The 55,655-nt window shown below is 64.3% G+C and carries 58 protein-coding genes, 2 tRNA genes and 1 pseudogene (1 of these 61 cut by a window edge); 22 read left to right on the top strand and 39 right to left on the bottom strand.

Annotated features, from left to right (window positions below; all coding sequences use genetic code 11):
• Positions 1 to 74: 74 nt before the first annotated feature.
• Complete coding sequence (locus F4Y72_04815; protein ID MXZ27607.1) at positions 75 to 548, bottom strand: Hsp20/alpha crystallin family protein; 474 nt, start codon at positions 546 to 548, stop codon at positions 75 to 77.
• Between the two features lie 202 nt (positions 549 to 750).
• On the opposite strand from F4Y72_04815, the gene F4Y72_04810 reads away from it, so the two are divergent.
• From F4Y72_04810 to F4Y72_04790, 5 genes are read left to right on the top strand one after another with little or no spacing between them, the layout of a single operon-like run.
• A complete protein-coding gene (locus F4Y72_04810) occupies positions 751 to 1,479 on the top strand; it encodes an SDR family oxidoreductase (GenBank protein MXZ27606.1) in 729 nt (242 codons plus the stop codon).
• Positions 1,467 to 2,267 carry an SDR family oxidoreductase gene (locus tag F4Y72_04805; protein ID MXZ27605.1) on the top strand — a complete coding sequence of 267 codons (801 nt, stop codon included), beginning with the start codon at positions 1,467 to 1,469 and terminating at the stop codon, positions 2,265 to 2,267. The genes F4Y72_04810 and F4Y72_04805 overlap by 13 nt, the downstream gene beginning before the upstream one ends.
• Before the next feature lie 19 nt (positions 2,268 to 2,286).
• The gene (locus F4Y72_04800) at positions 2,287 to 3,381 is read left to right on the top strand and encodes a class I SAM-dependent methyltransferase (GenBank protein ID MXZ27604.1); all 1,095 of its coding nucleotides are present in this window, start codon (positions 2,287 to 2,289) and stop codon (positions 3,379 to 3,381) included.
• Positions 3,378 to 3,722: a hypothetical protein gene (locus F4Y72_04795; GenBank protein ID MXZ27603.1), complete on the top strand. Its 345-nt coding sequence runs from the start codon at positions 3,378 to 3,380 to the stop codon at positions 3,720 to 3,722. The genes F4Y72_04800 and F4Y72_04795 overlap by 4 nt, the downstream gene beginning before the upstream one ends.
• 5 nt (positions 3,723 to 3,727) lie before the next feature.
• Positions 3,728 to 4,294 carry a peroxidase gene (locus F4Y72_04790; GenBank protein ID MXZ27602.1) on the top strand — a complete coding sequence of 189 codons (567 nt, stop codon included), beginning with the start codon at positions 3,728 to 3,730 and terminating at the stop codon, positions 4,292 to 4,294.
• Between the two features lie 62 nt (positions 4,295 to 4,356).
• Here F4Y72_04790 and F4Y72_04785 read toward each other — a convergent pair whose 3' ends face one another.
• The 3 genes from F4Y72_04785 to F4Y72_04775 all read right to left on the bottom strand — a co-directional run bounded on the left by F4Y72_04785 (position 4,357) and on the right by F4Y72_04775 (position 6,206).
• Positions 4,357 to 5,010: a cytochrome c gene (locus F4Y72_04785; protein ID MXZ27601.1), complete on the bottom strand. Its 654-nt coding sequence runs from the start codon at positions 5,008 to 5,010 to the stop codon at positions 4,357 to 4,359.
• A 254-nt stretch (positions 5,011 to 5,264) separates the two neighbouring features.
• Positions 5,265 to 5,783 (bottom strand): cytochrome c, encoded by a 519-nt coding sequence (locus F4Y72_04780; protein MXZ27600.1) that lies wholly within the window; start codon positions 5,781 to 5,783, stop codon positions 5,265 to 5,267.
• A 96-nt stretch (positions 5,784 to 5,879) separates the two neighbouring features.
• A complete protein-coding gene (locus tag F4Y72_04775; GenBank protein MXZ27599.1) occupies positions 5,880 to 6,206 on the bottom strand; it encodes a hypothetical protein in 327 nt (108 codons plus the stop codon).
• 14 nt (positions 6,207 to 6,220) lie between these two features.
• On the opposite strand from F4Y72_04775, the gene F4Y72_04770 reads away from it, so the two are divergent.
• A complete protein-coding gene (locus tag F4Y72_04770) occupies positions 6,221 to 7,711 on the top strand; it encodes an AMP-binding protein (GenBank protein ID MXZ27598.1) in 1,491 nt (496 codons plus the stop codon).
• On the opposite strand, the gene F4Y72_04765 is transcribed toward F4Y72_04770, so the two are convergent.
• Entirely contained in the window at positions 7,708 to 8,070 is a 363-nt protein-coding gene (locus F4Y72_04765) for a hypothetical protein (protein MXZ27597.1), read from the bottom strand. The genes F4Y72_04770 and F4Y72_04765 overlap by 4 nt on opposite strands.
• A 5-nt stretch (positions 8,071 to 8,075) precedes the next feature.
• On the bottom strand, positions 8,076 to 9,287 hold the full coding sequence (locus F4Y72_04760) for a sulfite oxidase (protein ID MXZ27596.1): 1,212 nt from the start codon (positions 9,285 to 9,287) through the stop codon (positions 8,076 to 8,078).
• A gap of 31 nt (positions 9,288 to 9,318) precedes the next feature.
• On the opposite strand from F4Y72_04760, the gene F4Y72_04755 reads away from it, so the two are divergent.
• The 5 genes from F4Y72_04755 (at position 9,319) to F4Y72_04735 (ending at position 13,635) form a co-directional block, all read left to right on the top strand.
• Entirely contained in the window at positions 9,319 to 10,788 is a 1,470-nt protein-coding gene (locus tag F4Y72_04755; protein MXZ27595.1) for an NAD-dependent succinate-semialdehyde dehydrogenase, read from the top strand.
• Positions 10,778 to 12,733, top strand: a complete 1,956-nt coding sequence (locus F4Y72_04750) for a PQQ-binding-like beta-propeller repeat protein (protein ID MXZ27594.1) — start codon at positions 10,778 to 10,780, stop codon at positions 12,731 to 12,733. Before F4Y72_04755 ends, F4Y72_04750 begins: the two co-directional genes overlap by 11 nt.
• Positions 12,734 to 12,842: 109 nt before the next feature.
• Complete coding sequence (locus tag F4Y72_04745; protein ID MXZ27593.1) at positions 12,843 to 13,094, top strand: type II toxin-antitoxin system prevent-host-death family antitoxin; 252 nt, start codon at positions 12,843 to 12,845, stop codon at positions 13,092 to 13,094.
• Entirely contained in the window at positions 13,091 to 13,498 is a 408-nt protein-coding gene (locus F4Y72_04740; protein ID MXZ27592.1) for a type II toxin-antitoxin system VapC family toxin, read from the top strand. The genes F4Y72_04745 and F4Y72_04740 overlap by 4 nt, the downstream gene beginning before the upstream one ends.
• A 64-nt stretch (positions 13,499 to 13,562) precedes the next feature.
• A tRNA-Ala gene (locus F4Y72_04735) sits at positions 13,563 to 13,635 on the top strand.
• A gap of 136 nt (positions 13,636 to 13,771) precedes the next feature.
• Here F4Y72_04735 and F4Y72_04730 read toward each other — a convergent pair.
• The 8 genes and pseudogenes from F4Y72_04730 to paaA all read right to left on the bottom strand — a co-directional run bounded on the left by F4Y72_04730 (position 13,772) and on the right by paaA (position 22,207).
• Positions 13,772 to 16,993, bottom strand: coding sequence for a TonB-dependent receptor plug domain-containing protein (locus F4Y72_04730; protein ID MXZ27591.1), 3,222 nt, complete (start codon positions 16,991 to 16,993; stop codon positions 13,772 to 13,774).
• 26 nt (positions 16,994 to 17,019) lie between these two features.
• Positions 17,020 to 18,054, bottom strand: coding sequence for a DUF4974 domain-containing protein (locus F4Y72_04725; protein ID MXZ27590.1), 1,035 nt, complete (start codon positions 18,052 to 18,054; stop codon positions 17,020 to 17,022).
• A complete protein-coding gene (locus tag F4Y72_04720) occupies positions 18,048 to 18,650 on the bottom strand; it encodes an RNA polymerase sigma factor (protein ID MXZ27589.1) in 603 nt (200 codons plus the stop codon). Before F4Y72_04720 ends, F4Y72_04725 begins: the two co-directional genes overlap by 7 nt.
• Positions 18,651 to 18,814: 164 nt before the next feature.
• The gene (locus F4Y72_04715; protein MXZ27588.1) at positions 18,815 to 19,210 is read right to left on the bottom strand and encodes a 2Fe-2S iron-sulfur cluster binding domain-containing protein; all 396 of its coding nucleotides are present in this window, start codon (positions 19,208 to 19,210) and stop codon (positions 18,815 to 18,817) included.
• 30 nt (positions 19,211 to 19,240) lie between these two features.
• Positions 19,241 to 20,224, bottom strand: coding sequence for a hypothetical protein (locus F4Y72_04710; GenBank protein MXZ27587.1), 984 nt, complete (start codon positions 20,222 to 20,224; stop codon positions 19,241 to 19,243).
• Positions 20,225 to 20,235: 11 nt separating this feature from the next.
• Entirely contained in the window at positions 20,236 to 20,997 is a 762-nt protein-coding gene (gene paaC / locus F4Y72_04705; GenBank protein ID MXZ27586.1) for a phenylacetate-CoA oxygenase subunit PaaC, read from the bottom strand.
• Positions 20,994 to 21,272: a 1,2-phenylacetyl-CoA epoxidase subunit B gene (locus tag F4Y72_04700; GenBank protein ID MXZ27585.1), complete on the bottom strand. Its 279-nt coding sequence runs from the start codon at positions 21,270 to 21,272 to the stop codon at positions 20,994 to 20,996. The genes paaC and F4Y72_04700 overlap by 4 nt, the downstream gene beginning before the upstream one ends.
• A pseudogene (paaA, locus tag F4Y72_04695) lies at positions 21,269 to 22,207 on the bottom strand (1,2-phenylacetyl-CoA epoxidase subunit A). Before paaA ends, F4Y72_04700 begins: the two are co-directional and overlap by 4 nt.
• A gap of 153 nt (positions 22,208 to 22,360) precedes the next feature.
• Between paaA and F4Y72_04690 the strand changes: the two are divergent.
• A complete protein-coding gene (locus tag F4Y72_04690; GenBank protein MXZ27584.1) occupies positions 22,361 to 23,224 on the top strand; it encodes a bile acid:sodium symporter family protein in 864 nt (287 codons plus the stop codon).
• A gap of 47 nt (positions 23,225 to 23,271) precedes the next feature.
• Here the strand turns inward: F4Y72_04690 and F4Y72_04685 are convergent, their stop codons facing one another.
• Both F4Y72_04685 and F4Y72_04680 read right to left on the bottom strand, forming a co-directional pair.
• Entirely contained in the window at positions 23,272 to 24,288 is a 1,017-nt protein-coding gene (locus F4Y72_04685) for a hypothetical protein (protein MXZ27583.1), read from the bottom strand.
• Positions 24,285 to 24,602, bottom strand: a complete 318-nt coding sequence (locus F4Y72_04680) for a hypothetical protein (protein ID MXZ27582.1) — start codon at positions 24,600 to 24,602, stop codon at positions 24,285 to 24,287. Before F4Y72_04680 ends, F4Y72_04685 begins: the two co-directional genes overlap by 4 nt.
• Positions 24,603 to 24,709: 107 nt before the next feature.
• On the opposite strand from F4Y72_04680, the gene F4Y72_04675 reads away from it, so the two are divergent.
• Positions 24,710 to 25,825: a class I SAM-dependent methyltransferase gene (locus tag F4Y72_04675; protein ID MXZ27581.1), complete on the top strand. Its 1,116-nt coding sequence runs from the start codon at positions 24,710 to 24,712 to the stop codon at positions 25,823 to 25,825.
• A 62-nt stretch (positions 25,826 to 25,887) separates the two neighbouring features.
• Here F4Y72_04675 and F4Y72_04670 read toward each other — a convergent pair whose 3' ends face one another.
• Genes F4Y72_04670 through hpnC form a run of 4 tightly spaced genes read right to left on the bottom strand, consistent with a single transcriptional unit; the run spans position 25,888 to position 29,954 of the window.
• Positions 25,888 to 26,805, bottom strand: a complete 918-nt coding sequence (locus F4Y72_04670; GenBank protein MXZ27580.1) for a Zn-dependent exopeptidase M28 — start codon at positions 26,803 to 26,805, stop codon at positions 25,888 to 25,890.
• A gap of 24 nt (positions 26,806 to 26,829) precedes the next feature.
• Entirely contained in the window at positions 26,830 to 28,134 is a 1,305-nt protein-coding gene (locus F4Y72_04665; GenBank protein ID MXZ27579.1) for a sulfite oxidase, read from the bottom strand.
• A gap of 40 nt (positions 28,135 to 28,174) precedes the next feature.
• On the bottom strand, positions 28,175 to 29,074 hold the full coding sequence (locus F4Y72_04660) for a hypothetical protein (protein MXZ27578.1): 900 nt from the start codon (positions 29,072 to 29,074) through the stop codon (positions 28,175 to 28,177).
• The gene (hpnC, locus tag F4Y72_04655) at positions 29,067 to 29,954 is read right to left on the bottom strand and encodes a squalene synthase HpnC (GenBank protein ID MXZ27577.1); all 888 of its coding nucleotides are present in this window, start codon (positions 29,952 to 29,954) and stop codon (positions 29,067 to 29,069) included. The genes F4Y72_04660 and hpnC overlap by 8 nt, the downstream gene beginning before the upstream one ends.
• A 166-nt stretch (positions 29,955 to 30,120) precedes the next feature.
• On the opposite strand from hpnC, the gene hpnD reads away from it, so the two are divergent.
• The 5 genes from hpnD to F4Y72_04630 are packed head-to-tail and all read left to right on the top strand — an operon-like array spanning position 30,121 to position 34,693.
• Positions 30,121 to 30,987: a presqualene diphosphate synthase HpnD gene (hpnD, locus tag F4Y72_04650; protein MXZ27576.1), complete on the top strand. Its 867-nt coding sequence runs from the start codon at positions 30,121 to 30,123 to the stop codon at positions 30,985 to 30,987.
• Positions 30,974 to 32,263, top strand: coding sequence for an NAD(P)-binding protein (locus tag F4Y72_04645; protein ID MXZ27575.1), 1,290 nt, complete (start codon positions 30,974 to 30,976; stop codon positions 32,261 to 32,263). The genes hpnD and F4Y72_04645 overlap by 14 nt, the downstream gene beginning before the upstream one ends.
• 36 nt (positions 32,264 to 32,299) lie before the next feature.
• The gene (locus tag F4Y72_04640) at positions 32,300 to 33,025 is read left to right on the top strand and encodes a hypothetical protein (protein MXZ27574.1); all 726 of its coding nucleotides are present in this window, start codon (positions 32,300 to 32,302) and stop codon (positions 33,023 to 33,025) included.
• Positions 33,022 to 33,630: a nuclear transport factor 2 family protein gene (locus tag F4Y72_04635; protein MXZ27573.1), complete on the top strand. Its 609-nt coding sequence runs from the start codon at positions 33,022 to 33,024 to the stop codon at positions 33,628 to 33,630. Before F4Y72_04640 ends, F4Y72_04635 begins: the two co-directional genes overlap by 4 nt.
• A 46-nt stretch (positions 33,631 to 33,676) precedes the next feature.
• Complete coding sequence (locus F4Y72_04630; GenBank protein ID MXZ27572.1) at positions 33,677 to 34,693, top strand: hypothetical protein; 1,017 nt, start codon at positions 33,677 to 33,679, stop codon at positions 34,691 to 34,693.
• Positions 34,694 to 34,695: 2 nt separating this feature from the next.
• Here F4Y72_04630 and F4Y72_04625 read toward each other — a convergent pair whose 3' ends face one another.
• From F4Y72_04625 to F4Y72_04610, 4 genes are read right to left on the bottom strand one after another with little or no spacing between them, the layout of a single operon-like run.
• Complete coding sequence (locus F4Y72_04625) at positions 34,696 to 35,910, bottom strand: argininosuccinate synthase (protein MXZ27571.1); 1,215 nt, start codon at positions 35,908 to 35,910, stop codon at positions 34,696 to 34,698.
• A 50-nt stretch (positions 35,911 to 35,960) separates the two neighbouring features.
• Complete coding sequence (locus tag F4Y72_04620) at positions 35,961 to 37,085, bottom strand: hypothetical protein (GenBank protein MXZ27570.1); 1,125 nt, start codon at positions 37,083 to 37,085, stop codon at positions 35,961 to 35,963.
• On the bottom strand, positions 37,082 to 37,984 hold the full coding sequence (locus F4Y72_04615; GenBank protein ID MXZ27569.1) for a DUF1838 domain-containing protein: 903 nt from the start codon (positions 37,982 to 37,984) through the stop codon (positions 37,082 to 37,084). The genes F4Y72_04620 and F4Y72_04615 overlap by 4 nt, the downstream gene beginning before the upstream one ends.
• 21 nt (positions 37,985 to 38,005) lie before the next feature.
• On the bottom strand, positions 38,006 to 38,716 hold the full coding sequence (locus F4Y72_04610) for an SDR family oxidoreductase (GenBank protein ID MXZ27568.1): 711 nt from the start codon (positions 38,714 to 38,716) through the stop codon (positions 38,006 to 38,008).
• Between the two features lie 96 nt (positions 38,717 to 38,812).
• On the opposite strand from F4Y72_04610, the gene F4Y72_04605 reads away from it, so the two are divergent.
• Entirely contained in the window at positions 38,813 to 39,205 is a 393-nt protein-coding gene (locus F4Y72_04605; GenBank protein ID MXZ27567.1) for a RidA family protein, read from the top strand.
• A gap of 25 nt (positions 39,206 to 39,230) precedes the next feature.
• Complete coding sequence (locus tag F4Y72_04600; protein ID MXZ27566.1) at positions 39,231 to 40,694, top strand: NADH:flavin oxidoreductase; 1,464 nt, start codon at positions 39,231 to 39,233, stop codon at positions 40,692 to 40,694.
• Between the two features lie 51 nt (positions 40,695 to 40,745).
• Here the strand turns inward: F4Y72_04600 and F4Y72_04595 are convergent, their stop codons facing one another.
• The 8 genes from F4Y72_04595 to F4Y72_04560 all read right to left on the bottom strand — a co-directional run bounded on the left by F4Y72_04595 (position 40,746) and on the right by F4Y72_04560 (position 48,880).
• The gene (locus F4Y72_04595) at positions 40,746 to 41,342 is read right to left on the bottom strand and encodes a hypothetical protein (GenBank protein MXZ27565.1); all 597 of its coding nucleotides are present in this window, start codon (positions 41,340 to 41,342) and stop codon (positions 40,746 to 40,748) included.
• Between the two features lie 66 nt (positions 41,343 to 41,408).
• Positions 41,409 to 42,083, bottom strand: a complete 675-nt coding sequence (gene tsaB, locus F4Y72_04590) for a tRNA (adenosine(37)-N6)-threonylcarbamoyltransferase complex dimerization subunit type 1 TsaB (GenBank protein MXZ27564.1) — start codon at positions 42,081 to 42,083, stop codon at positions 41,409 to 41,411.
• Positions 42,080 to 44,137, bottom strand: a complete 2,058-nt coding sequence (locus tag F4Y72_04585) for an ATP-dependent DNA helicase (protein MXZ27563.1) — start codon at positions 44,135 to 44,137, stop codon at positions 42,080 to 42,082. The genes tsaB and F4Y72_04585 overlap by 4 nt, the downstream gene beginning before the upstream one ends.
• Before the next feature lie 50 nt (positions 44,138 to 44,187).
• Positions 44,188 to 45,846, bottom strand: a complete 1,659-nt coding sequence (gene dnaB, locus F4Y72_04580; GenBank protein ID MXZ27562.1) for a replicative DNA helicase — start codon at positions 45,844 to 45,846, stop codon at positions 44,188 to 44,190.
• On the bottom strand, positions 45,587 to 46,249 hold the full coding sequence (rplI, locus tag F4Y72_04575) for a 50S ribosomal protein L9 (GenBank protein MXZ27561.1): 663 nt from the start codon (positions 46,247 to 46,249) through the stop codon (positions 45,587 to 45,589). The genes dnaB and rplI overlap by 260 nt, the downstream gene beginning before the upstream one ends.
• Before the next feature lie 7 nt (positions 46,250 to 46,256).
• The gene (rpsR, locus tag F4Y72_04570; protein MXZ27560.1) at positions 46,257 to 46,484 is read right to left on the bottom strand and encodes a 30S ribosomal protein S18; all 228 of its coding nucleotides are present in this window, start codon (positions 46,482 to 46,484) and stop codon (positions 46,257 to 46,259) included.
• Positions 46,481 to 47,284: a 30S ribosomal protein S6 gene (rpsF, locus tag F4Y72_04565; GenBank protein MXZ27559.1), complete on the bottom strand. Its 804-nt coding sequence runs from the start codon at positions 47,282 to 47,284 to the stop codon at positions 46,481 to 46,483. Before rpsF ends, rpsR begins: the two co-directional genes overlap by 4 nt.
• Positions 47,285 to 47,386: 102 nt before the next feature.
• Positions 47,387 to 48,880 carry a VacB/RNase II family 3'-5' exoribonuclease gene (locus F4Y72_04560; protein ID MXZ27558.1) on the bottom strand — a complete coding sequence of 498 codons (1,494 nt, stop codon included), beginning with the start codon at positions 48,878 to 48,880 and terminating at the stop codon, positions 47,387 to 47,389.
• Between the two features lie 120 nt (positions 48,881 to 49,000).
• On the opposite strand from F4Y72_04560, the gene F4Y72_04555 reads away from it, so the two are divergent.
• Both F4Y72_04555 and paaI read left to right on the top strand, forming a co-directional pair.
• Positions 49,001 to 49,087: transfer RNA gene (locus tag F4Y72_04555), tRNA-Leu, on the top strand.
• Between the two features lie 23 nt (positions 49,088 to 49,110).
• Positions 49,111 to 49,545 carry a hydroxyphenylacetyl-CoA thioesterase PaaI gene (paaI, locus tag F4Y72_04550; GenBank protein ID MXZ27557.1) on the top strand — a complete coding sequence of 145 codons (435 nt, stop codon included), beginning with the start codon at positions 49,111 to 49,113 and terminating at the stop codon, positions 49,543 to 49,545.
• 18 nt (positions 49,546 to 49,563) lie between these two features.
• Here paaI and F4Y72_04545 read toward each other — a convergent pair whose 3' ends face one another.
• From F4Y72_04545 to mutL, 7 genes are all read right to left on the bottom strand, one after another.
• Positions 49,564 to 50,877 (bottom strand): adenylosuccinate synthase, encoded by a 1,314-nt coding sequence (locus F4Y72_04545; protein MXZ27556.1) that lies wholly within the window; start codon positions 50,875 to 50,877, stop codon positions 49,564 to 49,566.
• Positions 50,878 to 50,934: 57 nt separating this feature from the next.
• The gene (hflC, locus tag F4Y72_04540; protein MXZ27555.1) at positions 50,935 to 51,795 is read right to left on the bottom strand and encodes a protease modulator HflC; all 861 of its coding nucleotides are present in this window, start codon (positions 51,793 to 51,795) and stop codon (positions 50,935 to 50,937) included.
• Positions 51,792 to 52,889, bottom strand: a complete 1,098-nt coding sequence (hflK, locus tag F4Y72_04535; protein MXZ27554.1) for an FtsH protease activity modulator HflK — start codon at positions 52,887 to 52,889, stop codon at positions 51,792 to 51,794. The genes hflC and hflK overlap by 4 nt, the downstream gene beginning before the upstream one ends.
• Before the next feature lie 35 nt (positions 52,890 to 52,924).
• On the bottom strand, positions 52,925 to 54,166 hold the full coding sequence (hflX, locus tag F4Y72_04530; GenBank protein ID MXZ27553.1) for a GTPase HflX: 1,242 nt from the start codon (positions 54,164 to 54,166) through the stop codon (positions 52,925 to 52,927).
• Between the two features lie 15 nt (positions 54,167 to 54,181).
• A complete protein-coding gene (hfq, locus tag F4Y72_04525; protein MXZ27552.1) occupies positions 54,182 to 54,421 on the bottom strand; it encodes an RNA chaperone Hfq in 240 nt (79 codons plus the stop codon).
• 168 nt (positions 54,422 to 54,589) lie between these two features.
• Entirely contained in the window at positions 54,590 to 55,546 is a 957-nt protein-coding gene (miaA, locus tag F4Y72_04520) for a tRNA (adenosine(37)-N6)-dimethylallyltransferase MiaA (GenBank protein ID MXZ27551.1), read from the bottom strand.
• Between the two features lie 11 nt (positions 55,547 to 55,557).
• Positions 55,558 to 55,655: the end of a DNA mismatch repair endonuclease MutL gene (mutL, locus tag F4Y72_04515; GenBank protein ID MXZ27550.1), read on the bottom strand. The gene runs 1,702 nt beyond the window's last position; only the last 98 of its 1,800 coding nucleotides appear in the window; its start codon lies beyond the right edge, outside the window; its stop codon occupies positions 55,558 to 55,560.

Here is a 55,655-nt window from a genome sequence, read left to right as displayed (position 1 = left end):
TCGGCAGGATTTGAATACCTGCCGGCCGCCGTGCTGGGAGGGCTCAGGCGGGCCGGCAGGATTTGGGGGTAGGGTCAGCTCGTCTTGACCTTGATCTGGCGTGACTTTGGCGCCACTTCTTCGGATTTCGGCAAGTGGATCTCCAGCACGCCGTTTATCAGGCGGGCCTGGATGTCGTCCTGGTCCACATCGTCCGGCAGGCTGAAGGATCGCTTGAACGTGCCGAAGCCGCGTTCGCTCAGGTGAACGCTACGTCCGTCGCTTTCCTGCTCGAAACTGCGTTCGCCCGTAATGGTCAGGACATCGTTGGACACGGAAATGTCCACGTCCTTGTCCCGCATGCCGGGCAGGTCCGCGGTCAGTTCGTAGCCCTTCTCGGTTTCCGCGATGTCCATTCTCGGCGTCAGCGTCAGGCGCCGTTCCAGGTCTTCGCCGTTCGAAACGCTGAATGCCCGGTCCATCCAGTTCTCCAGTTGCCGGTGCATGGAATCGAGGGTCCACGGAGTGACAAAGGTCCGCGGACGGGTCCTTACAACAAGGTTTCTCATTGCTCTTCTCCTCTTTTGGCTCTTACTTGTTCGCTCCCTTCACTGCGGGAGCCTCTTCTGCACTGGAAATGGGGGTGAATTGCCCGAATTTCAAGCGGGATTTCCGGCGTTTACGGCCGCGGGCAGGGCTCGGCGCATGAGCGTCCGCACGGCGCCGCACGGCGATGTGCGGGGGACGGGCGTCCTGTAGAATCGGCCGGCGATGTCCGAGCGTCTCGTTAACAAAGTCTTGCTCGTCAGCGGGGCGGGCCCAGCGGTCTCTTCCGCCATTGCATGCCGCGCACTGGATTGCGGCGCCGAGGCCGTTCTGGTCGCCCACGACCCCGGCTCCCGGGACGCCGCCGAATCGGCCCTTGCCGGAACCGGAGCGCAGCTGGTAGCGCACAATCGCGCCGAACCGGGCGCTTGGCCCAAGCTCTACGACCGACTGGAATCGGAGTCGCGGCTGCCCGATGTACTGGTGAACGGTTGTTACGCACATCATGCCGGCACATTGGCCGAGACCTCACTCGAGCAGTTCAGCCAGGCGCTGCAGAGCAACCTGACCGCCGCCTTTTTCGGAACCCAGACCGCCGTGGTGCGCTTGCGGGCGGCGGGCCGCAAGGGCGCGATCATCAACATGAGTTCGGTCTTTGCGGACCGCGCCCTGGCCGGCACAGCCGCTTATGCCGCCAGCGCCGGCGGCATCCGATCGCTCAGCAAGTCGGCGGCGCTGGCCTGCGCCGAGGCCGGCGACGGCATTCATATACACACCGTGTTGACCGGGCACTACGAAGGCGGACCGGACCTGCCGGCCGGCGGAGACCCGTTGCTTGACGGCAGGATCAGCGTCGGGGAAGTCGCGGCCCTGGTGGTCCAGCTGGCGGGCGACGGCGCCACCTATACGCACGGCTCGGCCGTCACGCTGGACGGAGGCTTATGGATTTCCTGAACGACACGGCCGGGCACGGCCAACCCGGCCGGCTGGCCGGCAAGCGGGTGCTCATTACCGGCGCCACATCCGGGATCGGCCGCGGCTGCGCCATGCACATGGCCGAGGAAGGCGCGCGCCTGATCTTTACCGGCCGCAACGAGGAGGGGGCGGCCGAGACCTTGCGCATGGTCCGGGAGGTAGCGCCCGAAGCCGAAATCGAATTCGTCCGCCAGGACGTCACCCTGGAAGCGGACTGGACGCGCCTTTACGACCGGGTGCGCGAGGTCTGGGGCGCAATGGACGTGCTGTTCAGCAATGCCGGCGACGCAAAGCTGGGACCGCTGGAAGACGTGACGCGCGAGGACCTGGACTTCCTTTACAAGGTCAACGTGGAAGGCCAGTTCATCGGCCTTCGCGACGGCCTGCCGCTGATGGCGCCGGGCGGAAGCATCATCGTCATGTCGTCGCGTGCCGGGCTGCGCGGTTTTCCGCATGGAACGGCCTACACGTCGGCCAAGGGCGCGCTGACCGCGTTGACCAAGGTCGTCGCGGCCGAAGCCGCTGCACTGGGCACCGGGATACGGGTAAACTCGGTGCATCCGGGTCTCGTCTGGACGGAAAGCGTGGAACGCGTGCTGAAGGGGCGCGTAGAGGAGTTGCGTCCCAAAATGGAAGCCACCGTGCCGATCCACAAGATCGGGCATCCGCGCGACGTCGGCGACCTGGTCTGCTACCTGTCCAGCGACGATTCCCGCCACATTACGGGGGCCGAACTGTCCATAGACGGGGGAATGGCGGCTCAATAGCGCCCCGGGGAGAGGAACCATGCCTTTGATGGAAGTCGATACCAGCCAGGCGCTGAAGCGGGAAAACGCCACCATCCTGCCCGAACTTGCCAGCCGCGAGGACGAAAGTTACCTGGATTTCGTCGAAAGCCTGCGCTCGTTCGTGCTGGACGGCATGCAATTCGACCAGCAACTCGCGACCCGCACGGCACATCTGGAGGACACCTCGGAACAGCCGGCGGAACGGCTCGAGAAAGTGCGCGAGATCGCGAAAGACATGCCGATTGCCAGCGTACGCGACCGCCTGATGCGCTCGCAGCAGGAGATGAAATGGCGGCGCATCGTGAGCTCGCTGGATGCGCGCCGCGACATACACCTCGACCGGCTCAAGTCCGCCGAGGGGCGCGGCCCGGCCCGGCTGGAACTGCACCCGGACTTCGAGCCACCGGAATACGCCAACGTGCATTTCCACCTGCAGCCGGACGGATACCACAAGGACCCGCTGGCGGGATTCCGCTATCACTACGGGACCAAGGTCTTCTTCGTCGGCGACAACGACAAGGACCAGTTGCACGCCTCGCTGGTGAACAACCACCTGCCGCTGCCGGCGGACGGCCGCGTCGAGCGGATTCTCGACCTGGCCTGCTCGGTCGGGCAAAGCACCACGGCCCTGAAGCAGAGGTTCCCGCAGGCGGACGTGACCGGCATCGACCACTCCGAGCCGATGCTGCGCTGCGCCCACCACCGCGCCGTGAAGCTGGGCATCGACGTGTGCTTTTCCCAGCGGCTGGTCGAAAACACCGGCTATGACGACGACAGCTTCGACATCGTCTTCTCCTTCATCCTGTTCCACGAGATTCCCATGCGGATCATTCGCGAGACCCTGGCGGAAGTACGCCGGGTGCTGCGGCCGGGCGGGATGTTCGCGGTCTACGACTTCATGATGGCCAGCGGCATGACGCCGGCCCAGCTCTACCACCGTCATTTCGATTCGCGCAACAACGGCGAAGCCTACGGCGATGACTTCTGCTACACGGATTTCGACGGACTGCTGAAGGAGTTCGGCTTCGTCGAGGCGGCGCCCGGCAAGCACCTGGGCACGACCCAGGTCTGGTACGCGACCCCCGCCCTGTGACAAGGCGCGGCCCTTCCGGGCAGACGCCGGAGGGCGGCGCGCCCCTGGTCGGGGACAACCCGGTCTATTTCAAGGACCCGGTGCAGGATGCGATGATGAACATGATCCTGGAACTGAGCGCCCAGCTCTGGATGAGCATGGACCGCTTGTACGCGCTGGAAGACCTGCTCGCCCGCCAGGGCGTGGTAACCGCCGCCGCCCTCGACGACTACCGGCCCGACGCGGAGCGGGCCAAGGCCTTGCGGGCGCGGCGCGAGCGTTTCACCCACGATATCCTGCGCGACCTCAAGTCGCTTACCGAAGGGGCGGCGGCCGCTCCGGCGGAATCGGGAAAGGAGTAGGAATCGTGGCCCGCCTGCCCTCCCTGCCCGAGAAGGCCGACCTGGCCGATGTGTTCCGCCGCTTCCCGCTGGGCGTCAAGTCGCTTTGCGAATACACCGACGACCTGCTGCGCGGACCCTCGCCGTTCACCGTGGGCGAGCGCGAATTCATTGCCGCCTACGTGTCCGGCATCAACGCCTGCAATTATTGCCATGGCGCCCACAGCATCATCGCGGAGCTGCACGGCATTGACGCGAACTTGCTCGAGAACGTGCTGAACGATCCTTCAGGCGCCGGGGTGGAGCCGAAGATGCTGCCGGTGCTCGATTACGTTCGCAAGCTCACGGAAACCCCCGCGCGGCTGACCGATGCCGACGCGCAACGGGTCTTCGACGCCGGCTGGAGCGAGGAAGCGCTGTATCACGCGATCTCGGTGTGCGCGATCTTCAACTTCATGAACCGCATCGTCGAGGGCTGCGGAGTCGAATCCAATCCGATCATCCGCGACGCCCAGAAGGAACGGCACGCCGCCATGCGCGACGAACCGCGCCCCTACACGCTGTTCGCACGCACCATCGGCGCCTTCGACTGACCCGGGAGAGAGGGCGTCCCGCCCTACTGGAGGCCGGGGACGGCCTCCCACCCAGGTGGAGATTACTGCGGCGGGGGCTGGTCGAAGAAGTAGTTTGCGATGGCCGCGAGGTCGGCGTTGCTCAGGTAACGCGATCCGTGCTGCACCAGCTCCGACATGGAGCTGCCGAAGGCATCGCCGTCCGGCATGATCCCGCTGCGCAGCGACCAGGCCAGGTCGCCTTCGGTCCAGCCGTTCGCCTCGAGCGTGGCGGTCGTGATGTCCGGCCCGTTCGAGCCGACTTTCTCCACGCCCCCCTGGTAGCGGCGGGACAGGTCGCGCCCACCCATGGCGCCGCGAGGCGTGTGGCAGGCGCCGCAATGCGCCGGGCCCTCCGCCAGGTAACGGCCGCGGTTCCATTGGTCCGGCTTGCCTTCAACCGGAGTCAGTTCGCCGCGCTTGAGGAACCGGCTCTTCCAGCCGCCGACCGCTCCGCGCATCCGATAGAACAGCCTGAGCCTGTGACCGGGAGCACGGCCGGCCACGGGCGGAACGGACTTCACCGCTTCCCAGAGGTCCACGATGTCCTGGCTCGTCATGTGCGTGTAGAACGGGTAGGGATAGACCGGAAAATAATGCCTGCCTTCGGGGTCCAGGCCTTCGGTCAGGGAACGCGCGAAGTCCTCGAATGTCCAGTCGCCGATGCCGTCCTCGGGGTGCGGCGTGATATTGGGCACAACGTAAGTGCCCGCCCTGGACTCGATCGGCAGGCCTCCGGAAAACAGTGAACCGCTGTCGTCGGCGGCCCGGTGACAGGTGATGCAGCCGGCCAGCCGGGCGACGTAGAAACCGCGATTCGCGTCGCCGCTCAGTCCGGAATAGTCACGGGATAGCGCTTCACCCGACTCCTGCGCGGCAACGATGCCGCCGGCGAAAACGGCAAGGGCGCCCAGCGCCAGACGCCTTGCCGGGAGAAAGCGCGGCAGTGCGCTCAGCTATCGTCCTCCTTGCGGAAGTCGTCGTGGCAGGCGCCGCAACTCATGCCGAGTTGGACCAGGGCCATGCCGGCATCCATGGCCTGAGGCTCGCCGCCTCCGGCCGCGGGATCAGGCGGCCCGGCGCTCGGCGGCCCCGGAGGATTGTCGGCGGCTTCCGCCATCGCGTTGGCCGCGTCGACTAGGTTCCCCGCCAGCATCACGAATCGGTCCCAGTCCTCCCAGATCGCCGGCAGGGCTTCGCCGGCGGGGTCATAGCTGCCTTCGGGGAACAGGGAAGTCAGCGTGTCGCCTCCCGAATTGGCGATCGTTTCAGCCAGTTCGCGCATCCTGTCCGCATCGTATGGCTGAATGCCGCGGACCATGTCGGCCATCGGCCCGATCGCCCCGGCCAGTCCTTCCATCAGATCGTGGCGCTCCTTGGCAACGCCGGTGATGTGTTCGTCGGCAATGGCTCCCGCCACGGCGAATCCGCCCACGGCGACCGCCAGACAACCCAGCAACTTCCGTTTCATATTCTCCCCTCTCTCACGATGACAGCGATGAGCGGCACATTGTAGGGGAGTTGCCTTGCGTTGGCGAGAACTCCCCAACCCGGAATGGCCTTGAGACTAGCGAGGAAGGAACGCCGTTGCCAGGACCGCCACCAGGATCGTAACCAGTCCGCTTACGAACCAGTTGCGCAATTGATTGATGGCGCTTTCCAGTCTGGCGATGTCCGCTCTTGTGGCGTAGTCGATGTCGCGCTGCCGCATCAATTCGGCCAAGGCTTCAGCCTTTGGCTGGTCAAACCCGGCATTTTGAAGTTTCCGGGCGGCATGCAACGTGTCGAAAGCAGCGGTGGCCATGCGGCAAATGATAGCGAAACGGGAATCCTCATATACGAAAATATAAACGCGAATTGGGTCACTATAGGGAATTCCCTGCAAATCAGGCATTCCTGGCACGAAAGATGATCAAGACAGCTTTCCCGGCGCTACGCGGGGGCAACCAGGGGATCGCGCTGATCGAAGGGGATGCGCGGCATTCGTACGCAGCGCTGGAATCGCGCGTCGAGGCGTTTGCGTGCGTCCTCCTGGGCCAGAGGGATCATTTGGCGGGCGAGCGGGTTGCGCTTCTGATTCCGGCGGGGCGAGACTATGTGACGGCGCTGCATGGCGTGTGGCGGGCCGGTGGCATTGCAGTACCGCTTAACGTAGCTGCGGCGCGGCCAGAGCTTGAGTATTGCTTGTCGAAGGCGGGAGCAACTCGCGTGATGACCAGCCGCAAGCATCCGGTTGCCATTGACCCGGTCTGCAAGAAACTGGGCATTGAGGCTCGGGATGTTGACGAGGCGCTGGAAGCAAGCGGCAAACCGCGTCCACTCCCGGCCTTTGAATTATCACGGCCTGCGATGATCGTGTTCACCAGCGGCACCACGAGCAAACCGAAAGGTGCGGTTATCACGCACAAGGCGATCCACGCGCAGGTCACCACGCTGATCGAAGCCTGGCGGTGGACGCGCAACGACAGTGTTCCGCTATTTCTGCCGCTGCACCACCTGCACGGCATCATCAACGTCCTGAGTTGCGCGCTATGGTGCGGCGCCACCGTGCATGCCGTGCCGAAGCTGGATGTGGCCCGCTTGTGCGAACAGGCCGGCAGCGGGGCCTTCTCCGTGTTCATGGCGGTGCCAACCGTTTATGTGAAACTCATCGAACACATCGAATCGCTTGCCCCTCCGCAGCGCAAGGCGGTGTGCGAGGGATTCCGGGAGATGCGGCTGAATGTTTCGGGATCGGCCGCCTGTCCGGCTCACGTTTTCGGGCGATGGAAGAAGCTGACCGGCCAAGCGCTTCTGGAGCGGTACGGCGCCACGGAAATCGGCATGGCGATCTCCAATCCGTATGACGGCGAACGGCGCGCCGGGTTCGTCGGTCGGGCGCTGCCGGGGGTGAGCGCACAGCTCTTCGACGAAAATGATCGGCCCGTCCGCACGGAAGGCGTATCGGGGGAAATCCGCGTGCGGAGCGAGAGCGTGTTCGAGGGCTACTGGAAAGATGAGCGGGGCACCCGGGAGAGCTTCACGGACGGCTGGTTCCGTACCGGCGATATCGCCGTGATCGAAGACGGCTACTACCGCATCCTCGGCCGCTCATCGGTGGACATCGTCAAGTCCGGCGGCTACAAGATCTCGGCGCTGGAAATCGAAGACGTGCTGCTGACCCACGAGGACATCCGGCAAGCCGCGGTCGTAGGCCTGCCCGACGACACCTGGGGCGAGATCGTGGCCGCCGCCGTAACGCTGAAGGATGGAGCAAGCCTTGACCTGGCCGGACTGAAGCAGTGGTGCGCTGGAAGGATGTCCGCCTACAAGATCCCCAGGCGCCTGAAGGTCATGCGGGACCTGCCTCGAAACGCAATGGGCAAGGTCGTCAAAACCGCCCTGCGCGACCTCCTCTAACCCTCGCCCTGGGCCTTGCGATCCGGTCCGTAGTACTCCTCGAGGTAATCGAGCACCTTCACGCGGATGTCCGATTGCAGCGGCGCCATTTCGTGGTCCCGCACCATCTCCACGAGCACCTGTTCCCATACGGGGCGCGACAGACCCTGCTGCAGGACCAGGTCGATCGAATGACAGGAGCCGCAAAAGCCGAATACTTCCAGCCGGCCGTCATCATCCGGCATGCCGCGAAACAGAGCCTGTTCCTGTTCGCTTTCCGGGTCGGTCTCCGGCTCGCCTTCCGCGCGCGCGTCCAATCCCAAAAACGCAGCAGCAAGAACTACCGGCAGGACTACCCGCGCCAAAATGCGCGCCGCCATTGCCGCTAGGCCACGCGCACCGAAATCTGGTGCAATGAGTTGTTCAGATAGCCCTTGGGGTTCCAGGGCGGCGTGAACGGCTGGCTCACGCCGTTGCTGTCGGTGGCGCGCGCCCAGACCTGGTAATAGCCGGGCGCGGGAATCTGCACTTTCGCGGAAAACCGCTGCCAGGCGTGCGGATTGTGCGGCGGCGCCAGTTCGGCGGCCTGCCAGGTGGCGCCATAGTCGGCGGAAACGTCCACGCGGGCCACCTCGGTGTCGCCGGCCCAGGCGTGCCCCGCTACTTCCAGTTCACGCGAATCGATCGCAAGGCCAGTCTGCGGTCTTGTGATCAGCGACTTGACCGGCATCGCGTGGATGATCCGCATGTCGTCTTCCGGAACAAACTCGCCCGGCGCGACGGGATAGGGCGGAACGCGGTAGGAGGAACCCGTCATCTTGGGCCCGTCGTGGACCACGTCGCGCAGCCAGATGCGCGTCAGCCACTTCTGCGAACAGGAGCCCGGCCAGCCGGGAATCACCAGGCGCAGCGGGGCCCCGTTCATGGGATGCAGCGGACCGCCGTTCATTTCGAACGCGATCAGGTTGTACGGGTCCATTGCCTTCTTCAGCGGGACGCCGCGAGAAATCGGCAGTTTGCCCGGCGTGCCGGACAGGTGCAGGTCGGCGCCCTCGTGGGCCGTATAGATCGCCGTCTCCTTGTAGCCCGCGGCCTTCAGCACGTCGGCCAGGCGCACACCGGTCCATTCGGAGCAACCGACCGCACCGTGCGTCCACTGGTTGCCCCTCGCCGGAGGATCGAATCCCGCCCGGCCGTTGCCGCCGCATTCGATGACGAGCCGGTAGCTAACGACCTCGAACCGTTGGCGCAATTCTTCGATGCTGAGCGTCATAGGGCGTTCCACCAGCCCGTCAATCCTGAGCGTCCACGTTTCGGGATCCATGTCCGTCGGCACGATCCCGTTGTTGCGGATGAAATGCCGCGCCACCGGCGTGACCTCGTCATCAAGCAGGTGCGCGGGGGTCTCCGCAGTCAGGGGCCGGTCGCCCAGCACCGTCAGTCCTTCCTTGCCATCTATTGGCAGTGACTGGGCGAAGGCCTCGGGAATGAAGCCGTACCGCGACCAGCGGTCGAACGGGAGAGCGCCGCCCGCCACCGCGCCGACGGCGGCCATCCCCGCCCCTTTCAGAAATCGACGTCGCTTCGTGAAGTCCATCGTGGGTTCGTATTCTAGAATACGGTCGCTAATGCAACAGGTCCCCGCACTTGAAGATCGGCTCCTGCTGAGAACCACGTCCTACGTGGACGGCGCCTGGGAGGCCGGTGAGGGCCGCGAGGTCCTGGCCGTAAGCAATCCCGCCACAGGCGCGACGATCGCGGAGGTCCGGACGGCGAACGCGGCCGACACGCGTCGCGCCATCAAGGCCGCCCACCGGGCCTTCGGGGAATGGCGCCGAACCACGGTCAAGGAAAGGGCCGGTATTCTGCGGCGCTGGTACGAACTGACCATCGAAGCGGCCGAGGACCTTGCGGTGCTGATGACCGCCGAGCAGGGCAAGGCATTGTTCGAGTCGCGCGGCGAAATCCAGTACGGCGCCTCCTTCATCGAGTGGTTCGCCGAACAGGCCAAGCGCGCCGACGGCGACGTGTTCTCGGGCGCAACGCCGCATACGCGCGCCGTCTGCATACGCCAGCCGGTAGGCGTGGTCGCGGCCATCACGCCCTGGAACTTTCCCAACGCGATGATCGCGCGCAAGGTCGCGCCGGCGCTGGCCGCCGGCTGCACCGTCGTCGTCAAGCCGGCCGAGGACACGCCGCTGTCGGCGCTGGCCATGGCGGAGCTGGCCGAGCGGGCGGGCTTTCCGGCGGGCTGCTTCAACGTCGTGGTGGGCAACCCGCAGGAGATCGGCGCCGAGCTGACCGGCAGCCCGCTGGTTCGCAAGCTCAGCTTCACGGGCAGCACCGCGGTGGGCAAGCTGCTTGAGGAGCAGTGCGCCCCCACGCTCAAGCGCACCACGATGGAACTGGGCGGCAATGCGCCGTTCATCGTGTTCGACGACGCCGACCTGGACGACGCCATTGCCGGCGCCCTGCTCTCGAAATACCGCAACAGCGGCCAGACCTGCGTCTGCGCCAACCGCTTCCTGGTCCAGGACAGTATCTACGACGAGTTCTGTGAGCGCCTGGTGGCCGCCACCGGCGAGCTGGTGCTGGGCAACGGAGCGGACGCAGGCGTGACGCAGGGGCCGCTGATCAACACCGCAGCGATCGAAAAGGTATCCGGTCTGGTCCGGGCGTCCGTAGAGGCGGGGGCGGACTGCGTGATGGGCGGCAATCGCGCCGATCTCGGGGAGTGCTTCTACCCGCACACGGTCCTTCGTGACGTGACGCCCGACATGCCGGTGTTCCGCAACGAGATCTTCGGGCCGGTCGCGGCATTGACTCGCTTCAGCGACGAAGCCGAAGCCATCGCGCTGGCCAACGACACCGACGCCGGCCTGTGCGCCTACGTCTACAGCCGCGACATCGGCCGCGTCTGGCGGGTGGCCGAGGCGCTCGAATACGGGATGGTCGGCATGAACGAAGGCATCATCTCCAGCGAAATGGCCCCCTTCGGCGGCGTCAAGGCCAGCGGCTGGGGCCGCGAAGGCTCACGCTACGGCATGGACGACTACATGGACATCAAGTACCTCTGCGTAGGCGGCCTTGACCGCTAACCCCGCAGCGGCGACCCTCGCCGCTTCGGCCCTCCTCATTGCCGCGGTCCTCGCCACCGCTCAGGAAGTCCCCGCCACAAAATCCGAACCTTCCTCCGACTGGCCCCACTACGCCGGCGACCAGGGCACCCAACGCTACGCTCCCCTGCCCGCGCTCACCCGCGACAACTTCTCCTCGCTGGTCTTTGCCTGGCTCTTCAATTCACCCGACGAACGCATCCCCGGCGCGGGCAGCGACGAACTCTGGGCCGGCAAGCACGAATCCACGCCCATCATGGCCGATGACGTGCTCTACAACAGCACCTCCTTCAGCCAGGCCTACGCGCTGGACGCCGCCACCGGCAAACCGCTCTGGGTTTACGACCCCAAGAGCTACCGGGCCGGCACGCCGCCGAATTTCGGCTTCATCAATCGCGGCCTGGCGCTCTGGACCAGCGGCTCCACGCGGCGGATCTTTCTCGCAACCGGAGACAGCCGCCTGATAGCGCTGAACGCCGAAGACGGCCGGCGTATCGCAGGCTGGGGAAAGGACGGAGAGGTCAATCTGCTCGAAGGGTTGGGGATGGAAGTATCAAACGACTTGTACGGCGTTTCCTCCCCTCCGCTGGTCTGTGGCGAAGCCATCGTAGTCGGCTCTTCCATCCTTGAGTTCCCGCCGCGCCCGGATACGCCTCCCGGCGACGTGCGCGCCTTCAACGCCCGCACCGGCGAATTGATGTGGCATTTCCACAGCATTCCCAAAGACGGGGAATACGGCGCCGACACCTGGGAGGACGGTTCCAATAATCGCAATGGGGCCGCCAATGTCTGGACCTACATGAGTTGCGACGAGGAAGCGGGCCTTGCGTACCTGCCGTTCGGCACGCCGGTGAATGACTCGTGGGGCGGTAACCGACCCGGCGACAACCTGTTCGGCGAATCGGTGGTGGCCGTGGACATGAATACCGGCGAGCGCCGCTGGCATTTTCAGATAACGCGGCACGGCCTTTGGGACTACGACCTACCTTCGGCCCCGATACTGCTCGACACGCCGGACGGCCGGAAGCTGGCGGCACAGCCCACCAAACAGGCGGTGCTGTTCGCGTTCGATCGGATTACCGGTGAACCTGTGTGGCCCGTCAAGGACACTCCGGTTCCGCCTTCGGACGTGCCCGGCGAGCGCGCCGCAGCTACGCAGCCGATTCCGTCCAAGCCTGCGCCGTTCGACCGTCAGGGCGCAACCGAAGCGAACCTCAACGATCTGACGCCGGAACTGCTTGCGGAGGCCAAGGAGATTCTTGATTCGCTCGACAGCGGGCCAATGTACTCGCCCCCGACCGCCCGCGGCCGGCTGGCGCTGCCCGGCGTCGCCGCTTCCTGGTCCGGTGGCGCTTATGATCCAACTCGCGGATACCTCTATGTGCCCTCCATCACACTGGGAATGGTCCTGAAGGTCATGCCCGTCGGCGGCGATCGGGAATTCTGGATTGGCACCACTTCAACGCCGGCCCCAGTCCTGTCCAACGGCATGCCAATTTTCAAGCCCCCGTACGGCCGCATAACCGCCATCGACATGCAGACGGGGGAACACGCCTGGATGACACCTGTGGGCCGACGATACGAGCAGCTTCCGCAGTTCAAGGGCCGGGATATGCCGCCAATGGGCATCCCCAGCCGCACCTTTATCGCCGCGACCTCCGAATTGCTGCTGGCGGTGCAGGAGGGCATCAACACCGTCGTGGGCACTTCACCGCAGTACAACGCCGCTCGCTACCAGGCCAGTCCCTACATGCCGTCGCTAAAGGCGTTCGACCTCGACACCGGCGAACTGATCGGTGAAGTACCGCTGGCCGGCAACGCCACGGGCGCCCTGATGGCGTACGAACTCGACGGCAAGCCCTACATCGTCATCCCGATAGGCGGCGCCGGCCTCCCCGCCCAACTCGTCGCGCTCACTCTGCCCTGATCCCGGGGAGTGGGGGCATGTCCCCCACAGCGTCCCGCCCTCCAGGCGGGAATCAATATGTCTTCTTCGTTTACAATATGTCCGGTTAAATCAACTAGTCAAAAATAAGATGAACGAAATCACCGCTACCCAGGCAAAGGCGCATCTTGCGGATCTCCTGCGCAGCGTCGAGTCTGGAGAAACAATCGCCATCACGCGTCATGGCAAGACCATCGCCCACCTGGTGCCTGCTGTTTCCCTGAAACGCGACGCCCGACAGGCTGCCGTCGATCGCTTTGAGAAGCGCCGTGAACGCTGGCGGCGTGCCAGAGCATCGCGCCAGGAAATCCTGGCATGGCGGCATGAGGATCATCGCTTTTGAGCAATCTGGTGCTGGATGCATCCATCTCACTGGCGTGGCTGCTGGATGACGAGTCCGCACCCGAAGCAGATGCCGCAAGACAGCGTCTTGCGACACACAGCGCTTACGTCCCGCGCATCTGGCACCTGGAGATGCGCAATGCCCTCCTGGTTGCCGAGCGCCGAGGGCGCCTGTCCCGTCGGATGTCCGAGGAGAGATTGGAGGCCCTGGCGGAGTTGCCCATTCGAACCGACCAGGATGCAAACTTTCACACAGCCATGAATCTGGCGCGCAAGCACGGCATTACGTTCTACGACGCGCTCTACCTTGAGTCGGCATTACGCATAACCGCGCTACTGGCCACACTGGATAAAGCGCTCGCTCGCGCGGCAACAGACGAGGGACTCAACGTTCTTGCCGGTTGACGAGTCCTGAAGCGGGCTAGAATTGCGTTCCGTTGCCGGTCACTTTCCTGACCGCAGCCACCATGGGGCCGTAGCTCAGTTGGGAGAGCGTCGCGTTCGCAATGCGAAGGTCGTGGGTTCGAATCCCATCGGCTCCAGATTCACCACGCACCACCAATGAAGAAGGGCCCCGCACCCTTGGCGCTGTCAGCGCCCTCCGCCGGGATGTAAGTGCGGGGCGCCGCACGGTCCCCCATGCGACGCCCCGCTGGGGGCTAACTCAAGGCAACGGCCCTACATTGCCCAGGTCAGTTCCAGATACAGTACCCGGCCGCGGGCATCCCAGCGCGTCGGGTCGTAACCGAGGATTCCGCTGAACGCCCACGGACTCGGCGATTCCCTCTCGAACAGGTTGCGTCCGCCGGCGCGCACCCGAAGCCCGTTGTCGAACCAGTAGCTGGCCGAAAGATCAACCGTCGTCAGCGAAGTGGCGTCGAACTCGGGAAGCTGCTGGAACGAAGTCAGGCAGCGCCCCACTACGTTGTTGCAACTTCCCGGTCTGTCATTCGTGTAGCCGGGCCTGTAATAGACAAAGAGGTCGGCGGCGAGGCGCTGCCACTGCCAGGTCAACTGACCTGTCAGCCGATACCGGTCACTGCCGTTTTGCGTGCCCAACCGGTTTGTGGGCTCGGCGACTTCGGTCAACTGGAAATATTCATCGAGGAACCTCGAATAGGTCAGGCGGGGCGTGAACCTGCCGAAGCCCGTATCGAAGGAATACTGAACGGACGTCTCGAGGTACTCGCTGACCTTCGCCGCCAGGTTGACCAGCCCACGGGTAGCACCGATGGGATATCCGTTTTCGTCACGCTGGATGACTTTCTCATTCCCCGCAATCAATTCCGGGTGGGTGCCCGTGAAGTTGGAAGAGTCGGCGATCTTGTCCGTGAAGTCGGTCCGCGACCAATCCACCGTCCAGCGCAGACCGGGGATCGACTCGGGCCGCCAGTCGATGCCCAGGGAAAGCTTGTCCGCATATTCGGACCTGATTTCCGGATCGTATGGAGCATCAATAAGCGGCAGCGAGACCCATACGAATTCGTCTGCCCCTCTGTCCGGATGGAGATAGTCCTGGAAAAGGAGGTTGAAGTCCCGCATTCTGATGTCTTCGACACTGAATTGCTGCGAAAACAGCGGCGGATGAAACGACTCCGTCCACGCCGCCCGGATCGACAGCGAATCCACCGGCTTGTACAGAAGGCCAATCCGCGGCGTGGTGTCCTTCTTTTCGATGTCGAGAATGCTGGCCGTGCCCACCAGGGTGTCGTACTCAGGTCCCCAGGCGTTCACCCATCCCACGCCCGGCCGCCATGCCTGATATGCGTCCGGTGCGAATCCGCCTCTTATGCGCTCTATCCCGCCCTGCGGCCCATTGAAGGTATGCGTGTCGCGCCGGGCCTGGAGGCTCACGTACAGCTCTTGCACACCCGGCCGGGCATTCTTTTCTCCGAACAGCGGAAAGCCCAGTTCCATGAACTCCGCCCGCAGTCCGGCTTCGGGTTCCGGTACGGCGTAGGCATCCGCCCAGTAGTCCAATACGTCCCTGCCCCGGTCGGCAAACCAACTCCAGTTGCGTCCGATCTTCCTTGTGCGGTCCTCGAAACCCACGACATAATTGATGGGTCCGCCCCAGATCTCCAGCACACTGCCGCGCAGAACCGACTCTATGGTGGTGCTCACGGTGCGGCCTCCAAAGTCGAAGGTGGGTACAAGGAACGACGACAAATCGGCGCTCTGGGCGGAGCCGTCGCCAAAAGGATTGAATGCGACGTTGGGATCGGGACTCGACAGGATCCGATAGAACTCCTCCGCGGTGGGTTCAGCCTCGGTTCGGTGGTACCGGGCGCGCCACGCCGTCGATTCGTGCTCGGATTCGGAGCGCGTCACGCTCACGTCCAACTCGTGGCTGCCGCCGAACCGCCAGACGGCGCCGAGGTTGTACGTCTGCATTGTGTGTTCCGATTCGTCGTTGGCGGTCGGAAACTGGCCCGACTCCACTTCGCGAAACGGAGCATAGGTCACCGCCAGGTCGTATCCGAACGGGTTGTAGGCATTGTCGGCCCCGATGATGTAGTCGTCCGCAAAGGTCCGTTCCTGGATATAGGCGTCGTGTTCGGAAAAAAGCGCCTCCCCATAGACCATCAGGTTCTCGCCGAGATATTGCTCGGCGCGCACGTTCAGGCCCAGACTCTCCGAAACCCACCCGTTCTGGGGCGGCACGTAGTCGAACAGCGTAAGTTCCTCCGTGAAGTTGTCCACTGTCGCGCCGACGCCGCTGTGTCCGGGCGGCAACTGCAGGCGCGGGGCGCCGAACGCGCATCTCGGAAGGACCAGCCAGTACGTGGAAAAGAACCCCCCGCGCTGCCGGCAAACGATACCGGGCTGCGTGGTCGCGCTACGCCTGTCGTACTCCGGTCCCAATACATCGCGATAGTCCATGCTGGTCCAGATCTTGCGGTTGTTGACCGGGTCCGACTCATCGCGCGACAGGTCCGCGGTTACGCTGCCGCTGCCCCACGCGTAGCCGCCGCGCACGCTCATGACCCTCCGATCCGCGTCGGTGGCGCTGTATTCCTGGCGGACCGTCAGCTCCAGGCCGGTATAGAGCTTCCTGGTGATGAAGTTGATGACGCCGCCGATGGCGTCGGAACCATAGATCGCGGATGCGGAACCCAGGTCGATGTCGACACGCTCGATCGACGATAGCGGAATGTTCAAGAGGTTTACGGCGTTGTACTCCGAGCCGCCTCGGCCGGAGACGCGCCGCCCGTTGACCAGGATCAGCGAGTTTTCCGAACCGAGGGCGCGCAGGTTCGCGAACGACACCCCGATGCCCATTCCATCCCCGGTGGCTATTTCGCGATCCACGTCGACGGGCGCGGAGAAGTGCCGGCTGCTCTGGGACGTGTTCGAGGCATAGGCCCAGGGCATCTGACGAAACAGTTCTTCCACCGTCGAGATGCCGCGCCGCGCCATGTCCTCTGCGGTGAAGCTGATGACCGTGGAGGTGGGATCGCCCCCCTGCATTCGCGAACCGGTGATCCGCTGTTCCTGCAACTCGAGGGGCGCTTCTTCTTCATTCGCATCTTCCTCATCGGCGTCCTCCTCGTCCTCCCCGCCCTCGCTGGAGGATTCCTGCGCCTCGCGGACCACGATCCTGCTCTCCGAGGCGAATTCGTATGTCAGGCCCGTATCGGCCAATAGCGCCGCCAGAGCCTCTTCAATCCGATATTCGCCCTTCAGTCCTTCGACTTCCTTGTTCTTGCCGGTCTCCCCGTCCAGCACAATCTCCATGCCCGACGATGTGGCCAGCTTCACCAGGGCCGAACCGGCGTCCTGCGTTTCGATGTCGAGCGACAATATTTCGTCGGACTGCGCGTGGGCGCCGACCGTTACAAGGGCCAGCGCAGCCAGCGCGAGAGCCGGCAAAACGCCCCGATTCCGAATGTTGTTCATATTCTTCCCCTCCTGGTTTGGTGTTGTCACCTGTCGTTCCCCGTGGACGCACTGATCACGATCCGGTCGTAGTACCGCGTGACTTCGATCGGCAGAACCTGTTCCAGGCTTTGCAACGCGCCATCAATCTCGGTCACACGGACGACCGTGTAGACACTTAGATCCATGACCGACGCGTCCTCGATCAGGATCTTTCTGCGCGAATAGCGATTCAGCTCCTGCACCACCTGAGACAGGGGCTCGTAGGAAAAGCTGAGCAGGCCGCTGCGCCAATCGCGGTAGCGGTCCATGGACTCCGGCTGAAACGCCGTCAGCTCGTTTCGGCTTACGTCAAACTCGGCGACCCAGCCGGCCTCCACGCGCCGCGGGCCGGGTCCGCGCATCGTGACCGGCGGGGGCGATGCGGACAGATCGGCCGTAGCCTCGTGAAACGTAACCGCGCCCTCGATCACCGCCACCTGGTAGCGGCCCGGATCCTTGCGCACGTCGAAAGCGGTGCCGATCACGGTGACGGCATGCGTGCCCAGGTCCACAGTGAAGGGACGCTGGGAGTCGTCCACCACCTCGAAATAGGCTTCGCCGCGCTCCAGCAGGACCCGGCGCTCCGGCCCGCTGTAGTCCACCACCAACTGGCCGCCGGTATTGAGCGTGATCACACTGCCATCGGCCAGTTCGATGGTCTGCTGCTCGCCGATGCGGGTGAAGTACTTGTGCAGGTGGCTTTCGTCCGGCACGCGCCACGGCCAGACAAACGCCAGTACCGCGCCGATGGCGACCACTATCCCGGCGACCAGGCCGAGCGCGAGACGCCGGTTCCTTCGACGCTGCTGCAACAAGCGCCCGTAGTCGGTGGCGATCGCTTCCATCCCGCGATCGCCGGCAAATCGCGCGACCCCATCGAAGACCGCCAGCAACTCGTCCAGTTCCTCGCGGTACTCCGGATCGCTCCGCCTCCGGCTGTGGACCGCCATGGCCTCGGCCTCCGAGAGTTCATCCGACCAAAGCCTTACCAGCGCATGTGCGACATCGCCGCCCATAATCTCCTGCAGGTTCTTCAGCACGAGTGTTCTCCCGTCGTTTCAGTGTTCCGCCGCGCCTTGTGGAGCCGTCTCGCGGCCCGGTAGAGGTAGCGCTCGACCTGGCGTACCGAGACGCCCATGTGCAGGGCGATCTGCTCATAGCTCATATTGCGCAAGCGCTGCAGCAGCAGCGCCACGCGCCAGTTCAGCGGCAGGCTCAGGATGACGGCCCGGATCGCTTCCAGCTCCAGCTGCGCCGCCACCACCCGTTCGGGGGTGCGCTCATCCACTCGTTCGGAGTCAATTTCCCCTTGCGCGAAGGCGTAGGCTGTCCGCACCCGCTGCTTGCGCCAGCGGTCGGTGATCAGGCCGCTGGCCATGCTCAGCAGATAGGCGCGATTGCTTCCCGTCTCGGCGGTCATTTTCTCTTCCAGCCCCCGGACGCCCATCAGTCGTGCAAAGACCTCCTGCACGACGTCCTCGATCTCCTCCCGACGCACCGACCGTCCCCGCAGAAACACGCGCAAGGCCCGGCCGTGCTGCGCAAACAACTGTTCGACCAGCTGCCGGCGGGCAGGCCGCTCGCGCGAGCCCAGCTCGACGATGTTGTGATTCCGGGGGTTACTCGATCGGCGCAAAAAAGGAGCCCTCTATAGATTTATCGTTTCAGTAGCGCGGATTCCCCCCTGGAAGGACAAGTCAACCAAAGTTGGGAGCCTGTCCAGCCCCCCGGCGTTCGCGAGGTGCGCTCCGGCCTATGAGAGGCCGTCGAAGCGGCGATGGAAGCGGCGGCCGGGGGCGGTCATGGCTGATCGAAGTCCAGGACGACGCGGTCGGTGATGGGATGGGCCTGACAGGTGAGGATCAGGCCTTCCTCCAGTTCCTTCTCGCCGAGCGCGTGGTTGATGTCCAGCTCCACCTCGCCTTCCAGCAGGCGCGCCCGGCAGGTGGCACATACGCCGCCCTTGCAGGAGAACGGCAGGTCGGCGCCGTTGCGCAGCGCACCGTCGAGGATGCTCTCCCCGTCGGTGGAGAGTTCGAACCGCGATGAACGGCCGGCCACGGTGACGGTGACATCACTGACCTGCCCGGCGTATTGCTGCGCGCGGGCCAGGTGCTTCTCCACCGCGGTTCGCGCGTCTTCAATTGGGGCATTACATACCTGGGTTGACGCCCAAAAGGAGAGATAAATGAAGATCGCATTGGCCCGTGAGCTATTCTGCGCCGCCTATGTCGGCATGGCAAAAGCATATGAATCGGGCGACCTTGACGAATTCGACCGCTGTTTAGCGGACCTTTTAGAGCTTCGGGCCGACATTGCCGCCGCGCCGAGCCGGGAGTGCTGGCGGGAATTGAGCAAATTCACGGCGGACGCCATTGCGGTGGGCGAATCTGCGAAACCTCGGATCGCACCGGAGGCGCTAACGTGAGCCGTCAACCCAGGTATGTAATGCCCTTCAATTGAAGACGAGAACAGTTCGTAGTGGATATGCGTTTCGTCCACGCCGGAGCCGCGCAGCCCACGCGAGACTTCCGAGATCATCGATTGCGGGCCGCACAGGAAGAACTCGTCGGTCCCGGCGATGTCGATCAGTCGCTTGCGCTGCAATTCGCCACCCTTGCGATTGTCAATGCGGCCGTAAAGCACTTCGGCGTCCTGCTCCTCGCGGCTCAGGATGTTGACCCAGTTGAAGCGCGTCATGTAACGGTTCTTGAGAAAGCTCAGTTCGCTCTTGAACATCACAGTGGCGGAGTTGCGGTTGCCGTACAGGAGGGTCACCACGCTGCGCGGTTCGCGCTCGAGGATGGACTTGACGATGGACAGAATAGGTGTGATACCGCTGCCGATGCAGATGCACATGTAGTTCTTGCGGTTGTCCGCCGACAGCGCGGTGTGGAAGTTTCCCTTCGGCGGCATCACGCGGATTTCGTCGCCGGCGCTCAGGCATTCGTTTGCGTAAGTGGAGAACAGCCCGCCGTCGATCTTCTTGATGCCCACCTTTAGGCAGCCGTCGTCCACGCCCGAGCAGATCGAATACGAGCGGCTCACGTTCTCGCCATTGATCCGGGCGCTCAGGGTCAGGTACTGCCCCTGGATGAAACGAAAGGTATCCCGCAGCGGCTCGGGCACGTCAAAGGTGACGCACACCGCGCTGTCCGTTTCCGGGCGGACTTCCACTACGCGCAGGCGATGGAAGCGCGCCTCGCTCATCGCTCGATCTCTTACCAGGCCAGGCCGGGATACGCGCGCTGCATGTACTGCATCTCGGCGAGAAGATAACCGTGATGTTCGGTATGCACGCCGTCGCGCCCGCCGACAATCGACCACTCCTGGTCGGAAACCTTCAGCCCTGCCTCGACCAGAATGCTTGTCATCGAAGCCTGCCATTTTGCTTTCAGCGCGGAACGGTCCACCGACACGCCGCTTTCGAGCAGGGCCTTCTCGTGGCGGTCCATTTCGAACATCTCGGGGCCGTAGCCCCACAAGGCGTCGAAAGCGCGCTGAATCCTGCCGTGGCTTTCGACGGTCCCGCCGCCCAGCCGCAGCACCCACTCGCGGCTTCGCTTGAGGTGGTAACGGCTTTCCTTGGCCGCTTCGGCCGCAATCGCGCCAATACGCGCGTCGGTGGAACGGCTCAGGCGATTGAGGTAAGGCAGGTGAAAAGCGTCCACCATAAGCTGCCGGGCCATGGTGCGGGCGAAGTCCCCTACCGGAAGTTCGAAGATCAGCAGGTTGCGGTAGGCGCGGCTGTCCCGCAGGAAGGCGATATCGTCGACGCCGCGGTGCCCGCCCTCAAGTTCGGAGACGTAGCGGTAGAACTTTTCGGCCCGGCCGAGGTAGTCCAGCGCAACGTTGGCGATCGCGATGTCCTCTTCCAGAAATGGCGCTTTGCCGCACCATTCCGACAGGCGCTGGCCCAGCACCAGGGAGTCGTCGCCCAGCGCCAGCACGAATTCCGCAAGCGCTTTCCGGGGAGGGGTCACAGGTTCTTCACCTCCGGTGGAAGGCGGTAAAAAGTCGCGTGACGGTAAGGCTTGTCGTCGGACGGGTCGAAGAAGCTGGCCGCGTCCTCCTCCTGCGAGGCCACGATGTCGCTGGACCTGACCACCCAGATGCTCACGCCCTCGCCACGGCGGGTGTAGCAGTCGCGCGCGAGTTTCAGCGCCTGGGCGCCGTCCTCGGCATGCAGGCTGCCCACATGCCTGTGATCCAGGCCGCGTTTGGAGCGCACGAACACTTCGTAAAGAGGGAGTTTCATGTCGATTTCTCCTCGTAGGCGCGCATGGCCTCGCGCACCCACTCGCCTTCCCGGTACGCCTCGCTGTGCCTGTCGAGGCGTTCGCGGTTGCACAGGCCGTCGCCGGAAACGACCGCCCGGAACTCGTCCCAGTCGATTTCGCCGAAATCGTAGTGACCGCGCTCGACGTTCCACTTGAGCTCCGGGTCCGGAATCGCCAGGCCCAGGTACTCCGCCTGCGGGACAGTCTGATCCACGTAATCCTGGCGCAGCTCGTCGTTGCTCCTGCGCTTGATCTTCCATTGCATCGATTTCGCGCCATGCACCGACTCGGAATCGTGCGGGCCGAACATCATCAGCGTGGGCCACCACCAGCGGTTCATCGCATCCTGCGCCATCGCCTTCTGCTCCGCACTGCCCGACGCCAGCGGCATCAGCATTTCAAAGCCCTGGCGCTGGTGGAAGCTCTCCTCCTTGCAAATGCGGATCATCGCCCGCGAATACGGGCCGTAGGAGGTGCGCTGCAGCGAAATCTGGTTGACGATCGCCGCGCTGTCCACCAGCCAGCCGATAACCCCCACATCGGCTCAGGTGAGCGTCGGATAGTTGAAGATCGAGGCGTACTTGGCGCGCCCTTCGTGCAGCGCTCCGATCATTTCCTCGCGGGTGACGCCCAGCGTTTCCGCTGCGCTGTACAGGTACAGGCCGTGCCCGGCTTCGTCCTGCACCTTGGCCAGCAGAATCATCTTGCGCTTGAGCGTGGGCGCGCGGGTGATCCAGTTGCCCTCCGGCTGCATGCCGATCACCTCCGAGTGCGCGTGCTGGGAAATCTGCCGGATCAGGTTCTTGCGATACGCCTCCGGCATCCAGTCCTTGGGCTCGATTTTGCGCTCTTCATCCACCCGCTGCTGGAAGGCCGCTTCCAGTTCTGCATCGCTCAGGCGGTACTCGGTCATTGCTCTCTACTCTCCACCAGCGAGTTACACGTTCTCCAGTTACGGAATGAACAATATTATGAGTCATATCCGAAGTCCGCGACCGGCTTTCTGACAGGGAGTTGCGGGCGGTATGATCACCATCGGCTCCACACCTGAGGTTTGGGAGAAAGCATGGGATTTGTGACTGATGTCGTTCTGCCGCTGGCGCTCGCTTTCATCATGCTGGCGCTTGGGCTGGGGCTTACCTTCGATGACTTCGTCCGGGTGGCGCGCCGCCCGCGGGATTTCGCGGTCGGCGCACTGTCGCAGATCATCGTTCTGCCCGGAGTCGCCTTCCTCCTTGCCAGCGTCTGGCCCATGGCGCCGGAACTCGCCCTGGGGCTGATGATCATTGCCGCCGCCCCGGGCGGCGTGACCTCCAACCTCCTGACGTCATTTGCTCGCGGGGACGTCGCGTTATCGATCTCGCTGACTGCGGTGATCAGCCTTCTGAGCGTGATCACGGTCCCGCTGATCGTCGTCTTCGCCTATGGCCACTTCATCGGCGAGCAGGCGATGCAGGATGTCACAGTGGCGGACACGGCGATCAGCGTTTTCCTGATCGTCACCGTTCCGGTTGCGGTCGGCCTGCTTATCCGTCGTTACGCCGAGCGTATTGCCCTGCGGATCGAACCGTCGGCCCGCACCGTGTCCGCCGTACTGTTCGTGCTGGTGCTCGCGGGAGCCATCTATCAGGAAGTCGACAATCTCGCCACCTATTACGCCCAGGCCGGATTGGCCACTCTGGCCCTCAACCTGCTGATGATGGTGATTGCCTACACGCTGGCGCGGTGGCTCGCCACCGGAGCGAAACAAAGAACGGCCATCGCGATCGAATGCGGGCTGCAGAACGGGACGCTGGCCATCGCGATAGCCGTGCTTTTGTTCGGCGGCGGGCTTGCGACGGTGCCTGCCGCAACCTACAGCCTGACCATGTTCGCTACCGCGCTGATTTATGTCGCCATACTGCGGCGCACCCACCGCACAGGCGCCTGATACGCGGAACTTCCCGACCCGCCCCCGGGGCCGCGGGCCTGATGGGGTCAGTGGAACTGAACGATACCGGCGAGGCATTTGGGGGCGATGGTCGTGCGGGCCAGGATGTCTCCGTCCTCCAGCGACAGCTTGACCACCTCGCCGGTGAACCAGTTGGCGGCATAGGCCGTCTCTCCGTTGAGGCCCGGCGCAACAAGCGCCCAGCCGAATCCCTCCAGGGGAAAACTGGCGACCTCCTCCCCGGACTCTCTCAGCACAGTGACCCTGGTGCCCAGCGGTAGAACCAGCCGGTCGTCCACCAGGTGCTCCACGTCGAACATCATGGCTGGCGGCGCGCCGGGGGGCGCTTCGGGCAGGGTCATCAGATCGGCCAGTTGGGCGCCCGACCGCAGGTCGAAACGCATGAGCCTCGGGCCGGTCTCGGAGGTATAGACAAGAGTGTGGCCGTCGGAAGCGAGCGTGGTGTGGGTGGCGCCCATGCTGCCGCTGACGCCGCCATGCACCTCGGGCAGAAATTTGCGAACCAGGTTTTCCCTGGCGTCGTATTCGTAGATTTCCCCATGTCCGACGCCGGCCGGATCGTCGGGCAGATAGGGATAACGGGTGGTGAGCTGTTCCGGCTGGGCACTGCCCTTCAGGTATTCGATCAGCACGAAATGGCCGTTGCCGAGAAACTGCACCGAGCCGAAGGGTCGGTCGGCGAATTTTTTCGTCGGCAACAGCGTGCCATCGGGCTGCACCCGCACCACCAGCCAGGCAAAGCTGTCGAACGCCCAGAGCGTGTTGTCCGGCGCGAAGGTGAGGCCGCCGACCAGGTGGGTGGTGTCCTCAATCCAGAGAACGCCCCTGAGCTTGAGGTCGGCATCGAACTGCAGGATGCGGCCGCGCCCTGCATGATCGTCGTCGGGGTCGTTCAGCAGCGTCGCGCCGATGAACACATCGCCGCGGGCGAACGGTTGCAGCGTCGATTCCGGCGGTGCGAATTCGTTTGCGGGCTGCTCGTCACTCACCGCTGCATTGCCCGCGCAAACCGCGCACACGAGCGCCAGCCGCAGCACTCTCATGCCGATGTGGAGTCATCCATGTCCCGGGTAGCGGAAATGATCCGGAAGACCCGGTCGAGCATGGCCGCGCGCCAGGCTTCCCGTTCGTCTTCCACGTCTGCGTCCGGCGCGTAGTTTTCGATTTCGGCCGCCGTGGCGACCTTGCCCTGGGCCGCAAGCCGTTCGTGGGTGTCGAGCCGTTCCTTGACGACGGACACCTCTCCGACCAGGGCCACGATCATGGCCAGCAACTTGTCGGAGTCGGGCGAATCCAGGAAAAAGGGCCTGCGCCCCTTGGCAACCCGTTGCCTCGGTTTTCCTTTTCCGTCCGCCAGCGTACGCCCCCTTGCCCTGTTGACCGGATTGTTTCCCGCATTTTTTGGAGGGGGTAGTATAGGGCGATAGTCCAGACAAGGCCAAGCAGGCGCCTGGGAGAGCATAGATGCGCAACAATTCGGACCACGCCATGTTTCCGGAAGCCACCCACGACGAGCAGTCGGCTCAGAGTTTCGTCAAGACCCTGAGGGTGTTCACCACCAACAACTTTCATGCCGGCAACACCGCGATCCTTGCCGACAATCCCCTGTCCCGGCGCCCGAACGGCTCCTGTCCCTCGCGCAAGGAGCTGCGCGAGGCCCTGGAAGACGAGCCCCACAACAAGTGGTGGAGCTCCATGATGCGGACCACGCAGGAAGTGCTCTACGACACCGTCGGCCCCAGCATCGAACGGCAGCTGCCTGAGCTCATCGACAGGGCGAATTCCTTCAGAGGCACGCTCGGATCGCTGACCCTGGACGACAGCGTCGAAATGCCGCCCTACCTCGCGGCCGTGGACGTTCACTGCAAACCCGGCAGTTACCAGCAGGAAATGAGCGAAGACGATGTCTTTGCCGGGGCCGAGTTCGACCGCACCTACCGCCTCTATTCCATGGGCCGCCTGGGCCCCAACCTGGACGGCATGGGCCGGACGCTGGTTGCCTGGCTGAAGGACCATTTCAGCGATGCGGGTCCGCGGCGGATCCTCGATATGGGCTGCACGGTAGGCCACTCCACCCTGGCTTACTGCGATCACTTCCCCGATGCGGAAATCCACGCGATCGACGTGGCGGCCACCTGCCTTCGCTATGGCCATGCCCGCGCCGTCGCCATGGGCAAGGAAGTCCATTTCTCCCAACAGAACGCGGAGCACACCAACTTCGACGACGGGAGTTTCGATCTAATCGTGTCTACCGCCCTGCTGCACGAAACCTCGCGCAAGGCGATCCGGGCTATCCACAAGGAGTGCAATCGCCTGCTGGCGCCCGGCGGCCTGATGATCCACATGGACAACATCGTGCCGGACAAGGCTCTTGAAAAGTACTATTGCGACTGGATGGCTCGGTACAACAACGAGCCCTACATGGGCGCGCTTCAGGACGAGGATATGGTCGCGATCTGTGTTGAGGCGGGGTTCGACCGGGACAAGATCCAGCTGGGCGAAGGGATTCCCCGGTTCCGGGACAAATGCCTGGCGGAGAACAGGGCTTACGGAAACCTGATGGTCTGCGCCCGGAAGTAGTCACTTCCGCATCGATAGCGCACCTGTCCCTACGCGCGTTGCCGCAAGGATGCGGCGCGGAGTCAGAGAGCCCCGTCCAGTTCGACCACCAGGGCGACGACCGCGTCGTGGACCCGTGTCATGGCCATTGAATCGACGCGTTCGATCGTGTCGTTCCTGGTGTGAATGACCCGAAAGAGATCGGGAACGAAGTCCCGCCGCAATCCGGATTGCCCCAGCGCATTCAGAAACAGCCAGAATTCATGCGACGAGGCGGCTCCGATCATCGCGATCGAGACGTTCGGGATTCCGGCAGCCTGGAAGGGGCGATCGTCGCTCGGCGGATATTCGGGGAAATCCATACATGATATTGCCTGGACGGCACACACAAGGCGCAGACTGCGGTAAACCACCTCGTTGCCCTCGTGCGAAGTCGGCCCGAACATGATGACGCCGTCGCCGGCGATCACGTCCACATTGACCATGGCCGCGATTCGGCTTGCGTCCTCGCTTTGCACATAGGCGCGGGATCCGATGAGCCCGATCTCCTCCAGGTCGAATAGAACGACCCGGATTCGGTGCTTCAGCGCATGCTGTCGCAGGGACTCGGCCACCCGGGTCAGCACGACCGAGGACGCACCGTTGTCCACGGCGCCATCCGAAATATCGCCGTCCAGCATCCGGATCGCGTCGTAGTGCGCACCCACCACGATATCGCGGTCTCCCTCGCCAAGGGTAACGATCAGGTTTCGTCCGACCGCCGGCGAATTTCGAAACCGGGCCGGATTTTGGAATTCCCCTATCTCCGGTTCGAAACCACGCTCCCGGAAAATTCGAAGGAACGTTTCCGCCCGCTTTTCGTTCTCAAGGCCGACGATGCGCGCCAGGTCGGCATGCATGCTGTCGTCGTCCGGACCAATCGACGGCTGGGCAAACACGGCGAACGAGACCAGTAGCAAAGCGATGCTTGCGTTAGTCGCTTTCTTGAGCATGTTTGGCATCCTATGGCGTGTCGTCCCCGGACGCTACACGACATGCACCGCGATGCGGTGGCAGGCGTTATTGAGGTATCCCTTCGGGTTCCAGCCGGGCACGATCATCGGCTGCGAACGGTCCCTTTCGTCAACGGCGCGCGCCCAGACCTCATAGTAGCCGCGGGACGGAAAGCTTGCGGCAAAATCCCAATTCGCCCAGGCGCCTTGATTGGACGGGGGCCAGAGTGTGGCGCGGCGCCATCTGCGCCCAAAATCGATGGACACCCACAAACTGCGCACGGTGCGATCGCCGGCCCATGCATGTCCGTGGACGTTCAGCAGATGGCCAAAGGGGTGCCGTATGCCGCTCGGCGGATCGGTGATCAGAGACTTGACCGGCATCGCCCCGATGATGCACATGTCCTCGGCGGCCACTACGGCGCCCGGCTCCACCGGTTCGCACGGCATGCGATAGGAGTGGCCACCCATCTTGGGGCCGTCGTGGACTATGTTCCGGACCGAGATTCCGGTCAGCCATTTGCCCGAGGTTGATCCCGGCCAGCCACCGAACACGAGACGCAAGGGGCTGCCGTTCATCGGGTGCAGAGGTTGGCCGTTCATGCCCCAGGCGATCATGGCGTCCCGCCGAAGGGCCTTGGCAATCGGCACGCCCCGCGAAATCGGCACGCCTGCATCCGGGCCCGCCAGGTGGGTATCGGCTCCCCAGTACGCAACGTACTCCGCGTCCCGGGCGATGCCGCAGTCCGCCAGAACATCTCGCAACAGCACGCCGTTCCACTCGGGGCAACCGACGGTGCCCAGAGTCCACTGAGTTCCCGGAACCGGCGGGTCGTATCCCACCCTGCCATTGCCGGCGCACTCCAGGACGAGCTGCCGGCGTACTTGGGCAAATCTGCGCTTCAGGCCCCCGATGGTGTAGCGGAGCGGGCGCAGCACCGACTCGCCTGAGACGGTAAGTGACCACGTCCGGTTTAGCGTGGCCTCATCAGGCGGCAGGCCATTGTTGCGGACGAACAGGCGCTCGGACGGCGTTACGTCGTCGTTCAGCAGGTGAGGGGGCGTCTCGGCGCTCAGCGGCCGATCGTTCAGCACCGTTAGCCCATCCTTGCCTTCGATATGGAACGGTTCCCTGGAATTGGCCAGCTGCGCGGGAATGAGGCCCAGCGGCATGTGCCGGGCATGGACGATCCGTGCGCCGAGTACCGCGGACATGGCGCCGATGTTGGCAAGCAGGGCACGGCGCGTTTGCCGTCCCAAACCTCGCCCCCAGAGTTCGCGGTCGGCCCGTTTCGGATCCTCCGCGAAAAACTCGTGAATCCCCCGCTCACGCCTCATGCCCGGACTCGCCCCCTGGTGTTTTGTCTGAGCTTCAAACTCAGTGCTGGCGGCGCTGCGGCAGGAATCCGGTCGCCAGGAAAACGACGACGAAGACGACGAGCACCGTCCACATGGCCGCCGAATACTCCAGCGGTTTGAGCCAGACCTCGTCGTAGAACCCGTAGCGCGGCGCCAGCTCGCCGAAGGGGACCCAGAAGACGGCCTTGGTGGGAATGGCGTAACGGATGGCGGCCATCACGCGGGTGAATTTCATCAGCCGCCACAGCAGCCAGCATCCCCAGACCGCCAGGACGGCGGCAATGCCGTAGGTCACCGGATGGCCGTAGCCGAGGAAGCGGGCATCGCCCAGAAACAGCGAGGCGCCGTAGAAGAACCAGGTCACGTAGAGCGTTTCCAGGAAGGTAATGCGGCAGATATTGCGCCCCTGCCCCGGCTCGCGTTCGCCGAGATTGAGGCGGCCCTTCTTCTGGATCCAGTAAAAGGCATTGCAGCGCGTGTTCTTGTTGAACACGAAGAACAGCAGCGTCGCCACGCAGATGCCGAAGGAACCCTGGATGTAGAGCAGATGCGCGGGCCACTTCACGCCGGGCCCCACCTCCGGCATGGGCAGATTGAGTGAAACCTCGTTGAACTTGAAGGAATACGAGGCCCAGCCGATCCAGATCAGCATGCCGGCCGCAAACCCGAGCAGAGTGCCGCTGACTTCGTCGTTGCGCTTGATTCCAATCAGCAGGAGAGCCGCGGCAACGGCGCCCACGCCGATAAACAGTCCGCCGGCGTTCTCGTAGCCGATCAGGTCCCGCACCAGGATCACGAAGGAATGGGCCAGCGGCAATGCCAGCAGAACGGCGAAAAAGGCGATTACGCCGATAAACGGCGGGCGATAGTAGCGCCGCCAGAACGATTGTCTTGCGTTGGCGGCTCGGGTGTCAGCCATCGTTCGTCTCCTCGCGAGAGCGCCGCAGGATTCTGTCGCCCAGCAGGCGTCCGACACCGGCCAGGAAACAGCCCATATATTGCACCTTGCTGAGCTCCACCCGTTCCGCCAGCGGGTCGCGGCGGCGCAGTTCGGCGCAAAGCTTGTCGGCGATGGCCACGATCGCCGCTGCTTCCATGCCGAAACGAAGGTTGCGAAGTTGCCCGGGCAGCGTCCTGGCCAGCACCAGCAGTTCGCCGGTCGCATCCAGGCACCGATCCATTACCTGTCTCAAGGCCGGCGTGGAGCGCGTTCCGGTGAGATCTTCAACCCTGCCGCCGGCTTCGTTCATCCAGCGCTGCGGCAGGTATACCCGGTTCAGGGCTCTGTAGTCGTCCGCGCAATCCTGCAGATGATTGAGCACCTGCAACGCGTTGCAGAGGGCGTCGGACGCGGGGTACGCGCTGGCCGGCTGACCGTGCAGGTCCACCAGGTAGCGCCCCACGGGGGCCGCCGAGAAATTGCAATAGCCGATCAGATCGTCCCAGTCGTCGTAGCGCAACTGGGTTGCGTCCTGCTTGAACGCGCGCGTCAGGTCAACGCAATGCCGGTGCGTGACTCCGGTCTCCCTGAGGCTGCGGCGGATATCGTGCGCCTTCTGCAAAGCGGGGTCGCCGCTGCCGTTTCCCGCCACGGCCCGCGCGAACCGGTCCAAGCGCCCAATTTTTTCCTGCGGCTCAAGGTCGGGATCGTCGGCGATATCGTCGATCGCGCGCGCGTAGGCATAAAAGGACGCAATATGCCCGCGCAGCCGTGCGGGCAGCAGCCACGAGCCGACCGGAAAGTTCTCGTCCCCCGCACCCTTGCCCGAGGGACGCTCAACGGCGGAGACCCGATGCAGTTCTTTCTCCCGATTCAGACCGGTGCGCATGGCGGATTGCAAGTATAGGCTCGGCAATTCCGGCGCGATGCCGGTATGATGGGAATATAATGAGATTTCAAACGACAAACGGGCCGTACAAGCTAAGGGGGTAAGCTTGAACCAAGTCAGGATCGCACATCAATCGATGACTAGGCCTGCCGACCCGGTTCTGGAAAACGTATCGCCTGCGGCGCACGCAAATCGCGTGGTCAGGCAGTCGGGAACTTCGTTCTACTGGGCCATGAGGTTGCTACCGGAGGAACGGCGACAGGCCATGTACGCAGTCTATGCGTTTTGCCGCGAGGTCGACGACATCGCCGATTCGCCCGGCGAATCAGCGGACAAGTTGCGGGCGCTCGACGGTTGGCGGAATGAAATAGACCTGCTCTACAGGGGACGACCCGAGCGCCTTACTTCGCAGGCCCTGCTGGAACCGGTCGATCGATTCGACCTGCCGCAAGAGGAGTTTCAGGCCATTATCGATGGCATGGAAATCGATGCGGCTCCCCGGGTGCGCATACGGTCGGTGGACGGCCTGCTCGACTATTGCCGGAAAGTCGCGGGCGCCGTGGGCATGCTCTCGATCCGGGTCTTCGGCATGCCTCAGAAGCCGGGCCCGCGAATTGCCGTGGCCCTCGGCAACGCCTTGCAGCTCACCAATATCCTGCGGGACGTGAAGTCGGACGCGGCCAGGAATCGTCTCTACATTCCTTCGGAAACGCTGCAGAAATACAGCGTGGACGAAAGATCGCTGTCGCGCATCATCGTTCATCCGTCCTTCGCCGGCGCCTGCCTGGAGGTGTCTAGACTCGCCCGGCGCTACTATCTCGAAACCGAGTGGCTTCTGAAGGGCCTGCGGCGGGGCCTGATGCGCCCTGCCGTAATCATGATGGAAACCTACCAGGAAACTCTGAATCTGCTCGAAACACGCGGCTGGAAGAAGATTGCCGATCCGGTGTCGCTCAAGAGTTGGCGAAAGATCTGGCTGGCGCTGCGGCATGGGATCTTCTAGCGGCCAATCGGGCGCGGTTCATGTTGTCGGTGCTGGACTAGCCGGACTTTCAGCGGCAGTTTCCCTGGCGGCCGACGGACGGCAAGTCACGATATACGAGGCCGCCGCACAGGCCGGCGGACGCTGCCGTTCCTATGAGGACGCCCGGCTTGGATGCCGGATCGACAACGGCAACCACCTGCTGCTCAGCGGCAACACGGCAACCCGACGTTATCTGAACGCGACCGGCGCCGGCAACGCCCTGATCGGGCCTGCCCGGGCCTCTTTCCCCTTTCTCGACGTTCGCACCGGCCGGCGGTGGTCCTTTCGGCCGGGCGCCGGAACAATCCCGTGGTGGATCTTCGACAAAAGGCGGCGGGTACCGGGTGCGCCCGCCTGGCGTTATCTTTCGGCGCTTCGGTTCGCTTTCGCCGGACCGGAAAGCACCGTTCGGCAAACGGTGGGAAACAGCGGTGTTCTGTTCGAGCGACTGTGGGAACCGCTGGCGGTCGCGGCGTTGAATACGTCCGCCAATACGGGAGCCGCGCGCCTGCTGTGGCCGGTATTGCGCGAAACCTTCGCCAGGGGCGAGGCAGGCTGCCGGCCTCTCGTGGCAAGGGACGGCCTGTCCGAGGCGTTCGTGGAACCCGCACTTCGCATGTTGCGGGAAAACGGCGCGGGCGTTCGGTTCAAGACGCGGTTGCAGGCGATCGGCTACCGGAACGGCCGCGCGCGCGAACTGCGCTTCGGCGACGAAACAACCGCACTCAAGGAAGACGACAGCGTCGTTCTGGCGGTGCCGCCGGCGGCGGCAGCAGCGCTGGTCCCGGGATTGACCGTACCCGAGCAAAGCAATCCCATCGTCAACGTCCATTTTCTGCTGTCGCGCCCGGCAGATCTCGCACCGGAACTTCCGTTTCTCGGCCTGATCGGCGGAACAGCCCAGTGGCTCTTCGTTCGCGGCCATATTGCTTCCGTAACGGTAAGCGCCGGCAGCGACCTGGTGCACGAAACCGCCGAGGTGCTTGCCGAAAGGACCTGGCACGACGTGGCGACGGCGCTGGAGCTTGATCCGAAGGTCCTGCCCGGCTACCGCGTGGTCAAGGAGAAACGGGCCACGATTGCGCAAACGCCCTCGCAGGTCCGGCGCCGGCCCGCCACGGAATGCGGCTACCGGAACCTTTTCCTGGCCGGAGACTGGATCGACACGGGGCTGCCGGCCACCATCGAAAGCGCCATCCGCTCCGGCGAAAGCGCAGCCCGCAACGTGTGCGCAGGAGGCCCCCTCAAGGCTTGACCGACCATCCCGGTAGGGTCGTAATATAGCGCGGTCATGGACAAGCGAACGGCAACCTTTTCACTTGTGGTCTGCGCCGGTTTGGTCGCGGGTGCAACTGCGATGGCGCAGACGACCTATTACGAAGGCGAGGACCGCGAGCATTACGTCGGCAATGCCGGATCCTTCTATCCCCAGTTCGACATCGGCAGCACCGCGCCGCCGGAAGTGACGGCGGCGATCGAGTCGCTGGTGACGGACTTTGCCGGTCGCTGGCGCGCGAAAACCTGGCCGACGGTCAAGGATCTTTTCAGTCCCGACGACGAACCCTACGTGCTGCTCGCCCATCAGCCGGACTGGCTGGTCGGCTGGGACGAACTCAACGGCTACTTCTCCAGGAAGCCGACAATGCCCGTGAAGAGCGTTCCCGGCGAGGCTCCGCCGGGCCTGCGGGAAATCGAGGCCAGCCATTACGAGTCCCGCGCCGAAAACGACCTGGCGGAAATGATGTACACGCCGGACCGCATCCGGGTGCGCATGATTGACGACGGTCTCGCCCTGGCGATCTGGTACGTGGATTTCCAGTTCAAGCCCCGGTTCGGGTCGGCCAAGGGTGAACACTTCAAGGCCAATGCCGTGTTCCGCAACACCGCCGACGGCTGGAAGTTCATCCACTACGGCGAAGCCCCCATGTCCGCCATCATGTACATGGAGCGGCTGTACCGCAGCCAGGTCAGCCAGGAGTTTCTCGACCTGTTGTCAACCGGGCAGCGGCAACGATGAGACCGGCCTTGCTCGTTTTGCTTGCGGCGGTTCTTCCGGCGACACTGTCCGCCCAGTCCATACTGCACGAAGAGACCACCGCCCCGCCCGAGGTGGCCGGCGCCATCGAGGACCTGGTGCTCGAATGGGCCGACAAGTTCAACCGGGGCGACTGGGTCCGGATCCACGACACCTGGGACCCCGACGAGGAAGCACCCTATTACCTGGGCGAGGAAAGAGACCGCTGGATCATGGGCAAGGAAGGTCTCTACAGCTATTTCAATCCGCCCGCCTTTGCCCTCTCGCTGATGGAAAGCGTCAGTATCGTGCCGTACCGGCTGAGGGTGCGGCAGGTCTCGGATACCATCGTCATCGCCACCTGGGACAACCGCCTCGACCTGAAGGCGCGCGCCCGCCCGGCGATCAACGACGACTACCGCGTGAATGCGGTCTTCCGCAAAAAGCCCGAGGGCTGGATGTTCATTCACTACGCTGAATTGGCCTGGTCTGCGCTGACCTACATGGAACATCTCTACCGCAAGTCGGTCTCGCCGGGGTTCCCGGAAAACGCCATGCCGTACGATCGCCGCAGTCGCCCCGCGCGCGAAGATACAACGCAGAACTAAGTGGCGCGCACGGAAGACCGAATCCCAACGCGGGATTCAGCAACTCATGAATGAATTTTCATTGCATCCCGGCAACAAGGCCGGCATCCACGAGGCCCTGGGGGCGCTTGCCGCGGCCGAAGGGAAAGCGCTCGACGAGACCGTAGAGCGCATCTATCACCCCGAAGCCCGCTGGTACGGCTCCCATCCAATCAATGAGCTTGAGGGAACCGACGCCATCAAGGACGTCTGGCAAACCCTGCGCCGCTCCTTTCCCGATATGGAGCGGCGCGACTCGATCTTTCTCGTGGGCGAATCAGGCACCAAGCAGTACGCCGCGGCGGTCGGTATCTACCAGTCCAACTTCGTGGCCGACTGGCTTGGCGTGCCGGCAACGCATGGCGTGGCGCACCTGCGTTATGGCGAAGTGCATGAACTCGTCGAGGGCAGGATATGCCAGACGTATGCCCTTTGGGACCTCCTGGATCTTCTGCGTCAGACGGGCATCTGGCCGATCGCACCCAGCCTGGGAGCCGAGGTGGCGTGGCCCGCGCCCGCCACGGCCGACGGCGTGCGGCTGGGCGAGGAAGACCCGGAACAAAGCGCCAGCAGCATCGCGCTGGTGCAGGCGATGCACCAGGGGCTGTTCCGGTTTGACCAAAAGGACCTGGACAGCATGCAGCAGCATAAGTACTGGACCCGGAATTTTCTCTGGTACGGCCCGGCCGGCATCGGCACGGCCAGGGGAATGGAAGGATACCGGGCGCACCACCAAGCGCCTTTCCTCAGAGCGTTTCCCGACCGCGGCGGCGCGGGGCATTTCATCGACATGGGATGCGGCAGCTATGCGGTCACCGGCGGCTGGCCGAGCGTCCAGGCGACCCACAACGGGCCCGGCTGGCTGGGCCTGGCGGCCACCGGAAAGCGCGTGACCATGCGCGTCATGGACTTCTATCGCATCGAGAACGGCCTGATCGCCGAAAACTGGATCCCGATCGACATCATCGAGGCGCTGCTGCAGCTCGGCACGGACGTGCTGGAGCGCGTGGCGCACCTGCGGGGCAGGCCGAACGTCAGGGTGTGAAGCTACAGCTTGCGGCCGAGCTTTGCGGCGAGGCGCAGGCGCAGGGCGTTGAGGCGGATGAAGCCCGTGGCGTCGCCCTGGCTGTAGGCGCCGCGGTCGTCCTCGAAGGTCGCCATGCTCTCGTCGAACAGGCTGTCGGGCGAGCGGCGGCCGAGCACGGTTACGGAACCCTTGTAGAGCTTCAGTCGCACGAGGCCGTTTACGGGTTCCTGCGATTGGTCGATCAGGGCCTGTAGCGCCTTGCGCTCCGGGGACCACCAGTAGCCGTTGTAGATCAGTTTGGCGTAGCGCGGCATCAACTCGTCCTTGAGGTGGGCCACTTCGCGGTCGAGCGTGACGGACTCGATCGCGCGGTGCGCTTTCAGCAGGATCGTGCCGCCCGGAGTCTCGTAGCAGCCGCGCGACTTCATGCCCACGTAGCGGTTCTCGACCAGGTCCTGACGCCCCACTCCATGCGCTCCGCCCAGTTCGTTCAGGCGCGCCAGCAAGCTCGCGGGGCTCAGGCGCCCGCCGTCCAGCGCCACCGGATCGCCGTGGGCGAATTCGATCTCCACAAGCCGCGGCTCATCCGGCGCCGCTTCGGGAGACACGGTCCAGCGCCACATGCGCTCATCGGGCTCGCTCCAGGGGTCTTCCAAATCGCCGCCCTCGTAGGAAATGTGCAGCAGGTTGGCGTCCATGGAATACGGCGACTGGTCCTGCTGCTCGAAATCCACGGGTATGTCGTGTTCCCGGCAATAGGCCAGCAGTTTCTCCCGGGAGTTCAGGTCCCACTCCCGCCAGGGCGCGATCACGTTGATGTCGGGATTCAGCGCATAAGCTCCCAGTTCGAAACGCACCTGGTCATTGCCCTTTCCCGTGGCGCCGTGGGCGATGGCGTCCGCGCCGGTTTCCTCCGCGATTTCCACCAGGCGCCTGGCGATCAGCGGACGGGCGATGGCGGTGCCCAGCAGGTACTCCCCTTCATACAGCGCATTGGCGCGGAACATGGGAAACACGTAGTCGCGGACAAACGTCTCCCTGAGGTCTTCGACGTGGATTTCCTCCACGCCCATCGACTTCGCCTTGGCGCGCGCCGGCTCGACCTCCCCGCCCTGGCCGATGTCGGCGGTAAAGGTCACCACCTCGGCGCGGCGGGATTCCTGGAGCCACCTGCATATCACCGACGTGTCCAGCCCCCCGGAGTAAGCCAGCACTACCTTTTGCGCGCGCACCATCGCCGAACGCCAGCTGCCGTTCCGTCAAGCGGAATGGCGATTCAGCCGGATTACCAGCGGGCCTTTTCCTTGAATTGCTGGTAGGCCTCGTCGAGCCCTTCCGGCAGGTAGTCCAGGAACGCGCCCGGGGCGTAGCGGGACTTGTAGTCGTCCAGCACATGCGAGTAAAGCTCGGCGTGGAAATCCGGAATCCGGTGCCGGCTGCGGAAGTCGGCCATCGGAATCCGGTAGTTGATCAGTTCCTCGTGATGGCCCTCCACCTCGGCAAGGATCTTTCCATCGGGGCCGATAATCACGCTGCCCCCGCCGCCCGCGGTCTCGAAGAAGCTCTTGTTGCCTGGCGATACGGCGTTGTTCGACAGCGCGCCGTACACCTTGTTCGACTGGCAGACGTTGCGCATGTCCAGGTGGTTGTATCCGCCCGTTGACGTCCGGATGATGATCTCGGCGCCCTTGATCGCCATGGCCCGGTAGAGTTCCGGCTCCATCTTGCAGGGCGAGATGCAGACGTTGCCCACCGAGGTCTGCGCCACCGGGATAACGGCGTCCCAGCCGTACATTTCGACGTAGCGCTCCAGCACCTCGTAGACGGAAGTGGTGAAGAGCTCGAAGCCCACGAACACGCCATGGATGTTGCGCGCCTTCCACTGCTCGGAAACGATCTTGCCGTCCGGTCCGATCACCACCGCCACGCTCATGATGTGGCGCGGCCAGTCCTTGTACTGCGCATAGGTGCCGAAGGAGATGTAGCAATTGTGCTCGCGGGCCTTGGCGCCGATGGCTTCGGTTTCCTCGCCCGGCAGTTCCGGGGCGAAGCTGAGTATCTCGGAGCGCGTCCAGCGGTCCCAGCCGGTCAGCGGGAACTCGTGAAAGGCCAGGAAGTCCTTGTGGCCGCCGTAGTACTGCGCCCGGTCTATCAACCACAGCATGTGGTCGAGGTTCTTCTTGAGCGTCTGCTTCGTATTGGCGGCATCGACGGGATGAACGCGCGACTGCACGACGCCGAAGTTCACGGTGTCGCTGCGCAGCGGCGCGGTGGGATAGGTGCCGTCCGTGCTGCCGGCGGTATCGTCCGCCGAAGCCTTCGAAGCGGTCAGCGCCGGCAATGCGGCCATTCCCGCCAGGGCGCCAGCGCCGCCCGACAGCAGGCTGCGACGTGTTATCTGGTTTGTCATTGTTTTTCCTCCATTTGGTTGGCGCGCTTCTCGTCCACGTACTTCTTGAACTCTTCGTAGAAGGTCGTTGTGTTCCGGGTGACCTCCTCCGGAGAACGCAGGTAGTCCGGATCGTTTTTTTCCATGTAGTCAAGCATGGCCGCGGGCAGGTCGGTGACTTTGGTCAGCTTCTTCCCGCGCGTTGACATCACCAGGCCGCCTGCCCAGCGTCCCATCTCCATCCACGGCGCCCACTGGCGGTTGGAGACCCAGCTTACGCTCGCGGGCGCGGCGCCCAGGTCCTGATTCTCCAGGTCGGCGCGCTTGACGTGGTGGTTATAGACCGCGGCGCCCTGGTAGTAGGGGCTTCCGACATAGGCCGGGTACTCCTCCATGCTCAGCGGCGATTCTCCGAAGAACATGAGGTCCCAATAGAAAGTCACGTCGCCCATGTGCTCGGTATACGTTTGCAGCGCCGATCCGCCTTCAGCCGGGTAGTCGAACCGGCCGTTCACGTTGATGTTCCGGATGTGAAATACCTGCACCTCGCGTTCGGTGAAGGGGTTGAACCAGCGATCCAGCACCTCGCCGGTGTCCGGGTCCTGGAAATACACGCATTCCCGGTTCAGCCAGTCGTACCCGTCCTCGTCCCTGACCGTCCTGGAGATAACGAGGGCGCTGGTTTTGAACAGCAGTTTGCTGCGCTGTCCCGGAACGAAGCTCCAAACCGCACCGGTGCTCCACAACGGCGCATCCGCCCCCGAAACATCCGAGCGCGCCTTGATGTACGCGTCCAGGTTGTCGCGTGGGTCCTCAAGATCCAGCGGCCGCCGGTTCGCGCTCTCGGCCACCGCCGCAGAACCGGCGACACCAGCGGCAGCCGCCGCCGTAATGAACGAGCGTCGCGTGCTATTACCCATGGTCCGATCCTCCTCTCCCTGTCAGTATGCCAATGGATTGCCAGGGGATTCGATGAATTTGCCGCTTTCTTCCAGGGTGAGGCGCGCGACCAGGCCGCGGAAGTCGCGGATCGCAGGTGTCAGTTCCAGCTTGGCGAATTCGCCGCCCATGCGGGTCTTCACCCAGCCGGGGCAGACGCTCACCACGGTGATGCCGCGATCGGCCAGGTCCCCCGACAGCAAACGCGTGACCATGTTCAGCGCGGCCTTGCTGGTGCGGTATGCATAGAGATCGCGCTGGGCCCGGCTGATCGAGCCTTCAATGGAGGAGAGCGCTACGAACTTGCGCTGCTCACTGCGGGCGATTTGCTCTACAAAGGATTCGGCGCATTTCAGGGGCGCCAGCGCGTTGACGCTCAGGACCTCTCGCACGATACCGTAGTCGATGTGCCCGAACGATTGCCTCAGATCGGACTCCGCGCCCGGCTTGGGTCCGAACAGGCCGGCGTTGCTGAGAAACACGTCGATCGTTTCGTCCCGCAACTCTTCCGCCAGTGCCGCGATTGCGTCAAAGTCCGAAACGTCGAGTCTGAACGCCTGCACGTTGTCCTGACCGGCCAGCTCCAGCAATTCTCCCGCCACGGCCGGATTGCGGTAGGTGGCCAGCACCCGCCATCCCTCGGCCGCATACTGGCGCGCAAACTCCAGGCCCAATCCGCGATTGGCGCCGGTGACCATTACGGTTGACGACATCTGATTCTCCCAACCCGCCTTCCGGGAGTCGAATCGTACACTTCCGAGCCGAATTCCGGAAACTCCTGCCGCGGCCCGCTGATAAAGTACGGGCCGATGAACGAGATACTGCAACCGCCCGGCTGGTCGAGCCCGAAAGGCTACGCCAACGGCGTCTCGGCTCGGGGCAGGCTGGTCTTCACGGCCGGCCAGATCGGCTGGGACACGCAGGGCAATTTCCCGGACACGCTGGCCGGGCAGGTGGAGCTGGCGCTAGCGAACGTGGTGGCGGTGCTGGCCGAGGCGGGGGCCGGGCCGGAACACCTGGTGCGGCTTACCTGGTTCATTATCGACCGGCGGGCATACCTGGACGCGCAGTCCGAGATCGGCGCGGCCTACCGGAGGGTGCTCGGCAGGCACTACCCGGCCATGAGCCTTGTTGAGGTCTCGGCGTTGGTCGAATCGAAAGCGCTGGTGGAAATCGAAGCCACCGCCGTGATCCCGGACTAGCCGGCGGGAGAGCAATCCCGTGGCAATGTGGCGTCCCGCCGAGCGCATCAAGTATGTCGCCGAACCCGGACGCTGGCCGACCCGCGAGGAAGCGCGGCAATCTCGCCTGTTTCAGCCGCTCGCACTGGGGCGCAACGGCCATTGCCGGCTCAACGAACGCACCTGGGTACCGGCGATGGTCCCCTGGCGCGCCACCGAAGACGGCATCGTTACGCCCGATATTCTCGACTGGTACCGGCGCTTCGCGGAAGGGCGTCCCGGAGCCATCGTTGTGGAGGCCACGGGTATCCGCGACATCCCCTCGGGACCGCTGCTGCGGATCGGCCACGACCGCTTCCTGCCCGGGCTGCGCACGCTGACCGAGACCGTTCGAAAAGCCAGCGGCGGCTATACGCGCCTGTTCATTCAGATCATCGACTTCCTGAGCATACGCAGGCGCCCCAAGCGCGAAAGATATCTTAATGAGTTTCTTAATATAACTTCTTATCATATTGATAAATTGAATTTATCTGAATCTGTTTCCGAGGCGGACGTCCGTGCTGCCCTGGTCGAGATGTCCGACGAGGAGCTCATCGAGGTGCTGGACGAGCGCGAATGGGAGGCGCTGCAGTACGGCGCCCGCGAGCGAGTGACCGACACGGAACTGCCGCACATCCGCGGCCTCCCCCGGAAGCTCCCCGGCCTGTTTGCGGACGCCGCCGAACGGGCAAGCGAGGCCGGCTTCGACGGCGTCGAACTGCACTACGCGCACGCCTACACAATGGCCTCTTTTCTGTCCTCGCTGAACACCCGCGCCGACGGTTACGGCGGCGACCTGGAAGGCCGGGTGCGCCTGCCCGGTGAAGTGTTCCAGGCCGTACGGCGCCGTGTAGGCGACGACTACGTTGTGGGCTGCCGGATGCTCACCGAGGACTGCCTGAACGGCGGCATGGAAACCGATGAGGCTGCATTCTTCGCCAGTCGGCTGGCGGCGCAGGGAATGGACTTCATCTCGCTTTCACGCGGGGGCAAGTTCGAGGACGCCAAACAGCCGAAGATCGGATGGGCCGCCTACCCCTACACCGGGCCCAGCGGCTACGAATGCATGCCCTCGTACTACTCCGACGCGAAGGGGCCGTTCGGACGCAACCTCCAGCCCGCGGCGCAGGTACGCGCCGCGATACGCGATGCGGGCCTGGACACGCCCACGGTCGCGGTTGGCGGCCTGCACAATTTCGAGCAGGCGGAGAAGGTGCTGGCCGACGGCGAAGGCGATATCGCCGGCCTGGCCCGCCAGGCGCTGGCGGATCCCGACTGGTTCGAAAAGGTCCGTTCGGGCCACGGGGATGAAGTGCGGCTTTGCCTCTACACCAACTACTGCGAGGCGCTCGACCAGCGCCACCGCCAGGTCACCTGCGAACTCTGGGACCGCGAAAACCTCGACGAACCCGGCGTAAAGATGTCCAAGGACGGCAAACGGCGCCTGATCGCTCCCCGTTGGCGCGAATAGCCTGCTTCACGGGCATTCAGCTTCATTGGTTCTGGGAACGGAGCACCAACCTCAATCTGCGCCTGCCAGACGTAGCCAGGCTTCCTCGTGCCAGTACCAAATGCGGGACGCCTTTTCAACAAAATAATCGTCGATTCCTTCGTGATCCAACGGAGGAGGATCAGGCACCCCATACGCCTTAAGTGCTTCATAGCAGCTTCGAATATATTCCGGGCTCGCTACGCCGAGCGCCCGTAAGAAACCAATCTCCCCGTCTCCTGTGCCTTGGAGATAGTTGGCGTCTGGCGCCGGTGCCAATTCCGCCACGTCCTGCTCCGACCCACCGCGAAACACCAGGATCGACGACACGCGTTCCCGCGAACAAAGTACCGCGATGTCGGTCTGATCAGATTGAGTGAAATGCCCTCGAACAACATTGCTTTTCCCGAGATCCGTGTGGAAGGCTTGTGGAATCGTGCAGCCTCTGGCGGTCAATTCCTCTTGAATCATGTGCGGGAGATCTTCGAACGCTTCCGGCGGGAGCCTCACCGTCTCTTCGTCCGCTTTCTCGAATTCCGCTATGGCAGGCACATATTGTCCCTGGGTGACCTGGACGGCTAGCGCCAATGTCAGTGACAGGCAAAGGCGCATGTGAGTCTTGATTCCCATAATCTCCTCTACGTCCCAAGGCCGGAGAGTGCGGCGTGCTTGAGAAACTCGCGCCGGTCCATGGCGCTATACGGCTCTTCTCAGGTACAGGGGCTGCGCTTGCTCCGGGGCCGTTATTCGGCCTTCGGCGTAGTCTCTCTGCGCCAGACGAAGCACCGCGCCTGCGCGTGGAAGGGCGCGACCCTCCAGTTGTTGTATCCGACTGGCGTTTGAAGCGTGCAAGGCCTCGTTCTCGGACCAGACCCTGCCGGCGGCGATGAATCGCCCGGATCCCGGCAAACGGGACTGGGCCGCCGGCGCAAGTCGATCGTCGGCCTCGGCCGATACAAGGCCGGACTCGCCGATCCGGTACCAGCCCAGGTACAGCTGGTCGCGCCCTGCCGGCAGAGCAGGCGCAATCCAAGTGCCTGCCGGTGCGCGGTCGCAAGCATCCTGAGCCAGGGCGGCGAGGCTGGAAACCGCGCACAATCGGATGCCCAGACCGGTTGCCAGTCCCTGGGCCGCGGCCGCCGCAACGCGCAGCCCGGTGAACGCGCCCGGCCCGCGCCCGAAAGCGATGCAATCGAGTTCCTCAAGCGACAGACCGACCTGGTCCAGAACCTCATCGATCGTTTCATACAGGACAGCCGCGATGCTGGCGCCAACGGGCACAGACGTCTCGAAATGCCGATCTCCGTTGCTTGCGGCGACCGACGAGGGGCGCACGCCCGTCTCCAGCGCCAGGCAGCGAAAGCCGCTCATGCCGCTTCCCGGCGCGGCTCGCCGGCAACTCGGGTCATGAAGCGCAGTGCCTCGCCGGGATCGCGGGTCAGCGGCATCGGCGGAAGGCTGGCGAGAAAGCGGCTGCCATAGCCCCTGGTCAGCAGGCGCTGATCGCAGATCATCACGACGCCCTTGTCGCTTTCGCCGCGCACCAGCCTGCCTACGCCCTGCTTCAGCGCAAGCACCGCCTCGGGCAACGATATCTCGTTGAACGGGTCGCCGCCGCGCGCCCGGACGGCCTGCTGACGGGCCCGGTACACGGGGTTTCCGGGCGCCTCGAACGGCAGCCGGTCAATGACCACGAGTATCAGGTCCCGGCCGCGCACGTCCACGCCCTGCCAGAAACTTCGTGTACCCAGGAGGATGCTGTCCTTGCGGCTCCTGAATTCCTCCAGCAGCAGGCTGCGCGGCCTGCCCGCGCCCTGGGCCACGAACCGGTCCCTCCATACGGGATCATCGCCGAGCACATCCCGCGCCTCGTCCAGCGCCCGGTAACTTGTAAACAGGAAGAACGCCCGGCCGCCGGCGGCGGCCGCCAGCGGCAGGGCCGCCTCCAGTATCGCCTCGGTGAACCCTTCCGCCGTGCGCCCGGGCACCGGAACGGCCTGCGGAACATACAGCAGGGTGTTGCGCCGATAGTCGTAGGGACTCGACACCAGCAGTTCGCGAGCGTCCTCGAATCCAAGGCGCCGCGCAAAGTGCGTGAAATCGCCATCGATGCTCAGCGTAGCCGAGGAAAAGATCCACGATGCCTCGGACTCATCCACCAGGCGCTGGAAATCCCCGGAGATGTCCACCGGCGTCAGATTCAGGGTGACCTGGGTGCGCGTGGTGCGGATCCAGCCGGCGCGAAAGTTCCCGGGCACGGCCGGGTCCGCGTCGAAATCGGCATCCGGGTAGGCGTAGTCCGCGTATTCGAACTCGGGGTCCCGGCGCAGTTCATCCAGGGCTCCGGACATGTACGCGAGGCGGTCGCGCATGTCCCGCAGGCCTGCGGTGGCCAGAACCAGGGCGTCCTCTTCCTCTTCGGCGGCGTCCTCGCAACATTCGATCAACTGGTCCATCGCGAATTCAAGCATCTCGATCTCGCGGCGAAGCATTTCCGGCGCCCAGTCGCTCTCTCCCGGTTCCCGCGGGCAGGCCAGGCGCAGATCGCGCACGGCGTTACGCAGCGCATCGTGCTCCTCTTCCACTTCCGCCCAGACGCCCGCGGCCAGCGCCTCGCGCTGCACGTCGCCCAGGGCATCCAGGATTTGTCCGGTGCCCAGGCTCGACGCAAGGCTTTCACGCGCCACCTCCGGCAACGCGTGGGCTTCGTCCACAATCAGACAGTCGAACTTCGGCAGCAATCCATCCGCGCCGGCCGCCTTGAGTTGCAGATCGGCCATCAGCACGTGGTGATTCACTACAACGATCTGTGCCTGCACGGCCTGTTCCCGGGCACGAAAAACGTGGCAGGACTCGAAATCCGGGCATTCCTTGCCCAAGCAGTTTTCGCGCGTGGAGGTAACCCTTCTCAGGATCGGCGCATTCTCGGGCACGCCTTCGCAGCGGGCCAGGTCCCCCGAAACGGTGTGTCCGGCCCAGGCCTGGACGCTTTCCAGGTCAAGGCGCTCCCTGCCGTCGAGCTCGCCCGGTTTGTCGGCGGCCAGTGCGAGACGGTAGCGGCACAGGTAGTTGGCGCGGCCCTTCAACATGCGCACCCTGACCGGCCGCCCCAGCGCCTCGCCCACCTGCGGCAGGTCGCGCAGGAACAACTGGTCCTGGAGGTTGCGGGAATAGGTGGAGATGACCGCGCGGCGCCCCGCCAGCAAGGCCGGAACGAGATAGGCCAGTGTCTTCCCTGCGCCCGCTCCGGCCTCGGCGATCAGGCAGCCGCCGTCGGCCAGCGTCTCGGCTACGGCCAGCGCCATCTCCTGCTGACCCTCGCGCGCGACAAAACTCTCGATCGCGGACGACAGCGGACCGTTCGGAGCGAATGCTTCCAGCACCCGGTCGGCGGTATTACTGATTTCGCCCTCCCCTGCCTCCATGGAGTACTTGCGATGTTCGCTGGCGCCTTAGGGCCCGATGTTAACGGGCCCTAATACTCCACGGAAGGAGCCGGTGGCAGCTCTTCCTCGGCGTCGCCGGGCTGCAGGTCGCGAAAGCGCATGCAGGCGCTTTCGAAGTACACCTCGCATTCGCCGGTGGGCCCGTTGCGCTGCTTGGCCACGTGCAGAACGCGCTTGTTGACGTGGTAGAGATCCTGTTTCTCCTGGCTCTCCGGCAATGTCACAAACGCAACGACATCGGCATCCTGCTCGATTGCCCCAGAATCGCGCAGGTCGGAAAGTTGCACGCGCCGATCCGGGCGTCGTTCCACCTCGCGATTCAACTGCGACAGGACCACGACGGGCACGTCCAGTTCGCGCGCCAAGGCCTTGAGGGACTTGGAAATGGCGCCAAGCTCTATGGCCCGGTTGACGTCGCGCCGTTCGGTGGGCGACGCATCGATCAGTTGCAGGTAGTCCACCAGGACCAGGCCCAGCCTGCGGCCGGCGCGCGACTCGGACCGCGATACCCGCCTGGCCCGCGAGCGGATCCGGTCGGGAGTCAGCAACTGGGAATCGTCGATCAAAAGCGGCGCTTCCTTCAGCATGTTCAGCGCGCTGTTGACCTTGCTCCAGTTACGCCCGATCTTCCCGATGCGAAGATCCGCATGGTCGATTTCCCCCAGCGAGGAAAGCAGCCGCAGCGCGATCTGCTTCTTGGGCATCTCAAGGCTGAACAGCAGGGCCGATACCGGCTTCTGGCTCAATACGGCCGATTGCGCGATCGTCAGGGCCAGGGACGTCTTGCCCAGTGATGGACGCCCGGCCAGTATGACCAGGTCGCCATTCTGAAGGCCGGCCGTCAGGTTGTCGAAATCGGTCAGCCCCGTGGCCACGCCGGTCACCGCCTCGCCGCTTTTCTCCCGCTCGCGCAGCCAGTTGACCAGTTCGGCGCGAAACGCCTCGCCCATGCCCAGGTCGTCGAGGTCGCCCTTGTAACTCTGCTCGTTGATCTGGAAGATTTCCCGCTCCGCTTCCTCCAGAAGTTCCTCGGCTTCCCTGCCGCCGGTCTTCAGCACCCGCCCGGTAATCCGCCTCCCCGCCCGCGCCAGCTGGCGCAGTATCGACATGTCGCGAACGATCCGGGCGTAGGTCTCGACGTTGGCCGCACTGGGCGTGCCGATCAGCAGATTCCCGACATATCCGGCGCCGCCGGCGTCGTCCAGTTGTTCGCGCGAGCGGAGATGCTCGCATACGGTCAGGTTGTCGCAGTGTTTGCCGCCGTTGATGAGGTCGCTTATCGCGCCGAAAATCAGGCGGTGGTCGTCGCGGGAGAAATCGCCGCCCGCCAGCAGATCCGCCACCTCATCCCAGGTATCGTTCTCCAGCATCAGGCCGCCAAGCAGGGCACGCTCGGCGTCAACCGAAGAGGGAAGAAGATCGCCGTTCTCAGCCATCTCCGGCGGAATCATCGGCCAGAACCTGCGGCTCGGCCCCGGCGGTTTCTTCAACCTCCTCATCGGCCGTCGATTCCGACTCCCGAACTTCCCCGGCCGTGTCCGTGGCGGCGTCCGCGGCCGTCGGCAACGTATCTTCCGTTTCCGCATCCTCGTCCTCGTCCGCGGGCAGCGGCTCGGCCCCCGGCAACACTTCCGTCTCGCCCGCCTGTCCGACCACGCGGATCGTGGCCTCCTGCTGCACGTCGGCATGCAGCTTGAGCGTAACGGGATGCTCGCCCAGTTCCTTGATCGGACCGTCGGGCATCTGCACTTCCGAGCGCGACACTTCCACGCCGGCTTCCTCGAAACCGGCGGAAATCTCCGCGGGACCGACCGAACCGTACAGCTTGCCCACCGGGCCGGCGTTGGCGACGATGGTGAGCGGCAGAACCGCCTGCACCTGCGCCGCCCGGGCCGTGGTGGCGGCCATGCGTTCCCTTTCCATCGCCATCAATTCGGAGCGCCGCTCTTCGAACGCGGCGATCTGCTCTTCAGTGGCGGGCGCCGCCTTGCCCTGCGGCAGCAGGTAGTTGCGCCCGTATCCCGCGCGCACGTCCACGATGTCCCCGATTCCGCCGAGGCTCTCGACTGTTTCCAGGAGAATGATCCGCATGACGGCCTTACTTCTGCTGGTCAGTGTAAGGCAGCAGGGCGAGATAGCGGGCCCGCTTCACGGCAAGCGCGAGCTGCCTCTGGTATTTCGCGGAGGTTCCGGTGGTACGGGCGGGAATGATCTTGCCCGTCTCGGTCACGAACTGCCGAAGCAGCCCCACGTCCTTGTAGTCGATCTCCTTGATCCCCTCGGCCGTGAACTTGCAGTAGCGGCGACGGCGGTTGTAGCGGTTCATTCCTTCTCCTCCTTCGGGGCCTCGTCGCCCCCGGCGGCGGCATCGTCGGCTGGCGCATCGCCTTCCCCGGTTTCGTCATCGGTCTGGCTGTCCGCTTCCACGGCGGGCTCATCGGCGGAAGCGTCCGGCGCGTCCTCCTCTGCAGTATCGGCTTCATCCGCGGCTTGCTCGTCTTCCACCGCCGGGTCCGGCTCGTCCGACGCATCAGCGGACTCGTCTTGAGATTCCGGCGCCGGATCGCCTTCCGGAGCCGCATCGTCCGTCCCGGTGGCTTCGGCTTCCGGCGCGTCCTCGGGCGCGGTCGCATCCTCGGCAGCCGGCGCGTCCTCGGAAGCCGATGCGTCCTCGGAAGCCGACTCGTCTTCGGCGGCTGCCTTCGCCTTGTCTTCCGACTCGCCGGCTTCCTCGCGCTTCGCGCGGCGTCCATGTGCGAGTTCCTTGTCGTACGGAAACTCGCGGTTTTCACGCGCCGCCTCCTTCTCGGCCGCCCTGGCCAGAACCGACTTGTCGGTGACCGCCTCTTCGCGGCGCACAACCAGGTGGCGCAGGACCGCGTCGCTGAAGTGCAACGCGCCCACCAGCTCGTCCAGAGTGTCCTGCCCGCACTCTACGTTCAGCAGCATGTAGTGCGCCTTTTGCACCTTGGCGATGGGATAGGCCAGCATGCGCCTTCCCAGGTCCTCGTTGCGATGAACCTGGCCCTGGCCGCCTTCAATGATGCCCACGTAACGATCCATCATTACGCGGGCCCGCTCACTCTGATCCGGATGGATCAGAAGCATGATTTCGTAGTGTCGCAATGCAACTCCTCAATGGTCTTCGGCCGCCCGCCGGCGCGGTGCGGCTAAGGAGAAAACGCAGGCCGAAGCCTGCAGCGTGGGGGAGGGATTATACGGGAACGATCAGCCGGCGAGCAGGTCGAGGTCGAGGTGCCCCCGATCCTCGTCCACCCGGGCAACGCGCACCAGCACCCGCTGACCCAGGGTAAAACCGTGCAGGCCCTGGCCGCCCCGCCTGCCGCGGGCGCGGGCGCGGCCGTGCCGGGCCGGTAGGCGCCAGCGCGGTATCAATCCTTTCATGCCGACCTCCGGCACCTGCACGAACAGTCCCTTGCCGCTTGCATGCGACACGACGGCATCGAGGGTGTCGCCGAGACAGCCGGACAGATAGCGCAGCTTGTAGGCCTTTACCGCCGCTCGCATTGCTTTCTCCGCCAGGCGTTCCTTTTCCGAGCAGGCCGAACCCGTTTGCGCCAGCTCGTTGCCGCGCAGCGGCGCTGCCTCGCCCCGGCCGCCGTCGATCAGGTGCTTGATCGCGCGGTGCGTCAGCAGGTCCGGATAGCGGCGAATCGGCGAAGTGAAATGCGTGTAGGACTTCAGCGCCAGGCCGTAGTGACCGATGTTGGCCGGCTGGTAACAGGCCTGCTGCATGCACTTGAGCGTAGCCACGGCGATCGCTTCGTAGGCAGGCTGGCCTCGAAGCGCCCGCAGCGCCTGGTTGATCTCATCGGGATTGCGCGCGGCCGCCTCGGAGAGCGAATGCCCGGCCCCGGCGAACAGGTGCCGCAGTTCCTCGAAACCATCAGCGTCGGGAGGCGAATGCACGCGGTACAGCGCGGGCATCCGTGCCCGGCCCAGGAATCGGGCGGTGGCGACGTTGGCGGTGATCATCAGTTCCTCGATCACTCTGTGGGCGTTGTAGCGCTCGACCTGCTCCATCGAACGCACTTCGCCGTCCGGTCCCAGCCGGACCCGGGTTTCCGGCAGGTCCACCTCCAGCGCACCGCGGCGGCGGCGGCCAACGGCGAGCAGGCGCCAGACCGCGTATAGCCGTTCCACCGGTTCCAGCAGAGCGCCCAGCTCGCGCCGGGCCTTCGCGTCGCCTGCCTCGATCGCGCTGTGCACGCCCGAATACGTGAGCCTGGAGGCCGACCGCATTACTGCGCGGAAGAACCGCCAGGCCTTGAGGCGTCCGCGGGCATCGAGACGCATTTCGCAGGCCAGGCAGAGCCGATCCACGCCGGGCTTGAGGGAACACAGATCGTTGGAAAGCACTTCGGGCAGCATCGGCAACACCGAGCCCGGGAAATACACCGACACGCCGCGCCGGGCGGCCTCCCGGTCCAGGGGGTCCGCCGGGCGCACGTAATGCGAAACGTCCGCTATCGCCACAATGACGCGCCAGCCGTCGCCGGCGGGCTCGGCGAGAACGGCGTCGTCGAAATCGCGCGCGTTGGCGCCGTCGATGGTCACCAGCGGCAGCTCCCGCAGGTCTTCCCGCTCTCCGGAGGATGGAGGACGCGCGGCGATTCTTCCGGCATGCCTTCGCACGCGCTCGGACCAGAACGCCCGAAGTCCCGCTTCGGAGATTACGCTTTGTTCAATCGCGGTCGGCATATTCGTAAACCGGGGAGATCATTGACATATGGAGCGGTAAAACGCAAAATTCCGGCCTGTTCCAATCGCCTTGGCGCCCCGGCGGCAGGTAACCGCGCCGGGTTCGCAAGGCAACATCGTGCCGAGGTGGCGGAATTGGCAGACGCGCTGGCTTCAGGTGCCAGTGGGGGTAACCCCGTGGAGGTTCGAGTCCTCTTCTCGGCACCAATCCGCAGGGACCCGCAACGCAGATGAGCAAGACCGAACTTGAATTGGCGCAAGCCTGCGCCCGGCTCATGTGGGCCAACGATCGCGCGTCGAAGGAAATGGGCCTGGAACTCGGCGAAGTCACCCCGGGCGAGGCCTGCGTGCACCTCACCGTCAGGCCCGACATGCTCAACGGCCACGGGGTGTGTCATGGTGGACTGATATTCGCCATGGCCGACACGGCCTTCGCTTTCGCCTGCAACAGCCTGAACCGGCAGGCAACAGCCATGCATTGCTCCATTTCGTTCATCGAGAAAGTGAGTGCCGGAGCCCGCCTTACCGCGCATGCGTCCGGCCGGGCCCGATACGGCCGCAACGGCATCTTCGACGTGACCGTGACGGATGATCAAGGCGCGAAGGTGGCGGAGTTTCGGGGCTACAGCCGAACGATCGGAGGCGAGTGGGTCAGCGAGAGCTGAACCGGTGCCGGATCCGCCTCACGAATCGAAGGGATGACGGCGCACGATCGTTTCCTCGCGCGCCGGTCCGGTTGACACGATGCAGGCATCGAGGCCCACCAGGGCTTCCAGCTTCCCGATGTAGGCGCGGGCGCCGTCGGGCAGGTCTTCCCAGCGGGAGACGCCGCGGGTGCGGCCGCTCCATCCGTCCATCTGCTCGTAGCGTGGTTCGCACTCCGCGTACCGGTTCATGAGCGCCGGGCGCGTATCGATCGCTCGTCCTTCCATTCGGTATCCGGTGCAGATCCGCAGCGGATTCACTCCGTCCAGGACGTCCAGCTTGGTGACGCAAAGACTGTCGATCGAGCCCCTCTGTGCGGCCGAACGCACCGCCACGGCGTCGAACCAGCCGCAGCGGCGCGGGCGACCGGTGGTCGCGCCCCATTCCGCGCCCTCGCGGGCCAGACGCTCGCCCACCTCGTCGTGCAATTCGGTAGGGAAAGGCCCTTCGCCAACCCGTGTGGTGTAGGCCTTCACGACCCCCACGACCTCCCTGAGTTGCGCGAGACGGGCGCCGGTGCCGGCCAGGGCCCCGGCAGCCACGGTGCTTGAGGACGTCACATACGGATACGTGCCGTGGTCGATGTCCAGCATCGCTCCCTGGGCGCCTTCGAAGAGCACCGCCCTGCCCTCGGCGTTCAGCCTTTCCAGGCGGCCGGCAACGTCGACAACCAGGGGGCTCAATTCCTCGGCCAGCGCGAGCCATTCCTCAGCTACGCGGTGGGCGTCCACCGTTTCCGCCCCGTAGTATTTCTCCAGCATGAAATTGTGCAGGTCCAGGGCCGCCCCCAGCCGCCGCCGGAACGCGTCCGGAGCAAACAGTTCGCCGGCCCGAACCGCCCTGCGCGCCGCCTTGTCCTCGTACGCCGGGCCGATGCCGCGTCCGGTCGTCCCTATCCGCCCCCGGCCGGCGTGGCGTTCGCGCGCCTGGTCCAGCGCAATATGCGAGGGAAGAATGAGCGGGCAGTCCGGACTCACGAACAGCCGGCCGGCCGGATCCACGCCGCGCTCCCGGATGGACGCAAGCTCCCTGAAGAGCTGCGGCAGATACAGGGCCACGCCGTTCCCGATCAGGCATTCCACGCGGGGGTTCAGGATGCCGCTGGGCAGCAGGTGCAGCACCAGCGTATCACCATCGTGAATGACCGTGTGCCCGGCGTTGTGGCCGCCCTGAAAGCGAACGACGGCGTCGCAACGGCCGGCAATCAGGTCCACCACCTTGCCCTTGCCCTCGTCGCCCCACTGGGCGCCGATCAGGACAACGCCGCGGGCGGAAGTTGATGCGTCAGGCATTAACGTGCGAGTCCGAGGGCGGGACGCCCCCGCCACGGAACCTGGCGGGCGGAGCTATTACCTGCTTTCCGACCGGTTCAGGTAGCGGAAGAAATCACTCTCGCTGTCCAGCACCAGCAGGTCGCCCTCGGCGCCAAAGGCGTTGCGGTAGGCGTTGATTCTCCGGTAGAACGAGTAGAACTCACGGTCCTTGTTGTAGGCGTTGGCGTAGGTTTCCGCCGCGTTCGCGTCGCCTTCGCCGCGCAGGATCTCGGCTTCCCTGTAGGCACTGGAGATGATCACGGTCTTCTGCCTGTCCGCGTCGGCGCGAATCTGTTCGGCCATCTCCGCACCCTCGGCACGCAATTCCGAGGCCACGCGGGCCCGTTCCTGGCGCATCCGCTGGAAAACCGATTCGCTGACCTCGTCACGGAACTCGATGCGTTTCACCCGCACGTCAACAACTTCGATACCGAACTCGCTCGCCGCACGCCGGGCGTTGGTCAGCATCTCGAACATCAGTTCACGGCGTTCCGCCGACACCACTTCGGGAACGGTGCGCTTGGCGAACTCGGCGCGGATGTCGTCCTTGATGATTTCAAGCAGTCTCTGCTGGGCGCGGGATTCGGTCAGCAAATCGGTATAGAACTGGCGCACATCGGAAATCCGCCACTTGACGAAGAAATCAACGATCAGGTTTTTCTTCTCCTCCGTCAGAAAAGCTTCCTGCGGACTGTTGATCGTAAGGATCTGATTCGAGAATTTCTGCACGTTGTTGACAAAGGGGAACTTGAAATGCAGGCCCGGCGCGTAATCCGTCTCCACGATCTCTCCGAACCGGAAACGTATCGCGTGCTCGCGCTGGTCCACCGAAAACACAGTGCCCCACACAGTAACAACGGCCAATATCGTCAAGGCAATCCAACCACTTGGTTTCATGATCCCGGTCCTCCGCGGCGACGCCGCGCTTCATCCCTTTCCGTTACCCGAGAACTCCCGTCGGTCGACGCAGTCGGCGACTGTTCCGAGCCCGCCCCGCGCCTGATGAGTTGATCCAGCGGCAGGTAAAGCAGGTTGCCGCTGCCCTCGGCATCCATCAGTACTTTGCTGGAGTCCCCGTAAAGTTCCTCCAGCGCTTCGATATACAGGCGATCCCGCGTCACTTCCGGCGCCTTCTGGTACTCCGTGAGAAGCTTCTCGAAGCGCTGCGCCTCGCCTTCGGCGTTCGCAATCACCTCGGCCTTGTACGCCTCGGCATCCTGAATCCGGCGGGCGGCTTCTCCGCGGGCCCTGGGCACGACATCATTGGCGTAGGCCTCCGCCTCGAAGGCCAGCCGCTCCTTATCCTCGCGCGCCTTGATCGCGTCCTGCACGGCCGCTTCGACCTGCTGGGGGTAGTTGGCGTCGCGCAGGTTCACCTGGGTAACGCCGATGCCGGCTCCGTAATCGTCCAGGGTCTGCTGAATCAAATCCTCGGTGCGCTGGGCGATGTCGCTGCGGCCTTCTCCCAGAATATAGTCCATCTGGTTTTTGCCGATGATCTCGCGGATGGCGCTTTCGCTGACATCGCCCAGTGTTTCCTCGGCCACGCGAACGTTAAACAGGAAGTCCTCGGGCTGGGTACGCTGGTACTGCACCACAAGATCGACTTCGACGATGTTCTCGTCGGCCGTCAGCATGCGGGTCTTCTGGCTGAAGTTGTTGACTTCGGCCACGTTGATTTTTTCCACGCTCTCGATGGGCCACGGGACGTGCCAGCGCAGGCCGGCCCCTGTGGTCCTGGCGTGTTCGCCGAACCGCAGCACAACCGCGCGCTCGGCCTCATCGACCCGATAGAGGCCGAAGAGGGACCACAGGCCAATAATGATTGCCAGCGCCCATATCAGCGTGCCGCGATAAGACCGTTTGCCTCCGCCGCCGAGTCCGCCGAAGAGCTTTTTCAGCGTATCGCGGACGACATCTTCCAGGTCGGGTTGCTGGCGGCCGCCCCGATTCCATGAACCGTTACCACCGCCCGGTTCGTTCCAAGCCATATCAGATTTTCCGTGTTGTGCTCGTCAATAAGCGCCTAGGTCGCACCGATGTCCTCGCGGCTGGCCAGTTTTTCGTAAGCTCGGCGAGTCATTTCCAAATCCAGTGTCCAACCTCCGCCGGGCAACAGTCGTTCGCGGAGTACGCGGCCGCGGCGATAGAGCAATGCCCGGAGCCTTCCCTGACCGGCGTTTAGCCGAACCGTGCGGCGCAGCCGCCCCGCCGACAAACGCTGTGCAACCTTTGCAAGCAACTCTTCAACGCCGGCGCCGCAGAGCGCCGAGATCCAGGCCGCGCCGCAGTCGCCATCGACCGCTTGCAACCCACCGGGAATTATATCCGCCTTATTGAATACGCGGAGCAGCGGCGTGTCGCCCGCTCCGATTTCTTCCAGCACCCGTTCGACCTCGTCGATCCGCTCCACCTGGTCGGACGCGGAAGCGTCTATCACGTGCAGGATCAGGTCGGCGGAGGCGATCTCCTCCAGGGTGGAGTTGAACGCCGCGATCAGCTCGTGCGGCAGATCGCGGATAAAGCCGACGGTGTCGGAAAGCAGGACTTCCGGGCCGTGCGGGAGCGAAATCCGGCGTATCGTGGGATCGAGGGTATCGAAGGGCCGGTCATGGGCGGTAACCGTGGCGCCGGCCAGTCGATTGAAGAGCGTGGACTTGCCGACGTTGGTGTATCCGGCCAGGGAAACGAGGGCGGAATCGGAACGCTTGCGGCGGGCCCTTCCCAGGCGCCGGCGCGCCATGACGCCGTCGAGCTGGATTTCCAGGCGCCGGATTCGCTGGGACACCAGGCGGCGGTCGGTCTCCAGCTGGGTTTCGCCGGGGCCGCGCAGTCCGATACCGCCCTTTTGTCGCTCAAGGTGGGTCCAGCCGCCCACGAGGCGCGTTGACAGGTGCCGGAGCTGGGCGAGTTCCACCTGCAGCTTGCCTTCCCGGCTGCGCGCCCGCAGCGCGAAAATATCGAGGATCAGGCTGGTGCGGTCCACCACCGGGCAGTTGAACGTGCGCTGGAGGTTTCGCTCCTGCGAGGGACTTAGCGCGAAGTCCACGAGCAGCAGCGAAGGCGCTAGTTCCGCGCACCTGAGCCGGAGTTCTTCGAGCTTGCCGCTGCGGATCAGGGTGCGCGGATCGGGCCGGCGCAGTTGTGCGGTAACGGTGTCCGCGACCTCGGCGCCGGCCGAAGCGGCCAGCGACTCGAATTCCAGCCTTCGGGCGTCATCGCCCGCGGGCACCAGCAGGACGGCCCTCTGGTCAGGCAGGTTTTCGATCAAACGACCAAGGCCCTACGCCTGCTCCTCGCGCAGAATGCTGTCCAGGTCCTGCTGGCGAACGGGGACGATGGCGGATATGGCGTGCTTGTACACGATCTGGCTCACGCCATTGTGCAGCAGGATCACGAACATATCAAAGCCTCCAATCACGCCCTTGAGCTTGATTCCGTTGACCAGGAACACGTAAACGCGCGCCCGGCTTCGGCGAAGTGCGTTCAGGAACCGGTTCTGCAGGTCTTGGCGGGTTTCCATAGGAGGCTCCTTGGCGGACTCCCGACGCCCGGCTCGCGAGCCGCGGCCTTCGGGGCATTGTTTTGCTGGTCAAGGCAAGAATGATGCAAGGCCCGCGCTGCGCCAATATCGAAATTCGGCGTTTTTGACGAGTTTTTCCGCATCGCGCCATCGGTTCCCGGTTGCCTCTCATTTGCAATCTTCCCTGGGTGTGGCCAGCCCTTCACCAATTTGCCAGTGCGAGTGGATTTCGTTTTCCACCTGCGCGGCGCATCGGGGGTTTTCCGCGACGAGGCGGATGATGTCCCGCTCGGCCCGCAACCAGGTCAACTGGCGCCTGCCCAGCGCCTTGGTAGCCCGGATTCCGCGCACTCTCGCCTCGTCCAGCGAAAACTGCCCGTTGAGATGCTCCAGCAACTGCCGATAGCCTGCAATCCGCGTGGCCGGCAGTCCGGGATCGAGATTGAGCGCCTGCAAGGCCCGCGCTTCATCCAGCCAGCCCCTCTTCATCATGTCGTCGAAACGCTCCTCGATACGCCGGCGCCACGCGCCGCGGTCTTCGGGAATCAGCGCGAATTTCAGATAGCCCGGCGACGCTGCTCCGGAAGCGTCAAGCCAGAGTTCGCTGATCGGCCGCCCCGTCAGCCGCAGCACTTCCAGCGCCCGCTCGATACGGGCGGCGTCGTTGGGCGCGATGCGGGCGGCGGCCGCGGGGTCAAGCTGCTTCAGCTGCTCATGCAGGGCCGGCCAGCCCTCCCGCGCGGCACGTTCCTGAGTCGCCCTTCGCAGCGCGGCGTCGGCGCCGGGTAAATCCGCAAGACCCTGTTCCAGGGCCCGGAAATACAGCATCGTGCCGCCCGCCAGCACCGGCACCTGTCCAAGTTCTCGCGCCCGCGCGATCTCCCGGTGGGCGTCTTCCGCAAAACGAGCGGCCGAATAGCGCTCATCCGGTGAGCACAGATCCACCAGGTGATGCGGAGCAATGCGCCGCTCTTCCACACCCGGCTTGGCCGTGCCGATATCCAGCCCCCGGTAAACGCAGGCCGAGTCCACGCTGATCACCCTGAGCGGCAGCCGCGCCGCCAATTCCACCACGAGCCGCGTCTTGCCCACACAGGTGGGCCCCTTCAAGAGCACCGCCTCCACCGGCTTTCCCGTTACTGGCCGCGCAGGAAAATGCGGTCCAGTTCCTGAATGCGGAAGGCCCGCCAGGTCGGCCGCCCGTGGTTGCACTGGTCCGCGCGCGGCGTCTTTT

It is taken from the genome of Gammaproteobacteria bacterium (genome assembly GCA_009838035.1).
GTDB lineage: Bacteria > Pseudomonadota > Gammaproteobacteria > Steroidobacterales > Foliamicaceae > Foliamicus.
The sequence above is the reverse complement of the archived record's forward strand: the minus strand, read 5'-3'. Positions and strand labels throughout refer to the sequence as shown.

Coding starts and splice junctions, on each gene's coding strand:
- F4Y72_04815 (MXZ27607.1), bottom strand. CDS start 548: ATGAGAAACCTTGTTGTAAGGACCCGTCCGCGGACCTTTGTCACTCCG.
- F4Y72_04810 (MXZ27606.1), top strand. CDS start 751: ATGTCCGAGCGTCTCGTTAACAAAGTCTTGCTCGTCAGCGGGGCGGGC.
- F4Y72_04805 (MXZ27605.1), top strand. CDS start 1,467: ATGGATTTCCTGAACGACACGGCCGGGCACGGCCAACCCGGCCGGCTG.
- F4Y72_04800 (MXZ27604.1), top strand. CDS start 2,287: ATGCCTTTGATGGAAGTCGATACCAGCCAGGCGCTGAAGCGGGAAAAC.
- F4Y72_04780 (MXZ27600.1), bottom strand. CDS start 5,783: ATGAAACGGAAGTTGCTGGGTTGTCTGGCGGTCGCCGTGGGCGGATTC.
- F4Y72_04775 (MXZ27599.1), bottom strand. CDS start 6,206: ATGCCTGATTTGCAGGGAATTCCCTATAGTGACCCAATTCGCGTTTAT.
- F4Y72_04770 (MXZ27598.1), top strand. CDS start 6,221: ATGATCAAGACAGCTTTCCCGGCGCTACGCGGGGGCAACCAGGGGATC.
- F4Y72_04765 (MXZ27597.1), bottom strand. CDS start 8,070: ATGGCGGCGCGCATTTTGGCGCGGGTAGTCCTGCCGGTAGTTCTTGCT.
- F4Y72_04760 (MXZ27596.1), bottom strand. CDS start 9,287: ATGGACTTCACGAAGCGACGTCGATTTCTGAAAGGGGCGGGGATGGCC.
- F4Y72_04755 (MXZ27595.1), top strand. CDS start 9,319: ATGCAACAGGTCCCCGCACTTGAAGATCGGCTCCTGCTGAGAACCACG.
- F4Y72_04745 (MXZ27593.1), top strand. CDS start 12,843: ATGAACGAAATCACCGCTACCCAGGCAAAGGCGCATCTTGCGGATCTC.
- F4Y72_04730 (MXZ27591.1), bottom strand. CDS start 16,993: ATGAACAACATTCGGAATCGGGGCGTTTTGCCGGCTCTCGCGCTGGCT.
- F4Y72_04710 (MXZ27587.1), bottom strand. CDS start 20,224: ATGAGCGAGGCGCGCTTCCATCGCCTGCGCGTAGTGGAAGTCCGCCCG.
- F4Y72_04700 (MXZ27585.1), bottom strand. CDS start 21,272: ATGAAACTCCCTCTTTACGAAGTGTTCGTGCGCTCCAAACGCGGCCTG.
- F4Y72_04690 (MXZ27584.1), top strand. CDS start 22,361: ATGGGATTTGTGACTGATGTCGTTCTGCCGCTGGCGCTCGCTTTCATC.
- F4Y72_04685 (MXZ27583.1), bottom strand. CDS start 24,288: ATGAGAGTGCTGCGGCTGGCGCTCGTGTGCGCGGTTTGCGCGGGCAAT.
- F4Y72_04675 (MXZ27581.1), top strand. CDS start 24,710: ATGCGCAACAATTCGGACCACGCCATGTTTCCGGAAGCCACCCACGAC.
- F4Y72_04670 (MXZ27580.1), bottom strand. CDS start 26,805: ATGCCAAACATGCTCAAGAAAGCGACTAACGCAAGCATCGCTTTGCTA.
- F4Y72_04665 (MXZ27579.1), bottom strand. CDS start 28,134: ATGAGGCGTGAGCGGGGGATTCACGAGTTTTTCGCGGAGGATCCGAAA.
- F4Y72_04660 (MXZ27578.1), bottom strand. CDS start 29,074: ATGGCTGACACCCGAGCCGCCAACGCAAGACAATCGTTCTGGCGGCGC.
- hpnD (MXZ27576.1), top strand. CDS start 30,121: ATGACTAGGCCTGCCGACCCGGTTCTGGAAAACGTATCGCCTGCGGCG.
- F4Y72_04645 (MXZ27575.1), top strand. CDS start 30,974: ATGGGATCTTCTAGCGGCCAATCGGGCGCGGTTCATGTTGTCGGTGCT.
- F4Y72_04640 (MXZ27574.1), top strand. CDS start 32,300: ATGGACAAGCGAACGGCAACCTTTTCACTTGTGGTCTGCGCCGGTTTG.
- F4Y72_04635 (MXZ27573.1), top strand. CDS start 33,022: ATGAGACCGGCCTTGCTCGTTTTGCTTGCGGCGGTTCTTCCGGCGACA.
- F4Y72_04630 (MXZ27572.1), top strand. CDS start 33,677: ATGAATGAATTTTCATTGCATCCCGGCAACAAGGCCGGCATCCACGAG.
- F4Y72_04625 (MXZ27571.1), bottom strand. CDS start 35,910: ATGGTGCGCGCGCAAAAGGTAGTGCTGGCTTACTCCGGGGGGCTGGAC.
- F4Y72_04620 (MXZ27570.1), bottom strand. CDS start 37,085: ATGACAAACCAGATAACACGTCGCAGCCTGCTGTCGGGCGGCGCTGGC.
- F4Y72_04615 (MXZ27569.1), bottom strand. CDS start 37,984: ATGGGTAATAGCACGCGACGCTCGTTCATTACGGCGGCGGCTGCCGCT.
- F4Y72_04610 (MXZ27568.1), bottom strand. CDS start 38,716: ATGTCGTCAACCGTAATGGTCACCGGCGCCAATCGCGGATTGGGCCTG.
- F4Y72_04605 (MXZ27567.1), top strand. CDS start 38,813: ATGAACGAGATACTGCAACCGCCCGGCTGGTCGAGCCCGAAAGGCTAC.
- F4Y72_04600 (MXZ27566.1), top strand. CDS start 39,231: ATGTGGCGTCCCGCCGAGCGCATCAAGTATGTCGCCGAACCCGGACGC.
- F4Y72_04595 (MXZ27565.1), bottom strand. CDS start 41,342: ATGGGAATCAAGACTCACATGCGCCTTTGCCTGTCACTGACATTGGCG.
- tsaB (MXZ27564.1), bottom strand. CDS start 42,083: ATGAGCGGCTTTCGCTGCCTGGCGCTGGAGACGGGCGTGCGCCCCTCG.
- F4Y72_04585 (MXZ27563.1), bottom strand. CDS start 44,137: ATGGAGGCAGGGGAGGGCGAAATCAGTAATACCGCCGACCGGGTGCTG.
- dnaB (MXZ27562.1), bottom strand. CDS start 45,846: ATGCCGACGTGCAGCAGGAGGCCACGATCCGCGTGGTCGGACAGGCGG.
- rplI (MXZ27561.1), bottom strand. CDS start 46,249: ATGCGGATCATTCTCCTGGAAACAGTCGAGAGCCTCGGCGGAATCGGG.
- rpsR (MXZ27560.1), bottom strand. CDS start 46,484: ATGAACCGCTACAACCGCCGTCGCCGCTACTGCAAGTTCACGGCCGAG.
- F4Y72_04560 (MXZ27558.1), bottom strand. CDS start 48,880: ATGCCGACCGCGATTGAACAAAGCGTAATCTCCGAAGCGGGACTTCGG.
- paaI (MXZ27557.1), top strand. CDS start 49,111: ATGAGCAAGACCGAACTTGAATTGGCGCAAGCCTGCGCCCGGCTCATG.
- F4Y72_04545 (MXZ27556.1), bottom strand. CDS start 50,877: ATGCCTGACGCATCAACTTCCGCCCGCGGCGTTGTCCTGATCGGCGCC.
- hflC (MXZ27555.1), bottom strand. CDS start 51,795: ATGAAACCAAGTGGTTGGATTGCCTTGACGATATTGGCCGTTGTTACT.
- hflK (MXZ27554.1), bottom strand. CDS start 52,889: ATGGCTTGGAACGAACCGGGCGGTGGTAACGGTTCATGGAATCGGGGC.
- hfq (MXZ27552.1), bottom strand. CDS start 54,421: ATGGAAACCCGCCAAGACCTGCAGAACCGGTTCCTGAACGCACTTCGC.